At 68.0% G+C, this 54,405-nt stretch carries 58 protein-coding genes and 5 pseudogenes (2 of these 63 cut by a window edge); 26 read left to right on the plus strand and 37 right to left on the minus strand.

The genetic code is table 11. The annotated features are described in order from the left end of the window. Positions 1-1,356, plus strand: the 3' portion of a protein-coding gene (locus ACFVT5_RS14840) for a flavin monoamine oxidase family protein (protein ID WP_389886342.1). The gene continues 33 nt to the left of window position 1, outside the view; 1,356 of the gene's 1,389 nt are visible here — the last part of the coding sequence; its start codon lies off the left edge, out of view; the stop codon is at positions 1,354-1,356. Positions 1,357-1,434: 78 nt separating this feature from the next. Next, positions 1,435-1,581 carry a hypothetical protein gene (locus ACFVT5_RS14845; RefSeq protein ID WP_389886344.1) on the plus strand — a complete coding sequence of 49 codons (147 nt, stop codon included), beginning with the start codon at positions 1,435-1,437 and terminating at the stop codon, positions 1,579-1,581. Positions 1,582-1,650: 69 nt separating this feature from the next. Here ACFVT5_RS14845 and ACFVT5_RS14850 read toward each other — a convergent pair whose 3' ends face one another. The 4 genes and pseudogenes from ACFVT5_RS14850 to ACFVT5_RS14865 all read right to left on the minus strand — a co-directional run bounded on the left by ACFVT5_RS14850 (position 1,651) and on the right by ACFVT5_RS14865 (position 4,213). Beyond that, positions 1,651-2,175: a hypothetical protein gene (locus tag ACFVT5_RS14850; protein WP_389886347.1), complete on the minus strand. Its 525-nt coding sequence runs from the start codon at positions 2,173-2,175 to the stop codon at positions 1,651-1,653. A gap of 255 nt (positions 2,176-2,430) precedes the next feature. Further along, a pseudogene (locus tag ACFVT5_RS14855) lies at positions 2,431-2,724 on the minus strand (transposase); the annotation flags it as partial. An 88-nt stretch (positions 2,725-2,812) separates the two neighbouring features. Next, complete coding sequence (locus tag ACFVT5_RS14860; RefSeq protein ID WP_389886349.1) at positions 2,813-3,604, minus strand: class I SAM-dependent methyltransferase; 792 nt, start codon at positions 3,602-3,604, stop codon at positions 2,813-2,815. A gap of 93 nt (positions 3,605-3,697) precedes the next feature. Beyond that, complete coding sequence (locus tag ACFVT5_RS14865; RefSeq protein WP_389886681.1) at positions 3,698-4,213, minus strand: transposase; 516 nt, start codon at positions 4,211-4,213, stop codon at positions 3,698-3,700. Here ACFVT5_RS14865 and ACFVT5_RS14870 point away from each other — a divergent pair. The 3 genes from ACFVT5_RS14870 (at position 4,165) to ACFVT5_RS14880 (ending at position 5,993) form a co-directional block, all read left to right on the plus strand. After that, complete coding sequence (locus ACFVT5_RS14870) at positions 4,165-4,713, plus strand: hypothetical protein (RefSeq protein WP_389886351.1); 549 nt, start codon at positions 4,165-4,167, stop codon at positions 4,711-4,713. The two genes, ACFVT5_RS14865 and ACFVT5_RS14870, sit on opposite strands and share 49 nt — an antisense overlap. Before the next feature lie 72 nt (positions 4,714-4,785). Further along, positions 4,786-5,346, plus strand: a complete 561-nt coding sequence (locus ACFVT5_RS14875) for a SigE family RNA polymerase sigma factor (protein ID WP_389886354.1) — start codon at positions 4,786-4,788, stop codon at positions 5,344-5,346. Continuing rightward, positions 5,343-5,993 carry a hypothetical protein gene (locus ACFVT5_RS14880; protein WP_389886357.1) on the plus strand — a complete coding sequence of 217 codons (651 nt, stop codon included), beginning with the start codon at positions 5,343-5,345 and terminating at the stop codon, positions 5,991-5,993. The genes ACFVT5_RS14875 and ACFVT5_RS14880 overlap by 4 nt, the downstream gene beginning before the upstream one ends. A 90-nt stretch (positions 5,994-6,083) precedes the next feature. Here the strand turns inward: ACFVT5_RS14880 and ACFVT5_RS14885 are convergent, their stop codons facing one another. The 3 genes from ACFVT5_RS14885 to ACFVT5_RS14895 all read right to left on the minus strand — a co-directional run bounded on the left by ACFVT5_RS14885 (position 6,084) and on the right by ACFVT5_RS14895 (position 7,313). After that, entirely contained in the window at positions 6,084-6,497 is a 414-nt protein-coding gene (locus ACFVT5_RS14885; RefSeq protein ID WP_389886684.1) for an RICIN domain-containing protein, read from the minus strand. Positions 6,498-6,530: 33 nt separating this feature from the next. Then, a complete protein-coding gene (locus tag ACFVT5_RS14890) occupies positions 6,531-6,659 on the minus strand; it encodes a hypothetical protein (RefSeq protein ID WP_389886360.1) in 129 nt (42 codons plus the stop codon). Between the two features lie 93 nt (positions 6,660-6,752). Continuing rightward, positions 6,753-7,313 carry an RICIN domain-containing protein gene (locus ACFVT5_RS14895; RefSeq protein ID WP_389886363.1) on the minus strand — a complete coding sequence of 187 codons (561 nt, stop codon included), beginning with the start codon at positions 7,311-7,313 and terminating at the stop codon, positions 6,753-6,755. Positions 7,314-7,779: 466 nt separating this feature from the next. Here ACFVT5_RS14895 and ACFVT5_RS14900 point away from each other — a divergent pair, with 466 nt between their 5' ends. Together ACFVT5_RS14900 and ACFVT5_RS14905 are read left to right on the plus strand one after the other, a co-directional pair. Then, positions 7,780-8,535 (plus strand): helix-turn-helix domain-containing protein, encoded by a 756-nt coding sequence (locus ACFVT5_RS14900; RefSeq protein WP_389886366.1) that lies wholly within the window; start codon positions 7,780-7,782, stop codon positions 8,533-8,535. Positions 8,536-8,562: 27 nt separating this feature from the next. After that, positions 8,563-9,450, plus strand: a complete 888-nt coding sequence (locus tag ACFVT5_RS14905; RefSeq protein ID WP_389886369.1) for a helix-turn-helix domain-containing protein — start codon at positions 8,563-8,565, stop codon at positions 9,448-9,450. 58 nt (positions 9,451-9,508) lie between these two features. On the opposite strand, the gene ACFVT5_RS14910 is transcribed toward ACFVT5_RS14905, so the two are convergent. From ACFVT5_RS14910 to ACFVT5_RS14920, 3 genes are all read right to left on the minus strand, one after another. Continuing rightward, complete coding sequence (locus ACFVT5_RS14910; protein ID WP_389886687.1) at positions 9,509-9,976, minus strand: helix-turn-helix domain-containing protein; 468 nt, start codon at positions 9,974-9,976, stop codon at positions 9,509-9,511. Between the two features lie 171 nt (positions 9,977-10,147). Beyond that, positions 10,148-10,540 (minus strand): ester cyclase, encoded by a 393-nt coding sequence (locus ACFVT5_RS14915; protein ID WP_385042832.1) that lies wholly within the window; start codon positions 10,538-10,540, stop codon positions 10,148-10,150. A gap of 59 nt (positions 10,541-10,599) precedes the next feature. Further along, complete coding sequence (locus ACFVT5_RS14920; RefSeq protein WP_389886374.1) at positions 10,600-11,346, minus strand: SDR family NAD(P)-dependent oxidoreductase; 747 nt, start codon at positions 11,344-11,346, stop codon at positions 10,600-10,602. A gap of 94 nt (positions 11,347-11,440) precedes the next feature. On the opposite strand from ACFVT5_RS14920, the gene ACFVT5_RS14925 reads away from it, so the two are divergent. Together ACFVT5_RS14925 and ACFVT5_RS14930 are read left to right on the plus strand one after the other, a co-directional pair. After that, positions 11,441-12,073: a TetR/AcrR family transcriptional regulator gene (locus ACFVT5_RS14925; RefSeq protein ID WP_389886376.1), complete on the plus strand. Its 633-nt coding sequence runs from the start codon at positions 11,441-11,443 to the stop codon at positions 12,071-12,073. 310 nt (positions 12,074-12,383) lie between these two features. Then, positions 12,384-12,566: pseudogene (locus tag ACFVT5_RS14930) on the plus strand (hypothetical protein); the annotation flags it as partial. Between the two features lie 386 nt (positions 12,567-12,952). Here the strand turns inward: ACFVT5_RS14930 and ACFVT5_RS14935 are convergent. From ACFVT5_RS14935 to ACFVT5_RS14980, 10 genes and pseudogenes are all read right to left on the minus strand, one after another. Further along, positions 12,953-13,819: a hypothetical protein gene (locus ACFVT5_RS14935; protein WP_389886379.1), complete on the minus strand. Its 867-nt coding sequence runs from the start codon at positions 13,817-13,819 to the stop codon at positions 12,953-12,955. 411 nt (positions 13,820-14,230) lie between these two features. Then, positions 14,231-14,965: a DUF4386 domain-containing protein gene (locus ACFVT5_RS14940; RefSeq protein WP_389886382.1), complete on the minus strand. Its 735-nt coding sequence runs from the start codon at positions 14,963-14,965 to the stop codon at positions 14,231-14,233. A 1-nt stretch (position 14,966) separates the two neighbouring features. Further along, positions 14,967-15,272 carry a hypothetical protein gene (locus ACFVT5_RS14945; RefSeq protein ID WP_389886385.1) on the minus strand — a complete coding sequence of 102 codons (306 nt, stop codon included), beginning with the start codon at positions 15,270-15,272 and terminating at the stop codon, positions 14,967-14,969. A gap of 126 nt (positions 15,273-15,398) precedes the next feature. Further along, complete coding sequence (locus tag ACFVT5_RS14950; protein WP_389886690.1) at positions 15,399-16,121, minus strand: LuxR C-terminal-related transcriptional regulator; 723 nt, start codon at positions 16,119-16,121, stop codon at positions 15,399-15,401. After that, entirely contained in the window at positions 16,054-18,030 is a 1,977-nt protein-coding gene (locus tag ACFVT5_RS14955) for a hypothetical protein (RefSeq protein ID WP_389886388.1), read from the minus strand. Before ACFVT5_RS14955 ends, ACFVT5_RS14950 begins: the two co-directional genes overlap by 68 nt. Before the next feature lie 2,572 nt (positions 18,031-20,602). Then, complete coding sequence (locus ACFVT5_RS14960) at positions 20,603-21,367, minus strand: class I SAM-dependent methyltransferase (protein WP_389886390.1); 765 nt, start codon at positions 21,365-21,367, stop codon at positions 20,603-20,605. A 145-nt stretch (positions 21,368-21,512) separates the two neighbouring features. Beyond that, complete coding sequence (locus ACFVT5_RS14965; RefSeq protein ID WP_389886393.1) at positions 21,513-21,944, minus strand: hypothetical protein; 432 nt, start codon at positions 21,942-21,944, stop codon at positions 21,513-21,515. 268 nt (positions 21,945-22,212) lie between these two features. After that, positions 22,213-22,457, minus strand: a pseudogene (locus ACFVT5_RS14970) (IS256 family transposase); the annotation flags it as partial. A gap of 3 nt (positions 22,458-22,460) precedes the next feature. Beyond that, positions 22,461-22,574 (minus strand): annotated as a pseudogene (locus ACFVT5_RS14975) (M55 family metallopeptidase); the annotation flags it as partial. Between the two features lie 3 nt (positions 22,575-22,577). After that, positions 22,578-22,832 carry a hypothetical protein gene (locus ACFVT5_RS14980; protein WP_389886394.1) on the minus strand — a complete coding sequence of 85 codons (255 nt, stop codon included), beginning with the start codon at positions 22,830-22,832 and terminating at the stop codon, positions 22,578-22,580. Between the two features lie 12 nt (positions 22,833-22,844). Here ACFVT5_RS14980 and ACFVT5_RS14985 point away from each other — a divergent pair, with 12 nt between their 5' ends. The 3 genes from ACFVT5_RS14985 (at position 22,845) to ACFVT5_RS14995 (ending at position 24,092) form a co-directional block, all read left to right on the plus strand. Further along, positions 22,845-23,027 (plus strand): hypothetical protein, encoded by a 183-nt coding sequence (locus ACFVT5_RS14985; protein WP_389886396.1) that lies wholly within the window; start codon positions 22,845-22,847, stop codon positions 23,025-23,027. A gap of 157 nt (positions 23,028-23,184) precedes the next feature. Further along, the gene (locus ACFVT5_RS14990; protein ID WP_389886399.1) at positions 23,185-23,475 is read left to right on the plus strand and encodes a hypothetical protein; all 291 of its coding nucleotides are present in this window, start codon (positions 23,185-23,187) and stop codon (positions 23,473-23,475) included. 410 nt (positions 23,476-23,885) lie between these two features. Next, positions 23,886-24,092, plus strand: a complete 207-nt coding sequence (locus ACFVT5_RS14995) for a hypothetical protein (protein WP_389886716.1) — start codon at positions 23,886-23,888, stop codon at positions 24,090-24,092. Here the strand turns inward: ACFVT5_RS14995 and ACFVT5_RS15000 are convergent. After that, the gene (locus ACFVT5_RS15000; protein ID WP_389886401.1) at positions 24,082-25,254 is read right to left on the minus strand and encodes an epoxide hydrolase family protein; all 1,173 of its coding nucleotides are present in this window, start codon (positions 25,252-25,254) and stop codon (positions 24,082-24,084) included. The two genes, ACFVT5_RS14995 and ACFVT5_RS15000, sit on opposite strands and share 11 nt — an antisense overlap. 82 nt (positions 25,255-25,336) lie before the next feature. Between ACFVT5_RS15000 and ACFVT5_RS15005 the strand changes: the two genes are divergently transcribed. Then, positions 25,337-25,912, plus strand: coding sequence for a CGNR zinc finger domain-containing protein (locus tag ACFVT5_RS15005; protein ID WP_389886403.1), 576 nt, complete (start codon positions 25,337-25,339; stop codon positions 25,910-25,912). A gap of 196 nt (positions 25,913-26,108) precedes the next feature. Here the strand turns inward: ACFVT5_RS15005 and ACFVT5_RS15010 are convergent, their stop codons facing one another. Beyond that, positions 26,109-26,567 (minus strand): MerR family transcriptional regulator, encoded by a 459-nt coding sequence (locus ACFVT5_RS15010; protein ID WP_389886406.1) that lies wholly within the window; start codon positions 26,565-26,567, stop codon positions 26,109-26,111. A gap of 94 nt (positions 26,568-26,661) precedes the next feature. Here ACFVT5_RS15010 and ACFVT5_RS15015 point away from each other — a divergent pair, with 94 nt between their 5' ends. The 3 genes from ACFVT5_RS15015 to ACFVT5_RS15025 all read left to right on the plus strand — a co-directional run bounded on the left by ACFVT5_RS15015 (position 26,662) and on the right by ACFVT5_RS15025 (position 28,877). Next, on the plus strand, positions 26,662-27,489 hold the full coding sequence (locus ACFVT5_RS15015) for an oxidoreductase (protein ID WP_389886693.1): 828 nt from the start codon (positions 26,662-26,664) through the stop codon (positions 27,487-27,489). Between the two features lie 386 nt (positions 27,490-27,875). Continuing rightward, positions 27,876-28,040, plus strand: coding sequence for a hypothetical protein (locus tag ACFVT5_RS15020; RefSeq protein ID WP_389886409.1), 165 nt, complete (start codon positions 27,876-27,878; stop codon positions 28,038-28,040). Between the two features lie 24 nt (positions 28,041-28,064). Beyond that, entirely contained in the window at positions 28,065-28,877 is an 813-nt protein-coding gene (locus tag ACFVT5_RS15025) for an NAD(P)/FAD-dependent oxidoreductase (RefSeq protein WP_389886412.1), read from the plus strand. A gap of 60 nt (positions 28,878-28,937) precedes the next feature. Here ACFVT5_RS15025 and ACFVT5_RS15030 read toward each other — a convergent pair whose 3' ends face one another. Beyond that, on the minus strand, positions 28,938-29,456 hold the full coding sequence (locus ACFVT5_RS15030; protein ID WP_389886415.1) for a winged helix-turn-helix transcriptional regulator: 519 nt from the start codon (positions 29,454-29,456) through the stop codon (positions 28,938-28,940). 97 nt (positions 29,457-29,553) lie between these two features. On the opposite strand from ACFVT5_RS15030, the gene ACFVT5_RS15035 reads away from it, so the two are divergent. Both ACFVT5_RS15035 and ACFVT5_RS15040 read left to right on the plus strand, forming a co-directional pair. Further along, the gene (locus ACFVT5_RS15035) at positions 29,554-30,339 is read left to right on the plus strand and encodes an SDR family oxidoreductase (protein ID WP_389886418.1); all 786 of its coding nucleotides are present in this window, start codon (positions 29,554-29,556) and stop codon (positions 30,337-30,339) included. A 25-nt stretch (positions 30,340-30,364) separates the two neighbouring features. Next, positions 30,365-30,724 carry a nuclear transport factor 2 family protein gene (locus ACFVT5_RS15040; RefSeq protein ID WP_389886420.1) on the plus strand — a complete coding sequence of 120 codons (360 nt, stop codon included), beginning with the start codon at positions 30,365-30,367 and terminating at the stop codon, positions 30,722-30,724. Positions 30,725-31,111: 387 nt separating this feature from the next. Here ACFVT5_RS15040 and ACFVT5_RS15045 read toward each other — a convergent pair whose 3' ends face one another. The 3 genes from ACFVT5_RS15045 to ACFVT5_RS15055 all read right to left on the minus strand — a co-directional run bounded on the left by ACFVT5_RS15045 (position 31,112) and on the right by ACFVT5_RS15055 (position 32,230). Beyond that, positions 31,112-31,519, minus strand: a complete 408-nt coding sequence (locus ACFVT5_RS15045; protein ID WP_389886423.1) for an ankyrin repeat domain-containing protein — start codon at positions 31,517-31,519, stop codon at positions 31,112-31,114. 235 nt (positions 31,520-31,754) lie between these two features. After that, entirely contained in the window at positions 31,755-31,964 is a 210-nt protein-coding gene (locus tag ACFVT5_RS15050; protein WP_389886426.1) for a hypothetical protein, read from the minus strand. Between the two features lie 65 nt (positions 31,965-32,029). After that, on the minus strand, positions 32,030-32,230 hold the full coding sequence (locus tag ACFVT5_RS15055; RefSeq protein ID WP_389886428.1) for a hypothetical protein: 201 nt from the start codon (positions 32,228-32,230) through the stop codon (positions 32,030-32,032). Positions 32,231-33,483: 1,253 nt separating this feature from the next. Here ACFVT5_RS15055 and ACFVT5_RS15060 point away from each other — a divergent pair. The 3 genes from ACFVT5_RS15060 to ACFVT5_RS15070 all read left to right on the plus strand — a co-directional run bounded on the left by ACFVT5_RS15060 (position 33,484) and on the right by ACFVT5_RS15070 (position 36,674). Then, positions 33,484-34,062 carry a GNAT family N-acetyltransferase gene (locus ACFVT5_RS15060; RefSeq protein ID WP_389886431.1) on the plus strand — a complete coding sequence of 193 codons (579 nt, stop codon included), beginning with the start codon at positions 33,484-33,486 and terminating at the stop codon, positions 34,060-34,062. Positions 34,063-34,366: 304 nt separating this feature from the next. Next, complete coding sequence (locus ACFVT5_RS15065) at positions 34,367-35,662, plus strand: MFS transporter (protein ID WP_389886433.1); 1,296 nt, start codon at positions 34,367-34,369, stop codon at positions 35,660-35,662. A gap of 790 nt (positions 35,663-36,452) precedes the next feature. After that, a complete protein-coding gene (locus tag ACFVT5_RS15070; protein ID WP_389886436.1) occupies positions 36,453-36,674 on the plus strand; it encodes a hypothetical protein in 222 nt (73 codons plus the stop codon). Between the two features lie 230 nt (positions 36,675-36,904). Here the strand turns inward: ACFVT5_RS15070 and ACFVT5_RS15075 are convergent, their stop codons facing one another. Together ACFVT5_RS15075 and ACFVT5_RS15080 are read right to left on the minus strand one after the other, a co-directional pair. Further along, on the minus strand, positions 36,905-39,325 hold the full coding sequence (locus tag ACFVT5_RS15075) for a PQQ-dependent sugar dehydrogenase (protein ID WP_389886439.1): 2,421 nt from the start codon (positions 39,323-39,325) through the stop codon (positions 36,905-36,907). Between the two features lie 632 nt (positions 39,326-39,957). Continuing rightward, a complete protein-coding gene (locus ACFVT5_RS15080; RefSeq protein WP_389886442.1) occupies positions 39,958-40,686 on the minus strand; it encodes an ArsR family transcriptional regulator in 729 nt (242 codons plus the stop codon). Between the two features lie 456 nt (positions 40,687-41,142). On the opposite strand from ACFVT5_RS15080, the gene ACFVT5_RS15085 reads away from it, so the two are divergent. After that, positions 41,143-41,508: an SH3 domain-containing protein gene (locus ACFVT5_RS15085; RefSeq protein ID WP_389886445.1), complete on the plus strand. Its 366-nt coding sequence runs from the start codon at positions 41,143-41,145 to the stop codon at positions 41,506-41,508. A 206-nt stretch (positions 41,509-41,714) separates the two neighbouring features. Here ACFVT5_RS15085 and ACFVT5_RS15090 read toward each other — a convergent pair whose 3' ends face one another. The 5 genes and pseudogenes from ACFVT5_RS15090 to ACFVT5_RS15110 form a co-directional block, all read right to left on the minus strand. Then, positions 41,715-42,947 (minus strand): sensor histidine kinase, encoded by a 1,233-nt coding sequence (locus tag ACFVT5_RS15090; protein WP_389886448.1) that lies wholly within the window; start codon positions 42,945-42,947, stop codon positions 41,715-41,717. After that, on the minus strand, positions 42,944-43,720 hold the full coding sequence (locus ACFVT5_RS15095) for a LuxR C-terminal-related transcriptional regulator (protein ID WP_389886451.1): 777 nt from the start codon (positions 43,718-43,720) through the stop codon (positions 42,944-42,946). Before ACFVT5_RS15095 ends, ACFVT5_RS15090 begins: the two co-directional genes overlap by 4 nt. 223 nt (positions 43,721-43,943) lie before the next feature. Then, complete coding sequence (locus ACFVT5_RS15100) at positions 43,944-45,215, minus strand: peptidoglycan DD-metalloendopeptidase family protein (protein ID WP_389886453.1); 1,272 nt, start codon at positions 45,213-45,215, stop codon at positions 43,944-43,946. 259 nt (positions 45,216-45,474) lie between these two features. Then, a pseudogene (locus tag ACFVT5_RS15105) lies at positions 45,475-45,660 on the minus strand (helix-turn-helix domain-containing protein); the annotation flags it as partial. Between the two features lie 360 nt (positions 45,661-46,020). After that, a complete protein-coding gene (locus ACFVT5_RS15110; RefSeq protein WP_389886456.1) occupies positions 46,021-46,494 on the minus strand; it encodes a PaaI family thioesterase in 474 nt (157 codons plus the stop codon). 171 nt (positions 46,495-46,665) lie between these two features. Here ACFVT5_RS15110 and ACFVT5_RS15115 point away from each other — a divergent pair, with 171 nt between their 5' ends. The 3 genes from ACFVT5_RS15115 to ACFVT5_RS15125 all read left to right on the plus strand — a co-directional run bounded on the left by ACFVT5_RS15115 (position 46,666) and on the right by ACFVT5_RS15125 (position 49,848). Then, the gene (locus ACFVT5_RS15115) at positions 46,666-47,370 is read left to right on the plus strand and encodes a nitroreductase (protein WP_389886459.1); all 705 of its coding nucleotides are present in this window, start codon (positions 46,666-46,668) and stop codon (positions 47,368-47,370) included. A 67-nt stretch (positions 47,371-47,437) separates the two neighbouring features. Continuing rightward, on the plus strand, positions 47,438-48,583 hold the full coding sequence (locus ACFVT5_RS15120) for an acyl-CoA dehydrogenase family protein (protein ID WP_389886462.1): 1,146 nt from the start codon (positions 47,438-47,440) through the stop codon (positions 48,581-48,583). A 59-nt stretch (positions 48,584-48,642) separates the two neighbouring features. Then, on the plus strand, positions 48,643-49,848 hold the full coding sequence (locus ACFVT5_RS15125) for an acyl-CoA dehydrogenase family protein (RefSeq protein WP_389886464.1): 1,206 nt from the start codon (positions 48,643-48,645) through the stop codon (positions 49,846-49,848). 113 nt (positions 49,849-49,961) lie between these two features. Here ACFVT5_RS15125 and ACFVT5_RS15130 read toward each other — a convergent pair whose 3' ends face one another. From ACFVT5_RS15130 to ACFVT5_RS15140, 3 genes are all read right to left on the minus strand, one after another. Continuing rightward, entirely contained in the window at positions 49,962-51,119 is a 1,158-nt protein-coding gene (locus ACFVT5_RS15130) for an acyl-CoA dehydrogenase family protein (protein WP_389886466.1), read from the minus strand. Positions 51,120-51,141: 22 nt separating this feature from the next. Beyond that, positions 51,142-52,332, minus strand: a complete 1,191-nt coding sequence (locus tag ACFVT5_RS15135) for a thiolase family protein (RefSeq protein WP_389886468.1) — start codon at positions 52,330-52,332, stop codon at positions 51,142-51,144. Between the two features lie 521 nt (positions 52,333-52,853). After that, the gene (locus ACFVT5_RS15140) at positions 52,854-53,657 is read right to left on the minus strand and encodes an alpha/beta fold hydrolase (protein WP_389886471.1); all 804 of its coding nucleotides are present in this window, start codon (positions 53,655-53,657) and stop codon (positions 52,854-52,856) included. Positions 53,658-53,836: 179 nt separating this feature from the next. Here ACFVT5_RS15140 and ACFVT5_RS15145 point away from each other — a divergent pair, with 179 nt between their 5' ends. Next, entirely contained in the window at positions 53,837-54,247 is a 411-nt protein-coding gene (locus ACFVT5_RS15145) for an ester cyclase (RefSeq protein WP_389886474.1), read from the plus strand. Positions 54,248-54,286: 39 nt separating this feature from the next. On the opposite strand, the gene ACFVT5_RS15150 is transcribed toward ACFVT5_RS15145, so the two are convergent. Next, positions 54,287-54,405 carry the final stretch of a phosphotransferase family protein gene (locus ACFVT5_RS15150; RefSeq protein WP_389886476.1) on the minus strand. 1,171 nt of this gene lie beyond the right edge of the window, so the window shows 119 of its 1,290 coding nt (coding positions 1,172-1,290); its start codon lies off the right edge, out of view; the stop codon is at positions 54,287-54,289.

A 54,405-nucleotide genomic window follows, 5' to 3' on the forward strand; every position in this document is an offset into this window, starting at 1 on the left:
GATTCCTGGAGAAGAGAGAAGATGATGGACACTATCGTCGTCGGCGCGGGAATTGCTGGCATTACCGCAGCGCGACTGCTTCACGCCGCAGGACAACGTGTGATCGTGCTTGAGGCGCGAGACCGTGTTGGTGGGCGCATGTGGACGGACCGCACGGCAGGGTTCTCCGTCGACCGTGGCGCTTCATGGATCCATGGCCTCACCGGCAACCCACTCACGGAACTTGTCACCGCGCTCGGGATGGAGACGCGCGAATTCACGGTGGGGAGCTTCCAGGCCGGCGGTCGGCCGATCGCCGACTACGACGAATCGCGGCGCTTGCTGGACGACGAGGCGACACGGCAGTGGACCATCGACGTCGACACGGCAGATGATCTTTTCACGCTGACTGCCGCGGAGGCCGACCACGACGAGAGTTACGCCACTGCGGCCGAGCGCGCCCTTGCCGCGACCGGATGGGAACTCGAACGCGCCGAACGGGTCCGCGCGTTCTATCGGCACCGGACGGAGGAGCAATGCGGCGCAGAGATCGAACAGGTCGCCGCTCACGCCCTCGACGAGGACACCATCGAAGGTGACGAAGTGGTCTTCCCGGGTGGCTACGATGTGCTTCCCAGGGCTCTCGCAGAAGACCTCGACGTGCGTTTGGGAATGACCGTGACTGCCATCACCAGGTCGCCTACAGGGACGCGTGTCGACACGGAGAACGAGTCTTTCGAGGCCGCCCACGTGATCGTCACGGTGCCGTTGGGCGTCCTCAAAGCGGGGGCGATCGAGTTCACACCCCCTCTGCCCGACGTCGTAGCGGGACCGATCGCTCGACTCGGAATGGGTGTGTTCAACAAGATCTTCCTGCAGTTTCCAGACCGGTGGTGGCAGGACGATGTCTATGCGATCCGGCAGCACGGCAGGGCCGGCGTCCCCTGGCATTCCTGGTACGACGTCTCCGTGGTGAGCGGTAAACCGATGCTGCTGACCTTCGCCGGCGGCGCTTGGGGGCGGGAGATTGAACAGAAGACCGACGAAGAAGTCGTCTCGTCGGTGCTCAGCTCCCTCCGTAAAATCTACGGCGACTCCGTCCCTGGACCCGTGGCTCACTGGATCACACGCTGGGGCATCGACCCTCTCGCCCTCGGCTCGTACTCCTACGTCGCCGTCGGCTCCTCGCACGATGATCACGATGCGATGGCAGGACCCGTCGGCGGCGTTCTCCACTTTGCGGGAGAAGCGACTTGGGGGCGCGACCCAGCTACCGTCCACGGCGCGCTCTGCTCAGGGCATCGAGCGGCCGAGCGGATCCTCGGTTCACCGATCTCCCTGGTCGAACTCACACGGGGTGTGACCCCTTCGAAGTGAGGCCATCTGATACTCAGCACGCTGCGGACGGGTCAACTCCTCAAGGACTTCGGCTCGGCGACGCCGGTCGCCGCTTACATGTCCGTCGCGGCCGTGGTCACCTCCGTCACGGTGGCGGCGTTGAAGGAAACGCGGGGGCGCGACTTGAGCGACATCAACGCCGAGCGACCGCTCTACGCCTCGGACGAGGCATCACCTGCGAGCAAGGCCCCGCAGGAAGTCTGACCTCGGCCCGATCCGGTTCCGCGCGTCATCGCCGCTGTCTCCCCAACTGTGGGAGGCAGCGGCGATGGGTCATTTGCTGGAGTGCGGCCCGAGGCCGTGGGCGGCGAAGACACGGTCCACGAAGCCTGAGTCGGCGAGGGGGACCCTATGGGTGGCGAGGAGGGCGAACACGTCCGCGAGCTGGCGTGGTGCGGTTCCCCGCACCTGAGACTCGGGGGCGAGACCGAGAACGCCGATGAGTGGTCCGCGGCCGGTGATGGGTGTCGTGGACAGGCGCAACCGCATGGTGAGGCGGCCTGCGCCCGAATCAGGGTCCTCGCCGAAGTCCATGTCAAGGCCGGTGATGTCGTGCCAGCCGTACCGGCGGCGCAGCATGCCTCGCGACAGCGTGAGGCCCTTGCTGTCGGCGCGTATCCAGAAGCTTCTGGGCGCGGGCACCGCCACCACGGGGACGGCCAAGGCGGCGATCAGCAGGCTGGTACCGACGCCCAGCCGGTTCACCGCCCCGCTCGTGCCGAGGACAACAGCCACCAGGAGGCCCAGGAGACAGCCCGGACCTACGCCTGAGAAGCGCCACAGGAACCCCAGTCGCACGGTGGGGAGTCGTCTTGTCGAATGCACATGCCCATCCTGAGGGCTTGTCGGCGCCGATCGTGTCCGTATCCAGATTCTTGTGTGTCACCGTTCGGTGGAAGCGGTCGCCGCTCAGGAACCCGCCGCCGTACAGCTCCTGGTCGCCCTGGAGATGGAGTTCCAGACCCGCTGTGGCCGAACAACGCTCGGCCACTTCGCGGATCTTCTTCAGGACGCCCCGCTCACGCTGATCCGTGACCAGGTCACGAGCGGTGTCCGCCTCGGAGACGGACTGACCCGCAGCTCGATAGCGTGCTCGTCGTCCGGTCGCAGGACGGTAAGGTCGCGGCGCATCCGGGCCTGGTCGGCGATGACGGTGGCGTCCTTGGCATCGGTCTTGCCCATGCCCAGGGAGCAGGCCGACGCCCGGTTGACCGCGAGGCCGGGGATGTAGAGCAGCCGCTGGCCGTGGCTAAGCAGCACGCCGATCAGCAGAGTGGCCATGCCGTCGGCGACGTCGACCGCCCACACGGTGTCTTCGTCGAGGGCCAGCACGTCAGCGATGCAGGCTCAGCGAAGTTAATGGGGGGTCGGGCTGGCAGAGCGCTCCACTTGGCCATTCGGAGACACGGCCGTCTCGGCCGGCCCCACGGCCGGGTCAGCCCGGCTTGACCGCCAGCGTCGCAAAATAGTTCGACATGTATTGAGCGGATGCGTTGGATTGGTGCGGCGCTTCCGCGAAGCCGGTGAGGACGAACCCCGCGGCGAGTTGCCCGCCGATCTGGTCGGTGAGGGTGTGGCTGTATTCAAGAGCGGCATCCGCGCCGAACTTCGTGGCGCGTTCCTCGGCGGAGTACTGCGTGACATCGCTGTAGGGCAGCTTGTGCACGACGATCAACTCGCCGCGCTCGTCGAGCGCCTCGTGGTCGAACAAGTACACATCAGGGTTGAGGAAGCCCACGAGCAGAGTTCCGCCCGGTCGCAGGATGCGGAAGCACTCACGCCACACCGGTGCCAAGTCCGGTACGAATAGGTTGGAGACCGGATGGAATACGACGTCGAATGTTGCGTCGCCGAAGGCGCTGAGGTCGCGCATGTCGCCCAGGACGGTGCGCAGCTCGAGTCCGTCGCGCGCCGCCACCATCTGGTCCTGGCCGAGCTGGCGGGGTGAGTTGTCGAATACGGTGACCCGCGCCCCTGCGGCGGCGAGGATCGGACCCTGCTGGCCACCGCCGGAGGCCAGGCACAACACGTCCTTGCCGGTCAGGTCCGTCGGCAGCCAGGAGCGGTCGACTGGCTCATGCCCGATGAGAACAATCGACCAGTCGCCCATGCGGGCGCGCTCGACATCCTCAGCACTCACCGGCCTCGACCACTCGTTGCCCTCTTGGACATACTTGTCCCAGGCTGCCCGATTGTGGGCAACGGGGTCGACAACAATGTCCTGCACGTTTAACTCCCTGCTACAGCCAAGCGGACACCTGCGGTACTGACAGTTCGGTGCCGCCAGCCAACACGATTGCAGGGTGCGGGCTCAACGAAATTAGCGGGCATCAAGGTGTCCACGGGCTCGACGGGTGGTCGCGTAGCGGGTGCGTAAGCGCTGGTTGCCGGGGTCGCGGAAGCCGTACGCGTCGCGGGCGATTGTCTTGATGACCCGGTTGGTGCCTTCGGAGCCGACGTTGGTGATCCCGGTGTGCAGGAACGCAAGGATCTCTGGCCACCATGTCTCGGCGGTTGTGGCTGGGCGCTGCAGTTCGGGAAGGTCGGCGTCGGCGCATCGGCGGTGGAACCGGTACAGCAGATCGCCGACCTGTTCCCGTGGGCGGAGACCTGGTGCGGGACGGTGCCCCCCTAAACGTGTGTGACGCGCGCCACATGCGCTGGGGTGCCGGGTGAAGCAGCGTTTCGTAGCGCGGGTGCTGTCTGGGGGGTGGATGGGTCGACGGGGCCTGTCCGCTCCGGCCCGGGTGGCTGGAGGCTGGGCTGTTTGATCCAGAGGAGTTGTCGATGACTTCCATCGGACCTTCCATCGGTTCGCGCCTGCGGAAACGCGTATGGCCGGCTGTGGCGGTGGGCGCCGCGGTCCTTGCGACGGGCGCGGGGTCGGCGGTCGCGTCGTCCGTCGGCGCGTCGCCTGTGTCGGCGGCGCCCGCGCCTGCGTCCCTGGGGGCGGCCTCCACAGACGGTGCCGTGCGGGTGGTCGCTCCGGGTGAGCGGATCACCGTCGCCGGCAACAAGCTGTGGCTGACGGCGACGGGCCTGAACATCGAGGCCGCGAAGTCCTCGGGCACTGACAAGCCGGATGTCATCCGGGTCGCCGACGTACCTGCCGGGAAGGTGTCCACAATCGCCCGCGGCGACGCTTCCGGCGCACTGTGGGCGGGGATCTACCGCAGTCCGGTGATCGCGACGCCCAAGGTCACCATCAAGCTCGGAGCCCGGACCCTACGGGCCGAGGTCGTCACCCTCGCCGGCAAGCCCGGCTGGGTTGCCTACTACGCCTTCGACACGAAGGGCCAGGCTTCCGAGAAGCCCTCGATCACCGTCCAGAGCTAGTCAGGGGGCGCCGCTGCCGCACCCGGACGGGGCGGCAGCGGCGGCCGGACGTCGAACCTTGGCGAGGTCTGCTTGAGTGACGCCGACGATGACGAATTCCACACCTTCGTGACCGGCCGCTGGCCCAGCCTGTTGCGCACCGCGTATCTGCTGACCGGCAGCCACCACGACGCCGAGGACCTGGCCCAGAGCGCCCTGGCCCGTGCCTACGTGAAGTGGGAGAAGGTGCGGCACAGCGACGACATGGCCGCGTACGTCCGCAAGATCATGATTCACGTGCACGCGGACGGGTTCCGCCGGCGGGCCGTCCGGGAATGGTTCACTGCCCGGCTTCCGGAGACGGCGGTGGCCGACCGGACCGCCCAGGTAGAGCACCGGGGCGCACTCGTCGACGCGCTCGCCAGGCTGCCGCTGCGACAGCGGTCCGCGGTGGTGCTCCGCTACTTCGAGGACATGACCCCCGCCCAGATCGCCGCGGCCATGGGAACGCGGGAAAGCACCGTACGCAGCCAGATCACGCGTGGTCTGGCTGGGCTCCGCGAGGACGGCGTCCTGGCCGCTCTGACCGGACGCCCCCAGGAGGCCCCTGAGCACCCGAGCGCCCCGGTCGCGCTGAAAGGAATGCCCCGATGAACCAGGACGAGACTCTGGCCACGGCGCTCCACGAGGCCGCGGCAGGCGTACCGGTGGGAACGGCCCCCACGGCGGCCGTGATGCGCCGGGGAAAGATGATCCGCCGACGTCACAAGGCGATACGTGCTGCCGCCGCGACGGCAGCAGTTCTCGTCCCGGTGGTCGGCGTGGCGTACTCCGCGACCTTTGATTCCTCGCCCACGCCCCCGGTTCCCGCGGCGTCCGATGCGGCACCGTGGGCCGTGAAGGTGGTGAATCCGGGTGAGAAGGTGATGCTCGGCCGTGACGGCACGATGTGGCTGACCGAGCAGGGCATGTTTCTGCGGCCGAAGGCGTCGGTATCCGCCGGGGAGCGGTTGATGAAGCCGGCTGAGGTGCCCGAAGGAAAGGTCTCCGTCACCGCCGCCGGCGATGGCGGCGGCACCGTCTGGGGCGGCGTCTATCGCGGCCCCGCAACGCCCACCGAGGTGACCTTGTCCCTGGGCGGCCGGACCGTGAGCGCCCGTATCGTCACGCTCCCCGGCCGCCCCGGATGGGTCGCCTTCCACGCGGATGACGCCCATGCCTGGGCGGACGACATCACCGTCACCGTCAAGGGTGCCGACGGCGCGATCCTGGCGTCGCTGGCCAAGTCCGGCAAGCGGTGATCCGTCCGGCGCAACCCAGCGGCCCATGAGAGTCATGGAGCCGTTCTCAACTCCGGGCAGCGGAGCGTCCGTCCCGGCCGACTGCACCCGTCAGCGGAAAGTGAACTTCTGATCGCGGGACCCGTTGCACCGCCACAGGATCAGAGGCGTGTTGTTGGCGTGCTTTCCGCCCTTCACCGCCAGGCACTTGTCGCGGTGGCCGCCCGCGTACGGGAAGATCTTGCAGTGGCGCTGCCCTGAGTCGCAGTTGAACAGGAAGCCTTGGTTCGCGCGGCCGTTGCAGTTCCAGAGGATGAGCTGTGTGCCCTTGCGGTAGTTCCCCGGGATGTCCACGCAGAGGTTCATGTTCTGCGCCGGATGGATCCGGTAGGCGTTGTAGATGTCGAGTGCTTCGACGTACCACTTCTGGTTCTTCGACCCGACGCAGCGGTACTGGTCCACCTTCGCTCCCTTGCGTACGCCGCCATGGGCGGTGACGCAGGGGCCGCTGAAGTGCTCCGGCAGCCATTGGTAAGTGCCGGGGAAGCGCGGCGCGTTCTACGCCGTCCGGGCTGCCTGTGCTGTCGTGGAGGCGGAAGGCCGCGCCTGGGCGGGGGCTGCCGCGACCAGTCCGCCGACCACCGTGATCGCCGCCGCGGTGAGCGCGAGCGGCTTGTAGACCCGCATGATCCCGATTCCCTTCTCCTTCAGTGAGCTGTTTCGATGTGCTGTGCGACTTCGCGACGTGTTGGACGACTTCTCGACCGGTCACCCGGGAAGTCAGGCACGTCGCGGCTTGAAGTTCTGGTCCGTCGCCCCGCTGCACCGCCACTGGATCAGGGGCGCCCGGTTGGCCGTACTGCCGCCCTTGATGGCCAGACAGAGCCTGCTGTGCTGGGGCCGGAGGGTCTCGCGGACGCCGATGAACGTCTGGTCCAGCGCGCCGTTGCAGTTCCACTGGATGACGGGCGCTCCCTTGCGCTTGCTCCCGCCCTTGACGCTCATGCACCGTCCGCTGTGGCGTGCCTGCAACTGGAAGCCGGTGTTCTGAGTGGAGGCGCGCCACTGCTGGTTGTGCTTGTGCACGCAGGAGTACTGGTTGACGGGAGCGCCGTTCCGGCTGCTGTTGCCATCTACAGTCAGGCACTTTCCGCTGTGCCGGTTGACGATGTAGTTGTATCCGGCGCTCGCGGGGACCAGCGCGAGATCGTCGTTGAGCGCGACGACATGCGACGACGCCGTGGGGTTGATGTCCGCGTGCGCGGTGGGTGCGCTCAGGGCCAGGCCGGCCGCCGTCGCCGTGGTCGTCAGGGCCCATGCCACACGCTTGAGTGAGTTCACAGCTTTCCTTTCCGTTGTGCCCCGGCGTGAGCACGGCCGCGGAGAGGCGGCCGGGTCTCTGGTGTTCGCTGAGGTCTTTGGTGTGCGCCGAGTGGCTCGTGGTTCGTGGATGGTCCGGGCAGTCCGCCCCCCCCGGGTGCTCTGTCCATGTCTCGGCGTGACGTCTGTCTGCCGTCGGCACGAGCGTGCTGGATGAACAGGGCGCGAATCCACGGGCGTTGAGCAGCCTGAGACGTCTCGGGACGTCCCGGGCCGTGACCTGCGCAGACGCGGTCGGGGAGGGTGTTCCCGGGAAAGTGACGGGCGCTTCGAGTCGTCTGCCGGTACGGCCGGACCCGAGCACACGAGAGTGACGCGGAAGGCGAACGCCCCACATGAGGCGCCGAACGCGTACAGACTGACAGGCGTCCTGGTCGTGCGGCGTTCCGCAGCCCGCGGCGGATCCGACAGCGGGCGAGGAGGCACGGTGAGGTGGAAGGCGCTGCCCAGGTCGCTTGATCCGCAGGCGCGGCAACTCGTGGTGGAGCTGCGGCGGCTGAAGGACCACAGTGAGCTGAGCCTGACGTCGCTCCAGGCGAAGACGCCTTTCAGCAGGTCCTCGTGGGAGCGGTATCTCAACGGGAACGCGCCGCCGCCTCGCGTCGCCGTCGAAGCGCTGGCGAGGATGGCCGGTGCGGATGTCACGCCGTTGCTGGCCTTGCGGGATGCCGCCGAGGAGAACTGGGCCGCCGCCGCGGTGACGTCGGCGGAAAGTGGTTCGGCAGCGAGGTCGGAGGCCCGATCGGTAGGGCGTTCGGCAGGGCGGGAGCGGGATCCGGAGCCGGAGATCCGGGTAGCGGCACTGTCCCTCGCCGCGGGTGCGCTGCTGCTGTCCGCGATCACCTCGGTCCTGCTGATCACCGCCCCCTGGCGGGAGCCCACCCCAGAGACCGGCGGCGCGGGCGTGGGCAAGTACACGTGCGCCTACGCCCGGCACGGCGACCAGTTGTTCGCCGGGAACAGCGCCACCACGTCCCGCCTGGTCATGCGCAACGCGACAGGCCCCGACGCCGCCGAAGTGCAGTGCCTGCTCCTACGCCACAAGCTGTCACCCGGTGAGGTGGACGGATACTTCGGCGCCCGTACGGAGGCGGAGGTCAAGCGATTGCAGCGCCAGGACCATGTACCCGCCGACGGGATGGTCGGCGAGCAGGCATGGGCGTTACTACGGCATGTGGATTAGACGACGATGAGGAAGAGGACCGGGGGAATGGCGCACTCTGCGGCTCGGTGGCGGGAGCTGCCCCAAGATCTGCCCGCCGCCTGCTCACGTCTCGTCACCGACCTGCGCGACCTGAAGGACAGCAGCGGCCTCACTCTCACCGAACTGGCGCGAGCCACACCGATCAGCAAGTCGTCCTGGGAGCGATACCTCAACGGCAAACAGTTCCCGCCGCGGCACGCCGTTAGAGCCCTGTGCCGGGCAGCGCATCGGACCGAGGACGAACTCCTGGCGCGGTGGGCACTGGCGGACGCGGCCTGGAGCGGACGCGGCCATACGACGTCCTCCGGTTCCGAAGGGGCATCCCCGCTGCCTTCCGACAGCGATGCCGCCGTACTTGACGGCCCGCTTACCGCACAACTCGTCGGCCGAGCACGCAAGTTGCTGCTGGTGGCATCCGCAGTGATCGACAAGCGGCCCATGAGCACAGCGGCCGGGATCATCCTGGTGTGCGCGGCGATGGTGACGCCCGCCGCCGTCATCCATGCGTCCCGCACCACTACGTCACGGACGGCCACCCGCCCGCCCGTATGCCAGTTGCGGTCGTGCGAGGGCCGGAACCCGCGTACGACGGCGTGTGAGGATCCCGTCACCACGGCGTCCCACACGGCAGCCGACGGCACCCGGCTCGAAATCCGGCTCAGCCCGAGCTGCCGGGCCGGATGGATCCGCGCTTGGCCCACGCATCCCGGCTTCCGCATCGACATCTCCGGCCCCGACGCACACCCCCAGAGCACCGTCGGGACAGCACGGCCGGCCGGCAACGAAGTTACGACGACGGCCATGATCGCCGCCCCTCGCCCCGCGAACTTACGCGCGTGCTACCGACCCTCCTCCGGCCGCCCCGAAAGGGAGTGCTTCGGCAGCACCGACTGACCGAGCGGTGACCGGTCACCGCGTGGTGGTTGCTGGTGGGGACCGTGTGGTGCCGGCGTCAGATGGCCGGTGTGCTGTGCGCTGCCCGGTAGCGCGACGGTGGTGTTCCGAAGCTGCTGACGAACGCCTGGCGGAGCGTTTCAGCGGTTTTGAAGCCGCACTGTGCGGCCACGCTCGCCACGGGCAGTGAGGCGGACGTCAGGAGGTGAACGGCAGCTTCGGTGCGTGCGTCGCGGACGTATCGGCCCGGTGTCTTTCCCAGGTGGTCGAGGAACAGCCGAGTCAGGTGGCGTTCACTCACCCCGACGCGGGCTGCCAGTGCAGTCGCGGTCAGGTGGCCGGCGATGCGGTCGACGGTTCGCGCGACCACGCTGTTCGTCGGTGCCGGGGTGGCGGTGAACATGCTCATCTGCGCCTGGTTGAACGGCCGTTGCGGATAGGTGACCAGGCTGCGGGCCACGGCGCGCGCCAACTCCGCGCCGTGGTCCTCGTTGATGAAGGCCAGTCCGACTTGCCGAGCCTCCATCACCGGCTCGGGAAGTCGAATGCGGTCATGGCCGTGGCCCGGGCCACGGTCATGACCGCGTGCAGGTGCATCTGGCGCGGTGGCCGGCGCCCCCGGGAACCTGCGGGCCCGCCCGACTGTGCGCGGCGCGCGAACGGTTCTCAGAGATGCTGACGAAGGCCGACCTGGACGTCAGCCGACGAGCTGTCGCTGAACTGCCTGGGCGTCGATCAGATAGTTCATCTCGTAGAAGCGCCCGTCACGGACCTTGTGGAAGGCGTATTCGCCGTACTCGACCGTGGCGCCGGTGGGGGGCAGACCGAACCACTCCTTCGCGGGCGTCCCCTTGTTGAACAGACGAGCCGCCACGCGATCACCCTCGACGGCGAGGTCCTGGACCCGCCAGGTGAAGTCCGGCACCGCGTCGCCATGCCCCTCCAACTCGGCGATGACGTCGTCCCGCGTGACCGGTCGGCCGTTCATGACGAGCTCGTCGTGAATGAATTCGGTCATGCGCTGAAACTCGTGAGCGTTGAGTGCGTCGATGTAGCGCTGGAAAAACTCGCGCAGGTCGGTGTCGGACATGATGGCCTTTCGGTCGCTCTGGATTTCGGGTTGTGTCATTCGGGTCGCGTACGCCGATGTCAGATCTGGTTCTCGCCGCCGTCGACGTACAGGTTGGCGCCGAGGATGAAGCTGCTCCGCCCGGAGGCGAGGAAGGCCACCGCGTCGGCGACCTCGTCGGGGCGCCCGATCCGGCCCAGCGGGACACCCGCGACGAACTGGTCCTTGGTGACGGGCGCGTCTCCCTCGGCCACGGCGTCGACCGCGGGAGTGTCGATGGTGCCCGGGGAGATCGCGTTGACCCGGATGCCGCGATCCTTGAGCTCGTTGGCCCAGGTGCGGGCGAAGGACCGTATCGCCGCCTTGGAGGCCGCGTACGTGCCGAACGCCGTGACACCGTCGTCGGCGCGCACCGAGGAGTTGAGGATCACCGACGCGCCGTCGTTGAGCAGCGGCAGCGCCTTCTGCACCGTGAACAGCGTGCCCCGTACGTTGACGCCGAAGGTCTCGTCGAAGTGGTCCTCAGTGACTTGCTCAAGTGTCGCGAACGACGCGGTTCCGGCGTTGGCGAACACGATGTCCAGGCCGCGGCCCCGGGCGCGGACCGTGTCGTAGAGCCGGTCCAGGTCGGCCAGGCTGGAGATGTCGCCCACCACAGCGGTGGCCGCCGCCGGGCCGATGGTCTCGATGGCCGCGTCCAGCAAAGTCTTGCGCCGGCCGGTGATGAACACGTGCGCGCCCTCGGCCGCCAGTCGAACGGCGGCGGCCAGGCCGATCCCGCTGCTGCCGCCGGTGACGACGGCGGTCTTGCCTTCGAGCTGCGCCATGATCAAGACCTCCACAGATTCGGTACCGATCGGTACCGAATGAGACCGTAACATCTTTCGCACCGACCGGTACAGAAGGGGTACGATCGACGGCATGGAGACGGGACAGAAGGCGTCGATCGGCCGGCCGAGGGGATTCGACACCGAGGAAGCCCTCGAACGCGCCATGCGGGTCTTCTGGGAACAGGGCTACGAAGGCGCCAGCCTCACCGACCTGACCGGCGCCATGGGTATCAACCGCACCAGCATGTACGCGGCTTTCGGCAACAAGGAGGACCTGTTCCGGAAGTGCCTGGAGCGCTACACGGAGGGCCCCGCCTCATACGGGGCCCGTGCCCTGCGGGAACCGACCGCCCGTCAGGTGGCCACCGCGCTGCTCAACGGCGCAGTCCGGGCCACCACCGGCATCGGCAGCCCCGCCGGGTGCCTCGGTGTCCAGGGATCCCTCGCCGCCGGTGAGCCGGGAAGCAACGCCCGCGACGCACTCGTCGCCTGGCGCGACGAGCACGTCTCACTCCTCCGCGACCGCTTCCAGCAGGCCGTCGACGAAGGCGACCTGCCTCCCGACGCCGATCCCGGCCTGCTCGCCCGTCACCTCATGACCGTGGCGAACGGCATCGCCGTCCAGGCCGCCAGCGGCATCACTCGCGACGTCCTCCAGCAGGTGGCCGACATGACCTTGCGAAGCTGGCCACCCGCCACGGGCCCGGCTCAGCCGGACGCCTGAGCCGGCACCGCCCGCTTTGTCCGGAGGGGCAGACGGTCTTCGCCGGGTCCTCGACTCGTGCTCGAATGCCGGCGAGGCGGCAGGAGTCGGTGCATCGCCGTACGTCGAGCTGTCGTATGTGGACGCCGTACGTCAGCGGCAGCGGCGTCCGCTGGACTGTGTGACGGCTCGGTTCGAGGACGCGGCTCCGATACGGCCTTTCCGTTGGTCGCGTCGTGAGCGCCCCTTCGCTGGCCGGTACTGGGCGGCGACGACCGGGCAGCACGTGGGCTTCGAGTCCTGGCTGGAGCGGGACCGGCTTCTGCTCATGCTGACGGCGATGGTCGATATCGCGACGAGGTCGATCACGGCGGCGGTGCTGCGGCCGACCACCAAGGCCGCGGACACCTCCGCGCTGCTGGCCCGCAGCGTCACCCCGGAGGCAATGCGGCCCGGCTGGTCAGAGGCGGCCCTGCGTATGTCCCGTTCGGTGCCGCCGCATCGGCGGCTGCTCCTCGACCGGGCCCGCCACCCGAACGTCAACGACCGCATCCCGGTGCTCTGCATCACCGTTCCGCCCCCAGCGTCCGCCCGCATGGGTCGCGGCCGAGTTCGCGCGCTTCCTGGGACCGCCGGTCCGGCCAGATCAAACATGACCGACATCATCGAAACGGTGGTCGGCGTCTGCACGGACACCCGCACCGGCCTGGTCATCGTCGCCGAAATCCACAACGTCTCGCAGGTCACACGGGCCGGGGCCGAGGTCGCCGACACCTTGAAGTACTCCTCAGAGCGCATCCCCGCGACGTTCGTCTACGCGGGCATCAACCTCGACACCAGCGAGCTCCTTGCCGGCACACGGGGCGCCCAGATCGCGGACCGCAGCTCGCGTCACGGGGATCAACACTCGTCTTCGTCGCCGAAGTCGTAGGGCGGAATGGTCCATCGCACCACCATCGTTCCCGCCTCGTCGGCTTCGAGCGTCACCGAATAGACCTGGCCGGCGTCCCGCTCGCCGTGGTGCCTGATCGAGTGGTCACCCTGGTCCCAGTCGATGCCGAGCACCTGGCAACCGCCGACGTCGATCGCACCGACATGGAGCGGATGGTGCCACCCGGCCCGCTGGAAGCGGTGGAAATCAGTGTGCTCGTCGACCGAGACCATGAGGCCCTTGCCATGGAGGCGGTCGCGCCAGGCGACGAGTTCGGCCGCACGTGCGGCCGCCTCAGCCACCGGAAGGTCCAGCCAACCGTGTGGCCCGTCGACGCCGTACCGCGCGATCCGCTCACCACCGAACTGCGCATGTGCGTCGTCCGCGTACCGGCCCCAGTAGAAGACATCGGCGAGCCCGTCGGCCGGCTCGTCGTCCATTCCCGTCCACGCGTCCAGCCCCGCGGCGTCGCCGACAACCATGCCGCACCGGTCGACGGGCAGGTCCCCGAGCCGGACCGGCGCCGACCGGTTCGCGGGCTCCGGCCACGGAAGACCGAGACTGATCTCCAGGGTCGCGATCGTCGGTTCCTCGTCGAACGGAGACGGCGAGGTGCTCGCCCGCACCGTCAAAGGCCGGTCATCGGCTGCCGGAACCGCGATCGCCTCGCACAACCCCTCACGAAGATGGCCTCCTCCCGTCGCCGCAGCCGCCCTGGCACGCTCGGACAGGGGCTGGCCCAGTTCCCGCCACTGGTCGATCCACCCGGCCATGCCGAGGACCAGCACACCCGACGGCGCATTGACCTTCCCAAGGTCTACGAAGTTCTCAGACATGCGCCGATTGTGCCTTCCCAGTACGACAACCGTCCGAGCAGGATGTCAGTGCCTGCCGCTGGAGCTTCCGCGCTGCGTTGGGCACCTTGCCACCCGGTGCCGGCTTCATTCGGCGGCCGGGCGCCCACGCTGTCTCACGGAAGATAATCCGTCCAGGTCAGCCCAATGCCGGTGATTTAGTGCATCGGCGCAGGTGGGCGCCATGCTGATGGTGGTTCTGCGTGAGTAGGCACCGGGGGTGCATGACGAGTTCTGCCCCGATCTGATGATGCGCCAGATGATGTCAGGACATGGCAACGGGACTCCCGGTAGGACAGAAGATCGACTGTTCTTGAGTTAGCTCAGGGTCGGTTGACGAGATCCCGGCGATCATGATGATCGCTCGGGATCTTTGTCGTTTCCGGGGGCTGTTCACATCTGTTCGGCGGTCACGGCTGTGGGCCTGAAGCCCTTGGCGAGCATGTAGGTGCCGACAGAGAGCTCCCAGGCGGCGACGGGCACGGTGGCGAGGAACGACCACGCGGAGAGCTGGTCGTTGTGGCCGAAGAAGGTTGCGATGCCGGCTGTCAGGAGCAGAGGGGCTCCGATGAGGCCCATGGCGGGGATGAAACGTGGCACCAGCCGGGACCGGTACAGCAGCGTGCCGAACAGTAGCGCGTTGATGCAGGACATGAAGCCGGGGCCCAGCAGGAACGTCCAGTCGCGGGCGGCCACGAGCGCCCGTCCGGTGGTGACCAGTGTCGCCGTGTCCTCGCCGGTCGTGCCTGCGAGGTCCTGGCGCAGGGTGACCACGGACAGCAGGCTCACCACACCGATCAGGATGATCCCGGCCTCGACCAGGCGCGCGGTGAGGAAGCCCAGTGCCAGCGACTCGTTGATCCGTTTGACGACGGGGAAGACCGCGACGGCGGTACCGATGCAGGCCAAAGCGGTCACCACGTCGAGCAGACAACCCCACAGCACGCGGGTGTCGGCGCGGGTGCCGACGATGTAGTCGGTGTGGTCCAGGACAGGGGCGATCAGCAGCAGTGCGGGGATGGAAGCCAGGAAGGTGATCAGGTAGAGCGCTCCTGCCGCGCGGGCGTGGTTCCTCGTCCAGTCGGTCTGTGCCCGCGTGGCTGCGGCCGTTGGCGTGGTGGTGGTCATGTCAGTCTCCGGGTTCTGAGTTCTCGGGTGTCCGGGGTTGGGGCGTCGTCGGGTCGTTTTCCCGTGGGCCGGTCTCCACGCGGGCGACCGAGACCAAGGGGAGGCCAACGTCGCGCAGCCTGTTCAGCAGGCCATGAAGTGCCGCCTGGTCCACGACGGGGCCGTACAGGAGGGTTGTCCCGTCGCTGCCGGCGGTGAGGGTCATGCCGTCGAACCAGGTTGCCCACCGGGGGTCGAGGTGGCCCTGAAGGCGGATCTCGTACAAGCCGGGACGACTCTCCTGAGAGCCGGTCGTCGGGGTGTCCATGACGCTCCTTGTGCCTTGCGTGTCCGGAAGGCGACTGCAAGGTCGCAAGCAGTGTGGTGAGCGGGCATCACCACATGTGATGACCGAGGTGGTGATTTTGTTGCCAGGCCCTCAAGAGCCCCTTTCTCATCGGCCGGGTGCGCGGGAGATGAGGTTGAGGCGTCCGGCCATACGCACCGCGTCCCGCCGGTTGTTGACTCCGAGCTTGGTGTAGATGTGCCTGGTGTGAGTGCGCAGGGTGTTCACGGACACCCGGAGGTGACGGGCGATGTCCGGGCCGCCGAGGTCGCCGGCGAGCAGCCGGAGTACCTCCAACTCGCGGTCGCTCAACGGCTCGACGAGCTCGTGCCGCATGGCCGCGGACGACGGGCCCGTTTCCCCGCCGGTGGAGCCACCGATCTGTGTGGCCGCGTCCAGGAGTCGGCACGGGTATGCCCAGTTGGGCCGTTGCCTCACCAGGGTTCTGAGAAGCGTGGCGATCGGCGGTCCGTCGTCGACGAAGACGCGGACGTGGCCCTGCGGTTCGGCCAGGGTCAGGGCCCGCTCCAGGGCGGCGAGGGCGGCGGGGGCGTCGCCGTGGGCGTTGTGGGCACGTGCCTGCAGTACGAGGATCTCGATGGCGCTGGCCGTGCGTCCGCCGGTCTCGGCGGCCGTGAGGAGTCGTCGGAGAAACGGGGCGACGGCGCTCGGCGCGGATTCGGAGCGGTCGGCCGTGTGTGCGGCGAGCAGGATCCGAGCCAGGGTGATGTGCTCGTACTCGCGTACATAGGACAGTTCGTCGTCAGTGGTCAGGCACTGTCGGCGGGCCCAAGCGAGGGCCTCGCCCAGGTCGCCGTGGGTGAGCAGCAGCCGTACCCGGGTGGCCGGGACCGGTCGTACGTTCGGGGAGAGGTCGCCGGTGTAAGACGCGCTCCGCTTCCTCAAGCAGGTCCAGGGCGCCGGCCTGGTCACCCTCGGCGTCCAGGATCCGGGCCTTTGCGACCCGCCAGCGGTAGGGGTGCTGCGGCAGCCCGGCAAGCTCACCGAGTTCCTGCGCTCGCTGCAGATGTCTGGTCGCGGCCGCGGCGTCTCCCCGTTCCCAGGCGATCTGACTCAGCCCGACATACATGTCCGGTGTGCCCCGCAGGGTGCCCGGTTCCTCGGAGGTCAGCCGCAGCGCCCGCTCGTAGGTGTGCTGCGCGTCGGCCAGCCGGCCCTGGGTGATGCGGATGTCGGCCAGCGTGATCGAGCACCCCAGGACGTCGGCGACATACCCTGCCCGTCGCAGACCTTCGGCGGCGGCGGAGTAGGCCGCGTGGGCGGCGTCCAGGTCGCCGCTGCCCCAACTGGCAAGTCCTGACAGGGCCGATGCCGCGGCCCGGATCACGTGATCGTCCGCGGCCGCGCGGTCGATGGCCCGGCCCGCGTGGGTCACGGTCGCGGACGGGTCGCCTTGCGCCAGTGCGAGGGCGGAGCGGTACATCTCGATCCTGCCGGGCAGCCGGGCCAGCGCACCCCGGTCGGCCACGACCAACTCGGCGGCCGATCCCTCCTGCTCGCAGCCGGTGAGGAGCCGCTCGACCTCTTGCAGACGGTCCTCGACCCCCTCGAACTCGCCGCGGGTCATGAGCGCGCCGACCAGGCCCACGGCGAGCACAGGGCGGACGCGCACGATGTCATCCGGAAGGTCCTTGATCCAGCCGCAGATGGTGGCTTCCTGCCTGTCTCGCTGCAGGACCGGAATCGCACGCTCGACAAGGTCGGCTGCCCGGTCGACTTCTCCCGCCTCAAGTGCGTGACTGACCGCCGGCACCAGCTCGCCGGCCTCGGCGTACCACTGGCTGGCTCGGCGGTGCAGGCTCGCGACCTCGCTGGGGCGCTCGTCGGCCAAGTGCGTGCGAAGGACGTCCGCGAAGAGATGGTGATAGCGGTACCAGCGGCGCCTGTCGTCGAGCCGTCCGACGAACAGATTGGCCCGGTCGAGGGCTTCGAGCATGGCCCTGCCGTTTCGGCGTCCGGTGACGGCGTCGCACAGCGGGCCGTGGAGGCGGCCCAGGACGGACGTCCGGAGCAGGAAGTCGCGCACGTCATCGCTTTGGCGTGCCAGGACCTCTTCGACCAGGTAGTCGACGACGTAGCGGTCGTCTCCGGCGAAGCCGGCGATGAAGCCCGAGACGTCTTCGCGCCCTTGGAGCGAGAGCGCCGCCAACTGGAGCGCGGCGATCCAGCCCTCGGTGCGCTGCTCCAGCGCTTCGACGTCCCCTGCGATCAGGTTCAGCCCGGCGGCCTTGTTGAGGTAGACCGCGACCTCGTCGGGGGTGAAGCGGAGGTCGGCGGCGCGCAGCTCGACCAGTTCGCCGCGGGCGCGAAGTCGAGCGAGCGGCAGTACCGGGTCGGCGCGGGTGCAGATCATCAGGTGCACCCGCGGCGGAAGGTGTTCGAGCAGGAACGTCATGCCCGCCTGAATGTCCGGAGTGTCGACGAGATGATAGTCGTCGAGGATCAGATCGAGCGGGTTTGTCAGGGCGCCGAGTTCATTGATTACGGTGGCCAGTACGGTCTCGATCGCCGTCTGGGCCGACTGCAACAGCGGAAGGGCACTGGCGGCCACGCCTGGCGCAGCCCGCTGCAGGGCGGTGACCAAGTAGGCCCAGAATGACGCGGGTTGGCTGTCGCGTGCGTCGAGGGACAGCCACGCCACACTCCGTTGGCCGGCGGCTGCGCCCTGAACCCACTCCGCCACCACCGTCGTCTTGCCGAAGCCGGCCGGGGCCGACACCAGGGTCATCCTCGACCTCGACCCGCGCCTCAGGATTTCGCCCAGGCGGGGGCGCGCCACCACGCCGTGTCGAACCTGGGGGCGGTACAGCTTGGTCTCGATCAGGGGGCTTGCCACAAGAGGTCCCCTCCCGCGCATTCGAGCCGGTGCACACGAAGGTACGACATCCCGCAATGGCGGGGTGCATCAGCCGCAGCCGGAAGAGGACTTCCAGAGTGCCCGAGATTGAACCATGCCCGGGCCCCGCCCGTTGGGGAAGTATCCGGCCTGACCGGATCGGGCGAGCGGAGCGCACGGGCAGCAGCGGGCGGGTGGAGGACCGCCCCGGTCACCGTTGCTGGTCTTGGTGGCGACTAAATCGATTACGGGAAGTAGCACGCATGTCAGATGAGGGTCGGGGGAATTTCGCCTCGAACAATCCTTACGGGGACGAGTATCGGCGCCAATGGAGTCAGGAGGCGGGAGCAGGACAAACTCCGCTGGGCAGCGGCCCGATCGACCCTGAGCTCGCGCAACAGATTATGGCCCAGGAAGCCAGACGGTATCTGGCGCGGACGGAACCGCCGCAGATGAATCCGGACCAGGCGCGGCCGGCACGGCCGGGGGCGACACTGCCTGACTACCGCGAAGAGGCCGCTACCTGGGAGCGGCCCTCGGGCACCTGGGTGGCCGCAGTCGACCAGGATGCTCAGGACCAGTTGCGGGAGCGGGACCGGCAACAAGGTAGGGGGACGCCTACAGCGGAAGACCCCAACCAGCGGGACTTCCAAACCATGGATCCGGCCCAGGCAGCGGCTGCGGCAGCAGGGACGTGGCAACAGCCGTCGGCCCCGGCTCAGTCTTCGGCGTACTCGCAGAGCTATCAGGGTAGTCAGCCCCACGGGTATACGGGGGATCACTCGCAGGGATACTCGGGGGGCTACCAGCAGCCTCACTTCCAGGGGTATGCGGGGGGCACGACACTCAGTCCGGAACAGGCCGCATATTTCTCCCGGCAGAGTGCCCAGTCTCAGCCGCACTCGGCAGACCCGCCCCTGGAGGACGAGGTGACACGGGCGGCGAACCAGCGGGCCTACGAGCAGGCCCAGGCATTTTCGGCGGTCGACTTCCCGGTAAGTGGCTTCCAGGAGCCGTTCCAGCCGACCCAGCCCCAGAACCCGCCCACCAGCGCCGAGACCTACCCCGGGATTCGGTCCCCGGTGAATCCGGTGGCCGGTCCCGCCAACGACAGCTTGTCGCAGTTCAATCTGAATGTGGCCAGGACTGCGCCATCGACGAACCCCCATGAACCAGGGCTGAGTCGGAGCCATGCGGTGAGACGCTCCCGTATGGGGCAGGGAGGGCCGCCGGGACGAAGCGCAAGAGGAGACAGCAGCGGCTGACGTGCAGCCGATATGAGGCCGACGGCCCCGGGCCATCCGGGGCCGTCGACGTATGCGCCGCTTCGCGCACAAAGCTCCCGGACCGGATTGTCGCCGCAGCGAACGACACGGTCGGCACCAAGGCGGTCCGCACCCTCCGAACTTCGAGGTGGCGGAGGCGTTCCGCACCGGTCGGACGCTGGCGGAGCACGGCGAGCAACTGGGGCCCGGACACGTCGTGATCCGGATGGGAGGCGACCGAGGTCTCCTTCGCCGAGCAGCAGATGCGCCGTCGGCCCTGACGACCGGCGGGCTGGGTCGCTGAGTGTGGCGCTCATGATGGCAGGCTGACTCCATGAGTGGGCCAAAGCCGCACGAAGTGCCACCGCCGTATCGGCGGTTCGCTGGATATTGCGATGTCTGCGACATGGGCCTGCAGTGGGAGGCGAACAGCCGCTCCACGCTGGTCGATGGTGAAGGCAACGCATTGTGCGGGGAGTCGTTCTCGGGCCGGCACGTGCTGATCCCGCGTCACTGGCGTCGCGGTCGAGACTGACGGTCTCCTTTGGTTTTGAAGGGGCTTCAGCGGGTCTTCCGGCCGCGCTTGCCGGTGGCCTTGGTGCCAGTGGCTGGCACTGTCACCCACCGTCGACTACGTGACCGCCGTGATGATGGGCACCGAAGAAGCCCGGCTGGTCGTGGTGCGCGGCAACAGCGCCTCAGGGAAGTCGTCCGTCCCGGCCGGTCCGCGAGAGCGGTTCGGCGGCGGCCTTGGCCGTGGTCAGCCAGGACAATCTTCACCGCATCGTGTTGCTCACGCGGCTGCGGGCCGCCGACGCCGGTAGCCGCCCCGCGTTACTGAACGTCGAGCCGAGCACATTCATCCGTATCTGTCTGGGACTCCGGCGAGTACGCGGACAAGGGGAGCCCGCGGAGCAACACACCGCGCGGGGAGGTCAGGTGTCGTCCGGGTCATCCCCGGTGTGGACGCGAGGTGAGGGCCACCTGGCGCCGTTCTTGCCACAACGGGCCGATCTCCGCTACGAGTTCGGCGATCACTTCCGCACTCAGTCCGGTGACCTGCTGACTGCGGATGACCGCTGCACGCATAGGGTTCCCCACCACACAAACCATGCACGAGCTCGTTATGGAGTGTCTTCAAGTCCCGTCTGCCTAACGCTGTGTGGTGCGCACGCTCGTGCTCGATACACCTAGGGCGTTCCGCGAGGGACGGAATCCGCGGTATCGCGCCGCGCCACGAACACGAACTCCCTGCCCGGCCGGTCGGGTGCGTCGCGTACGTCCTCGACGACGAAGCCGTGCTCGTGCAAGTCCCGCTCGATCTCGGTACGTTCGCGGAAGCGAAGTGTCGATTCCGAGGTCAGTACGTCCCCGTCCGCAGCGAACACGTGTGTACCCCGGAAGCTCACCAGCGGCAGGCTCACGTTCGTCAGCTCGGCCCAGGTCTCGACGTGGCCGACGCCCGGGATGTCCGTCACGCGGTACGTGTTCTCGCGCGTCCACTCCGCCCACTCCTCCCACACGCGCTGCGCCGGATCGCGCGTCTCGAAGACAAGCCGCCCGCCGGGCCGCAGCGCCTCGTACGCGCCACGCAGCGCCGTACGCCACGCCTGCGGCTCGGCGATCGCCTGGGCGACGTTCCCGGTCATCGTCACCAGGTCGATCTGCATGGGCGGCAGGTCCTCCGCGTCGCCGTCGAGCCAGCGCACCCGCTCCGCGCCCGGCTTGCCACGCGCGACGTCGACGGACGCCCGCGCGGGATCGATTCCGGTGACCGTAATCCCGCGCTCGGCGAGCAGCAGCGCGAACACGCCCGTACCGCACCCGATGTCCAGCACGGACCGCGCGCCGAACTCCTCCGCCATCGCGAGATACGCGTCGAGATCGCTGCGGTCCGGATCGAGTGGGTCGTAGATGGCGGCGAGGCGCGGATGCCCGAAATTTGCGTCAACCATGGAGGCGAACGTATGCGGCCTCAAGCCCGCGCGGCCACTGCTTTTTCGGGTTACGGGGCCAAGCGGGCGCGGCGAAGTGCGCCGCTGGCGGGAGTAATTGTCAAGACCTGCGGATCGGCCTGGGTGAGATGGCCGATCATGCCAGTCAAGGGCGTGTGCGGCGCCGGTAGTAGTGCGTGGTGACGACAGCCAACAGCGGACCCCATGCCACTATCGGTATATAACAGACGTTCATCACCCATTCCCCCCACTGTGTGATCGCCATGTCGGTGTGCAACGTCGTCCACACGAACAGCACCCCGTAGACCGTGCAGGCGAGTGCGCCCAGTGCCGCGGGTATGGCCGCGGCGAGCACGGGGATGCGGCGCCCGCGTAGGCCCGGAACCCACCGCGGCCACACCTCACCCCACGGTCGCACCAGTCCCAACGTCAGGAGAGCCAGAGCCTCCTGCAGCACGGACAGCAACGGCACGATGAGATACCCCCAGCCGGGAATGAGCATCGCGTCGTACTCGGACTTGGCGAGCCCCAGCGGAACACCGATCACCACGGCGAACCGCCACAGCGCCGACGGCATGGATGCCCATAAGACCGAGGCCGCCGCGCGCCGGGCCCACGGGGGGACAGGTGCAGCGGTCACAAGACGTGCGGGGGCGGGTGGCAGCGCGCTGGCGGTCATGAGGCCGGCTCCCTGTTTGCGGACTGGTCGACGCCCTGGAGGCTGTCACGCGCCCTCGCGCGGCCACATCCGTCCCTGGGGCGGGAGTGTGTGCGTCTTTAGGCAGATGCGCCCAAAGGGGGGTCAGACCATGGAGTTAGAGTCAGTCATACGCTGGTTGGAGCACTCACGCCGCGCCGGGCTCGGAGCGTTCGACCAGCTGACTGCGTTCGAAGCGGGCGCCGGCCCGGACGGAGCGACCGGGTGGGGCACGTTCACCGCGCGCCACGGGGCCTGGGCGGACTCGACGAGCCTGAGGACCATCGCGAGAGTGCCGGCGGGGGAGCCGGCGCCGCGGTTGACTTGGGTCCGCAGCCGGACGGTGGCGAAGGCCGACTCGATCGGGTTCTTCGTCCGCAGGTGGATCCAGTACCGGTGCAGGAACTCCGGCAGGATGTTGCGCATCGGTCCGTGCGCATCGTTGACGGTGATGTCGGTGGCGCCGGCCGCCGGTTGCCCCCAGCGGTGCGCCCGCCGCTGGGGCAGCAGTGCTCACCGGCCGAGTGCCCACACCCGTACGGACGCGTTGCCGCGCCCCACCGTGACGGCGACGGTCCGACCATCCAGTTCGGTGATCTGATTCCCCAGCGCCCCGCCCTCATGTGCGGCGACCGGCCCTCCCAGTGTGTGGCCTCCTTCCAGGTCCCACGCGCGTAGCACACTGATGAAGTCCGTGTCGGGATAAGGGTCGTAGGTGCAGGTGACGGCGATCGGCAAACCGTTCGCGGTGCCGGTGTCCAGCAGCATGTCGGTTTCGTCGTGCGGTTCGGAGCCGGCGAACGGCTGCTGGAAGCGGGCGCGAGCGCGTCAGCCGGCTCCGTTGCCGACAGCTACGACAACACCATGGCTGAGGCCCTCAACGGCTCCTCCAAGGCCGAGCTGATCGAGCACCAGGGCCCATGGCGAGACGCTGACCAGGTCGAACACGCCGTCGTCCAATAGGTCGGCTGGTCAACACCGAGCACCTGCACCCCGCCCTCGACTACGTCCCACCCGAGGAATTCGAAGCCGCGTACTACCGTTCCCTGGCCACATCGAACGCCGCCTGAAGGCACTCAAACCGGCCGCTACGAAACTCGGGGCAGCTCACTCCCGCTTCTTGCCGGCGTTCCGTCCCAAGCAGGAGAACCACATCGATGAGGCCATCACCGACGACAGGGGCAGGGTCACCTACCTCAAGACATTTCGCCTGTCGGAGACCCAGGTCCGCCGCGGTCACCTTCTCAGCAGGCTTGCCGCCAACGACTGGCACCTGGCGGACACCGCAGCCGATCTTGGCCTCAATGAGGCCCAGTTGGGACTGAGACTGGAGTCCGCCGGCTTCGGTTTCCTGCTCCGTCAGGACGGCATGGATGCATACCGCAAGCAAGGACGAACCCGAACCGGATGAGCGCAACGCGATCATCTGTTCCGCCACGGTAAATACCGGATTTACTGCGGCAGAGCCTCCACAGTGATCATCGCGACCTGCGGCGCGAACTCCGGCCGCCGGAGTGAGGTGTACGCATTTACTGCTTCAGCGTCGGGAGGGCGGGGCAGGCGTGGCGATCGAACAAGTGACCGCACTATGCAACGGAGGCGTGGTTCGTCTGACGCGCGCCCAGGTTGTGCCCCTGTCCGCCCCGCCGCCGTCTTGCACCGCGGCGGTCGAGCTGCAACCTCACTGGTGCGGGCATTCGGCTGGTGGCGGCTCCGGAGCTGGATCACCTGCGATCCCACGAGCGGCATCGAGCGGCGCCCCGCACCGCCCGACGCACCAAAGTGGCTCTTCGCAGTTGAGGGTGTAGTCGGGGTGTTGGCGTGCTGGGCGTGGAGGTCTTCCAGGATGGAAGTTTTTCCTACACTGCCCATCCGAAAGACCTCGACATGCTCCACGCTTTCTTCGCCGCGCCCTGTCTGACCACGTTCTGCCCTCTCGACGCGCTCGGTCGGGAAGCCGTCGGGCAACGCCTTGAGCCGGATCAGGCGGTGATCGAGTGCCGGCACCCAGCCGCGTTCACCGATTAGCGGCCAGCACTGCCGCGAGGCCCTCTTGTAGGTCTTTGACGAAATACTCGGGAACCTCCAGCGACGGGAAATGTCCCCCGATTTCGGGCGACCTCCATCGGACGATCTGTCGGTACCGCTCCTGTGCCCAGGGGCGCGGACACTTCTCGATGTCGCGGGGATAGATGCTGATTGCTGACGGGACGTCGACCCGAAGTTCGGGGTCCAGCGAGTTGTGGCTTTCGTAGTAAATGCGGGCCGACGATGCGCCGGTCCGCGTCAGCCAATACAGAGTGACGTCGTCAAGAATGCTGTCTCTGGAAATCGTCTCGAACGGGCTATCTTCGGTATCTGTCCACTCGGCGAACTTGTCAAGGATCCAGGCAAGAAGCCCGACCGGTGAGTCGACGAGCGAGTAGCCGATGGTCTGCGGTCGGGTGGCCTGCTGCTTCGCGTACGCCGCGTGGTTGCGCCAGAAATCGCGGGTTTCCTCGGTCCACTTGCGCTCGACCGCCGTCAGCCCGTCCGTTGTCAAACCAGGCGGTCCCTCCGCGAACGTTGTGTGGATGCCGAGAACGTGCGCCGGGAACCTACCGCCGAGAACCGTGGTGATATTACCTCCCCAGTCGCCGCCGTGGGCTGCGAACTTGCTGTAGCCGAGCCTTCCCATCAGTTCCACCCATGAGGCCGCGATCTTTTCGGTTCCCCACCCGGTGGTGGCCGGCTTGTCGCTGTAACCAAAACCTGGGAGCGACGGGACCACGACGTGGAACGCCGGCGTGTCTGCGTCTTTCGGATCTGCCAGCTCGTCCACTACATCGATGAACTCAGCAATGCTGCCTGGCCAGCCGTGCGTCAAGATCAGAGGAGTGGCATCTGCGCGCGGGGATCGGCGGTGCAGGAAGTGGATTCCCAGATCATCAATGGTCGTGCGGAACTGGCCGATCCGGTTGAGGCGCTCTTCGAACGACCGCCAGTTGTATCCGGTGCGCCAGTAGTTCACGACATCGACGAGGTCGGCGAGAGGGACGCCCTGTTCCCATCGGCGAGGGTCGGGCGCGGCGCGATGGACCGTCTCGGCCTCGGGTAGTCGCGCCGCGGCTAGTCGCGCGCGCAGATCGTCGAGGTCAGCGTCAGTTGCGTGGGCTTCAAATGCTTGCACGTCGCTGGTTGGACGGGGCATGAGACCTCCTGGCCATCGCGGAACCGGCTAAGCTGGTTCTAGCAGTTCTCCGAGCCACGCTGCAACCCTCTAAGGTGGTTCCATGCGTGCTGGATTCCCTGACTTCCGCCTCGGTAGCGTGCTGGCGACCAGCTTCACGGGGACTCTGTCGGAGCGTCATGGCGACGCTGTGGAGCGCATTCCCACGCCGCACCGACTCGTCGACTGGCTGGCAGTGAACGGCCTCGCCGTGGCGTCCTGCACCACTGCCCAGCTCGACCTCGCTCGGGAGCTGAGGGAGTCGATTCACGCCGCCGCGACAGCGGCCGCGATCCAGGACGCTCTCCCTGCGTCTGCTGTCCAAGTCATCAATGACAGCAGCGCCCAGGGTCGGGCCGCGGCGATCCTGACGCCCGAGGGCAAGCGGCGATGGCAGCTCAGCTCGGCTTCCTGTGTGGAAGATGCCCTCAGCGTGATCGCCGCCGACGCGATCAGCATCATCGCGGGCGAACGCGACGGAAGATTGGCCTTGTGTGCGTCACCGACCTGCCAGGCCGCCCTCTTCGACACGAGCCAAAGCCGCACCCGCAAATGGTGCGACATGAACACGTGTGGGAATCGTCAGAAGAAAGCGCGCTTCAATGCCAACCAGCGCAAAAACCCCAGATCAGTGGAGTGATCGTTACCTCGGTGCATCCAAGTGAGCCCCACGCCTGCGACACATCTGTCGCGTCGGGTGCACCCCAACGGCACCACTGAGAGGGGGGTACGCAAGTTAAGGTCTGGTTCGTTGTCGCCTGAACGTGTGGCTGTGGGGACTCCGGGCCGGTCAGCGGGTTCGGCCGTGCTGGAGTGGCGGGATGCGCTACATCAACTCACGTCCCGCCTTCTGACGGATGGCACTCCTGGTGAGTGGTGGCCTGGGCTGCCGCATCCGGGTGGGACGGATTCCAGAGCCGGTCGGCCTCGCCGCGGACGACATGGTCCTCGTAGATCCTCACCTTGTGCCGCATCACGTCCAGGGTCTCTTGCAGTTCCCGGATCTGCGCCTCCACGTGGTTCTCGTGCCGGCGCAGCAATTCCAGCCGCTCATGTTCGTTGCCCGGGCCCTGACCGGCCAGCTCGATGTATCGCCGGATCGTCGCCAGTGACATGCCGGAGGAGCGCAACTTCGTGCAGATCGCCAGCCACTCCAGATCCTCCTCGTGATAGATCCGACGGCCGTTGGACAGGCGCCGTACCGGGTTGGCGAACAGGCCCTCCCGCTCGTAGAACCGCAGCGCGTGAACGCTCAGCCCACTGCGCTCCGCCACCTCGCCGATGCTCAGGTCCATGAGCGACTCCCGTCACACAGCTCTTGATCTAGACCCGACTCTAGTTTCTAGCGTGGAGCTGTTGGCCAATCGGGCTGTCGGAACAGGGGAGAACATGAGCGTTTGGTTTGTTACCGGTGCATCGCGTGGGCTCGGCGCGGAGATCACCCGTGAGGCGCTGGATCGAGGACATAGCGTGATCGCTACGGCGAGGGACGTGTCGGCGGTGCTCAAGGCGCACCCGCAAAAGCCGGACGGACTGCTGGCGGTGAACGCGGACGTGACCGAACCGGAGCAGTTGACGGCTGCGGTGGAGGCCGGCCTGGCGGAGTTCGGCCGGATCGACATCGTGGCCAACAACGCCGGTTACGGCCTCGTGGGCGCGATCGAGGAGACCTCTGACAAGGCTGCCCGGGATCTGTTCGACGTCAACGTGTTCGGCGTGCTCAACACGCTGCGGGCGACCCTGCCGACGTTGCGTGCTCAGCGATCCGGGCATGTCTTGAACATCGGCTCCGTGGGCGGCTTCGCCACCGCTCCGGCAGCGGGCCTGTACGGCGCGTCGAAATTCGCCCTCGAAGGCATCTCCGAGGCACTGCACGGCGAACTGGCCCCGCTTGGCGTCCGCGTCACGATCATAGAGCCGGGCGGCTTTCGCACCGACTTCCTCAACAGCTCCAGCATCCAGGTCGAACCAGCCGCCATCGCCGACTACGTCGCCGGCGCCGGGCCGGTGCGCGAGGCACTGGCCAAAAACGACGGCCGCCAGCCAGGCGATCCGGTGAAGGGAGCCAAAGCCATCGTCGACATCACCGAGGTCGCCAAGCCGCCGCTGCGCCTGCAGTTGGGCGCGGACGCGGTCGAGCGCGTCGAGGCAAAGCTGGATCTGGTGCGACGTGAACTCGACCAATGGCGCCACGTCGCACTCTCTACCGCCATCTGAGTCCCAGAAGGCGGCACGCGACCCGATGCCCGTCGTGAGTTGCGTCGGGTGCGGTGTGCTGGTCGCGGAGGCGCTGGATGTCCTACGGACGGTTCTGGGTAGACAATCCGGGTTCGGTCTCGGTGAGGATGCCACGGGCGACGAGACGCCTCAGCCTGGCACGCGAGTTCGGCCTCTCGCTCGGCGATTCGGGCGACGAGCTGGCTGATGCTCATGCCGCCGCCCGTACCGATTCGCCCAAGGCGAGGTCCGCGAGGTCGGCCGGGGTACGCCGGCTGGTGGCAGTGGTGCCGGCCAGGCGCCGAGTCATCCGGTCGGTCTCGGCCCAGTACACGCGGCAGACACAGGAGGCCAGTCGGGACTCGTAGTCCCTAACGAGCCCGCCGGTGCAGCATCAAGATCCCGCGATCGCCCGCGCCGCCAAGGCGAAGTACAGCGAGTACGCCGACGAACTCGGTGACGTCTTCGAGTACCGCAAGCTCGGTGCCGTGTTCTTCTTCGAAACCGAGGAGCAGGGCCGGATCCTTGAGGACTACGTGCGGGACCGGTGAGCCGCCGGCGTCGAGATCGAGCTGGTGTCGGCGAGCCACGCGACCAAACACGCCCCCCTGCTGCCCGCGACCGCGATCGGTGCCGTCTACTGCGCCGAGGACGCACAGATCGACACCCAGCAGTTCATTGGCGCCCTGAGCGCGTCGGTCGTCCGGTCGGGCGTTCGTCTCTACGAGAACACCGCGGTCCTCTCCGTCATCCGGCAGGGCAGCCACGTCGACGGCGTCCGAACGGTCCGCAGCGACATCAGGGCCTCCGGAGTGGTGTGGGCGACCGGCACCTGGACGCTCAAGCTCACGGCGGAAGGCATCGTGCTGCCCGTCACGACGGCGCGTATGGGCCAGGTCGTCACCCAGCCCGTCGACCAGCGTCCGAGCGCGATCCTTCACGGACCCCGCGGCTGCCCCCTCGTTGAACACGCCCGCGACATGGCGACGTTCCCCGGCTTCCTTTACGACGGCGATGTCGTGACCCTGCGCGTACAGGGCCTCGGCGAGACACGGCAGACCGCACGGGCCTCCGGGTCCCCGCATTCCCTCGCACCGCGGACCGTGCAAAGCTTCCCGGCCGCGCCGATCCCGCCCCCACCCGTATCCCCTTCACCCGGGGCCTGTATGAGGTCGTCCCCAGGACCTGGGTCTGGACCCTGCCTGACGGCGGATACGGCTACAGCAAGGCCGGCTGATCGCCGGCGACGGGGCATCCCTCCTGGTCGACACCCTCTACGACCTGCCGCTCACCCGCGAGATGCTGGCCGCGGTGCACCCGCACACCCGGGAGGCCCAGATCACGGCGGCGGTCAACACCCACGCCGAGTGTTACGCCAGCGCAGGTAACGGCACAGCTCACCGGCCTGGAATCCTGCTCAAGGCCGCAGGAGGCCCTTGCGGGCAGCCCTACGCCTCTTCCGCGGGTATGGCCGGCCGTGTCGCGTAGCGGGTGCGCATGGCGTCGCTGGCTGCGGGGCCTGCGGTGAAGACGTAAGCGGTGCTGTCGTCGAGTCGGAGGCCGGTCTTGGCGTCGACGACGACCGGCTCGACTTCCTGGCCGCTGTGCGCGTCGACGAGGATCATGCTGCGCTCCTTCTGCGTGAGGCGGGAGTTGCCCCACGCGGCCAGGGCGACGATCACCGGGCGCAGGGAGCGCCCGAGTTCGGTCAGAACGTACTCGTGCCGGACGGGGCTGGTCTGATAGGGCCGGCGTTCCAGCAGGCCGTCCGCGACCAGGGTCTTCAGCCGGGTGGTGAGCATGCTGGAGGAGATGCCCAGGCTCTCCTGGAACTGGTCGAAGCGGGTGTAGCCGTCGAAGGCGTCGTGGAGGATCAGCAGCGTCCACCACTCGCCGACGTGTTCCACCGTCGTGGACAGCGGGCACTCCCGGTCCTCCAGCCTGATCCGGCTTGCCACGGCGACCATCCCTTCGGTTACTGCTAAAGTCGAAGTCAGTAGCTTCTATTTTAGCAGTTGAAGTGGGGGCGGCGCCCCGTGCCCGCGCCCGGAAACGGAATACACCGTGACCGCATCCATCAGCGAATCACTTGAAGAGCGGCGCGCCCTGGTCACCGGCGGCACCAAGGGCACCGGAGCCGCCATCGCCCGGCGCCTGGCCCAGGCCGGTGCGACCGTCCTCGTCACGGCCCGCAGCCGCCCCGACGGCATCGACGAGAAGACCTTCATCGCCGCCGACCTGGCCTCCGCCGAAGGTGCCACGCGCGTGGCCGCCGAGGTGGACGCCCGCGCGGGCGGCGTCGACATCCTGGTCAACACCCTCGGCGGTTCCGAGGCGCCGGCCGGAGGGTTCGCGGCGCTGAGCGAGGACGACTGGGCCAGGGAGCTGAACACGAATCTGCTGGCCGCAGTCCGTCTGGACCGTGCCCTTCTCCCGCAGATGATCGCCAAGGGCGCCGGTGCGATCGTGCACGTCACCTCGATCCAGCGCCGCATGCCGCTCTGGAACGGAACCCTGGCTTACGCCGCCGCCAAAGCCGCCCTGACGACCTACAGCAAGGGACTGGCCAACGAGGTCGCCCCCCACGGCGTTCGCGTCAACACCGTCTCACCCGGCTTCATCCAGACCTCGGCCGCCGACGACCTGGTCTCCCGCATTGCCCGAGACGCCGACATCACCCAGGAAGCGGCGCTGGGCCGGCTCATGGACTCCCTGGGAGGCATCCCGCTCGGCCGCCCCAACCAGCCCGAGGAAGTCGCCGAACTCGTCGCCTTCCTCGTCTCCGACCGCGCCTCGGCCATCGTTGGGGCCGAACACGTCATCGACGGCGGCACCACACCCACCGTCTGAACCCGCCACCGTCATCAGGAGTGTCATGCAGGACAACCAGCCCCGGACGATCACCCCGGACACCCTGCCCGAGGTGATCACCCGCTACCTCAAAGCGCACCGCGCCCACGACGCCGCCACCGCGGTCACGGCGTTCACCGACGACGCCACAGTGATCGACGACGGCAACACCTACCAGGGCACTGCCGCGATCGAGCGGTGGCTGGGCCGATCCGCCACCGAATTCAGCTACACCATCCACCTCACCGGCACCCAGCAAACGGATACGGCCCACTACATCGCCACACACCACCTCGAAGGCAACTTCCCCGGCGGCACCATCGATCTGCGCTATCAGTTCACGCTCCGCGACAACCTCATCGAACACCTCCTCATCGAGCCCTGAGACCGCTCCCACACGTCGGCGCCGGTGTACTGGATGGCGACGTCGGCGGCGGGATGTAGTTGTCGCTCGACGACTCCAGGACGAGCGACAGATCGCCGAATTCCCAGGCGCGGGGTACAAACCGCCTCAACGCGCTCCACCCGATCGCCTCGGAGCTGTCCGGGCGATCATGCCGTCCCTGTCCTACGGGATCCGCGCCGTCGAATTCTGGGGCGAGATGGCCGAGTTATAGGGTTCGACCGGGGGGTGACCGTGACCGTTCCCTCATCGCCGCGTTCGCCGACGAGAAGAGCATCTTGGACGAGTCCTCCACCCGCCTCGCCATCACCGAGACACACGCGACAGACGACGACCAAGGCCGGGCAGGGTCGCACCAGGCGGCCCTGCCTACCAGTTCACATGCCTCGCGACGTCGTAGTTCGCGATCCGCCCCGCCAGCTGCCGCGGACTGATTCCATGCGCGTTCGCCCGATCTGGGTCGGCGCCCGCTTCTCGCAGCACATCGAGCACGGCCGGATCACCCCGGTAGTTGAACACCGCCCGCCCCAGCGGCGTGTTTCCCTGCACGTCCACGGCATCCACAACGGCGTGGATGGCCAGCAGCTCGATGGCAATGTCAGCTCTCTGAGACTGCGCGGCAAAGTGCAGTGGAGTCCACCCGGCCGAGTCACCAGCGCATACGTCCGCCCCGGCGTCGATCGCAGTCTGAACACCAGCCAGATCACCCGACGCCGCGGCATAGTGCAACGCTGACCGGCCCAGCCGGTCCACCCCACTGCCCTCACGCTCACTCATGACCAACATGATCCTCGACCGCAGGAGCACCTCATCGAGCGGGGCATTCCAGGAGAGGAGCTCTCCCCGACAGGGATCTCCAGCCGCCACGCGATCACCGAGAGGCCCGCGACACCGCGTGCATGAAGCCGACACCGTATGCACGACGACCCCGCGGCCTGACGGCCGCCGGGGTCGTTTCATCTCGTCCTGTCAACAACCCCAACGTCGCCTTGGTGCACATCTTCAGCGTCACTCAACACCAGATCGAGTAGCCGACGATCGTCACGTCCAGGCGGGCTACGTTCGACACATCGGTCCGCACCCACCAGCGGCCGTCAGGTCTTTGCCGGGTGGATAAGACCTCGACGCGGCCACCTCTGAGGCGGTGGCTCCATATCTGCCAGCCGACACCGGCCGCGCCGGTGACGGCTCCGAAGACGGCCAGCGCATTCGTCCGGTTCATGATCCGGAGGGTAGAGAACTCCGAGCATGTGCGTCCGGCGATCAGTCTTCTTCCGCCGCGACTGCCTATGAGCGCGTGCTGAGGTAGCGCACGGCCGGGCCCCATTTCTCCTGAGCGGATGCCATGCACCACTGGCACAGCGGGCAGCCGCCGGTGCCGTACCGGTATGTCTTGGGCTGGCACCCGGCACACAGGCCGACGCGGTCGCCGGGGCAGGTCAGCGCGGACGGGTCCGGCTCGGAGACCGGGGGCGGGGAAGTCGACATCGTGCGTCCTGTTCTGGGCGGCGAGCGAAGGACGCCTCGCCCGCAGGATAACCGGCCGGATGACACGAGTGTTCGAGCCGTGCCCGGTGTGGAACACGACTGCACCTCAGCAGTACCTGAAGCCGGCCGGGGTGATCTGGGTCGCCTACGACGACGGCCTCAGTCGCCTGCCCGTCGTCTGTATCCAGTGCCAGGCCCGCACCGGCCTGACGCTCCAGGTCGACGCCGAAGCCGGGAGGGTCCGCGTCATCTGCCCGGACCGCCACACCACCCACCCACGACCACCGCTTCACGATCGACGGGGTCCAGGAGGCATGCGTTCCCCGGCCCGCGGAACTGAACCGAACACTCGCGAGTGCGGGGCATTTGCCGCACGCCTTGTGCCGGGGCTTGAACCACATACAGGCGGAAGAAGCGATGGCCTGCGCCCGGCTTCCGGCCCACGGCTTCTCCAGGTCGCCACCGTCGTCGCCCTCTTCGAGCTCGGCCGGGTCCAGGCCACGCAGGATCCCTAGCCCGTTCGTCCGGGCGGACGGAGCGAACCTGCAGTAGCACAGGACGATCACGTCCTGGACTTTGAGCAGGGAAAACCAGACGGCGCCCGCGTCGGCGGTCCCGTGACCCTTGGCGTGCAGCCGGTCGACGTCGGGCACCCTATGACCTCTGAGGTTTCCGCCAGCGTGCTTTTAGCAGACGATGAGCGAGCCGTCACCGAGACGGGTGACGCAGACGACGAGGCAACAGGCCCGCCCGCGGCGTCTCGTCGTCCCATCGGCCCTGGACAGAGGCAGCCCGGCTGACCTGCCGCTGCCTACGTTCGCACAGTGCCGGAACCCGCTTCGACGTCGAAAGGACCGCACGCATGCTCGCACTTATGGACCCTGAGGTGGGCGCCGAAACCCCCGCCCCTGCCTCGGGCACGCCCACTCTCTACCCCGCCACTTCGAAGGGCGGCGGCCCGGCAATCGGTGGCCGCACCCGCAGGGCTGTCCGCCACCCGGCCACGTTGAAGGGCGGCCCGGCAATCGGCGGCCGCACCCGCAGGGCTGTCCGCCACCCCGCCACCGCGAAGAACGGCGGCCCGAGCATCGGTGGCCGCAGGTCCGTCCGCTACCCGGTCAGATCGATGGCCGGCATCAGTGTTAAGGGTGGCGTGGGCGTTGGTGAGCGGTCCCGCAGGACCATCCCTGTTGGGCCGGGCAGGCTCTAGCAGACGCCGGCTTCGGCTGGTGACAGCAGACTGGAGGGAACGGATGGGGCGCTCGCCGATCACGGTGGAGCGGTGGGATGGGCTGGAGTGTGCTGTGCAGCTCGATGTGGTGCTGCCGATGTACAAGGAGATCTGGGCCGACCCGCCCTACTGCGAAGGCACGAAGGAGGTCGCCGACTTCGTGGACCGCTTCGCGCAGGAGGTCAGGGTTTCCCGCGCCCGCCTCGTCATTGCCCGCTGCGGTGATCTGCCTGTCGGTTACGCCTTCGGCTACCCCCTGCCGCCTGACACCGGCTGGTGGAAGGCGATGGACGAGGAGACGACAGCGGAGTTCGCGGCCGAGACCGGTGAGCGCACGCTGGGCATCGTCGAACTCGCGGTACGCGTCGGATGGCGGCGGCAGGGGGTGGCGGCCCGGATGCACACCCATCTCCAAGAGGGCCTGGGCGTCGAGCGCGTCACGCTGGCGATGCGGCCCGATCCGGAAGCGGCACCGGCGCACGCCGCCTACGCCGCGTGGGGCTACCGCCAGGTCGGCCACTGGCAGCCAGCAGACGATGAGCCCGTGTCCCGCATCATGCTGCTGACCCTGCCCACCGCGGCGCACGGGACCGTCCGGTGACCGGGAACGCGATCGAGTCCCGGGAGCTGACCCGGCGGTATCCGCGCACGGGTCGGCCGGACCTGTGCGCGCTGGATGGGGTGTGCCTGGCCGTCGGACCGGGCGAGGTGCGCGGGCTGCTCGGCCCGAACGGCGCGAGCACAATGACTCTGTGCCGCATTTCGTCCACGGTGCTGTGGCCGTCTGCCGGCTGCGGCGGGGGTTTGCCACGCGGCTGGCGGATGGCGGGCGGTGCGAGCTCGGGCGCCTGCGGCGCGTCTGACATGACCGTCCGAGACGCGCGATGAGCAAGGCGGGGATAAGGGTGGCCCGTCGTGGGAAGGCCCGCGCCGCGCCGCGCCGCGTGGGGCTGCTACGGGAGCGGGGGTTTCGGCTGTACTGGAGTGCCCAGAGCATCTCCCTGGTCGGGGACGAGATCAATATCTTGGCGATACCGCTGGCCGCCGTCGTACTGCTGGATGCGGGGGCGGCCGAGATGGGGTGGCTGACGGCGGCGGCGCTGCTGCCCTCGTTGCTGCTGTCGATACCCGGCGGGGCGTGGGCGGACCGGCAGACCAACCGGCGCAGGGCGATGATCGTCGCGGACATTGGGCGGTTCGCTGCCATCGTCTCCGTACCGCTGGCGTATGCGTGGGGGTCGCTGACGCTGGCTCACCTGTTCCTGACGGAGTTCGTCGTCGGGGCGCTCACCGTTTTGTTCCGGGTCTGCAATCACCACGTGTACGCGTCCGTGGTCGACGCGGAGAGGTATGTGGACGGCAACGCGCTGCTTTCCGGGAGCAGATCGGCGGCCGAGGTCACCGGGCCGAGCACGGGCGGAGCGCTGGTCCAGGCGCTGTCGGCGCCGTTCGCCCTGTTGGTGGACGCCGTGACCTATCTGGTGTCGGCGGTCTGCCTGGGAGGCATCAGGACGCGGGAGGCGCCGCCCGCGCCGCGTGAGGGGGGCGGACTGGCGGGCGGACTGCGGTGGATGACGGTAAACCGCACCCCGGGCCTGCTGCTGGCCGGAGTGTCCATGCTGAGTCTGTGCCGTACCTTCCTGATGACGCTGCTCGTTCTGTACGGGACCACCGAACTGGGGCTGACAGCCGGGGCGTTGGGGGCGGTGCTGGCCGCGTTCGGGCTCGGCGGGCTGGCCGGTGCGTACGCCGCGCCGCGCGTGGTGCGGCGGATCGGCCTCGGCCCGGCCGTCGTGACCGGCTTCCTGTGGTTCAGTCTGCCCCTGCTGCTGGTGCCGCTGGCCGAGGGCCAGGGACCGTTGGCGATCGCGGCGCTGGTCGCCTCGCAACTCGGCGCCGGCTGCGGGGTCGCGGTCCTGGACATCTCCACGAACAGCTATCTGATCGCCGTCATCCCGACCACGCTGCGCTCCCGCGTGATGGGAGTGGTGCAGACAGCCAACTTCGGAGTGCGCCCGATCGGCGCGGTGCTGGCCGGCACGCTGGGCACCGCGCTCGGCCTACGGCCCACCCTGTGGATCGGCACGGTGGGTGCCGTGCTGAGCGTGCTGTGGGTCGCCGCCTCCGGGCTACCAAGCATCCGGAAACTGCCCGAAAATGCCACGCGGCATAGAGAAGAGCATGAGGAAGCGGGGGTTTGATTACGGCACGGTGCCGGCCGGAAATGTTCAGAGAGCGGCTACCGTGAGCCGGTACGGGCTGCTGACGATCTGGGTATGGGAAGGCGACGACGGGCCAAAGTCCAGCGGTGATCGGCCCCGGAGGTGCGGATCTTCGAGCACCTGGCCTCCCCGGCAGTGCGGATCGGGCATCAGAACAACCGTGTACCCGGCCGTGAAAGATCAATTGAAGGATACGAATCAGCTTCTGTGGCCAGGTGTTGAGGTTCGCCCCATCAGGACCAGTCCTGCAACACGCACAGACTTGACACGGAATGGTCGTAGTCGACGCCGTCGACTGACCGCACATGGTCGGGAGTCCGGACCCACACCCGGTACTCCGCCGCCTGGACACCGCCGTCCCACTGGTGAAGAGGCAGTATTCCGAAGCTGCGCTATTTCCCACCCGACGTGGCCTCTGGGCCTGACGGGCCGACAGGACAGGCATGCTGCGTCGGCGGCGCCCCGGCCCTTGTCCAGGTCTGCCTTCACACCGTGAGGCGAGCTTGGGGCCGGTGGGTTAAGTCCTCGGCGTCCTGCGGTCGGCCGCGGTGAGGAAGACCATTGTGTCGGGGGCAGGTACGCGACGCCGCACGGCTCCCTCACCAAAGAGGTCACGCCCTTCGTTGAGTGAATACCTCGGTGACGGTGCCTCGGGCGCCCCTATAGTCCGGGAATGATCGAGATACCGACCTTTGCGGCCTGGATGCAGGCAAACCAGGCCCAGGACTTACCTAACGAGGCAACCGCGTGAGCGGTCTACAACGACCGTGTGTATCGAGGCACGCAGGCACTCTTCGCGCATCCAGAGGTCGCCGAGAATCGTCAGGAGACTGCCGTAGCTGAGATCGCAGCAATCGACTTTCTCGAATCCGCCTTCGGCGCTGCCTGGGTGAAGGAGAGATTCCCCCTCGCGGACCGCCGGGAGGAACTCGGCCCTTGGGTCCAGCAAGCCCGGCAGCGCCAGGAACTTGCTAGCCTCGACATTTCATGACGGCCCATCAGTTGCACTGACGAGCCGTCATGAAATGCCGAGGTTAGGCGGCGAAAGACGGAGTCTCGACTTCCGGAGTCGGTCGGTGATGACCCGCTTACTTGCCCATGACGAGTCCGTGCCGGTTTCGATGATGGTGCCGTTGAAGCGACCCGGTTGACGATGGCTGCATACCGTCGAGATCGGGACCGACGGGTTCGGCCGTCAGCGCAACGCCGTCGTCGCCCCGCTCACCCGAAAGTGAAGGTACGCACGAACAACTCGGGTTGGACTCCGGCGGGCCAGGAGCCGACGAAGTACAGGTCATGGACTCCGCCGGGGTCGTTCACGGCCGCCGTGAACGTCTTGTAGACCCGGTTGGACAGGGAGGTGGAACCGGTGTGCGGCAGGTTCTCGAACGTGGCCACCACCGGGCCGTCGGGCGAACCGGCGTGCACGGTGAAGTTCGCCCCGGCCGTGCGGGTGGCGAACTCCATCGAGAGCTGGTCGATGCCGGAGACATTGATCCGCGGGAACATGAACCAGTTGCCCGAGTCGGGGACGAACAGCTGACCGGTGTAAAGACCCACACCCTGCCCACGCGGATAGGTGTTGGCGCTGTACTGGCCCGGATGCAACACGATGTCGTGTGCACCGGTGAGCGCCGGGGCACCGCCGGGCGCGCCGCCGTCGGTGTACTCGGCGCGGACGATGTGGAACACATAGGCGCCCGGCCCGTGTTCGGCGTCCCGGCCGGGGATGAGGACTCCTTCGCAGTTCGCGTCGGGGGTGGCCTCGGCCATGGGGTGGCCGTGCTGGTTGTGCCCGAGCTGGTAGGTGACCTTCACTTTGGTGCAGTCGACGGTGCCGTCCTCCGGGTCGACGACCTTGACCCTGAAGGGAATGTCCGCGCCGAAGTCCGAGAAGCCGCCGTCGGCGGGCGACTCGACGGCGACGACGGGACGTGTGTTGCCCGCCACCACCGACAGATGCGCGGTCGATGACTTGCCGCCGCTGTCCGTGACCGTCAGCCGGGGCTCGTAGGATCCGGCGGTGCGGTAGGTGTACGACGCCTGTGCCGTCGTCGCGTCCGTCGTACCGTCGCCGTCGAAGTCCCAGGCGTACGTCAGCGTGTCACCGTCCGCGTCGGTGGACCCGCTCGCGTCGAAGTCGACGGTGAGAGGGAGCGGTCCGGAATCCTTGGTCGCCTCCGGCACCGCTTGGGGCGCGCGGTTGCCCTCGGTGTAGTCGATCCGGTAGAGCCCGGAGTCGTCGTTGCTGGAGCCCCAGCCGTTGCCGTACTCCAGGACGTACAGGGAGCCGTCGGGCCCGAACTCCATGTCCATCGGCTTGCTGAAGTCCATGTCCGGGAGGAAGGCCCGCATGTCCTGCGGCTTCGTGAGCCGCTTGTCGAAGGCCGTGCTCTGCACCCAGTCGGTCGTCCAGTCGTACAGGAAGCGCCGGCCGTCGAACCACTCCGGGAACTTGGTCTCCGAGGGGTTCTTGCGGTCGTAGTGGTAGACCGGCCCGGCCATAGCGCCGCCGCCGTACAGCTGAGGGAAGTACTCCTGCTTGTCGTACGTGTAGTAGACCGTCGCCGGCTTGATCGGGGGCAGGTGGACCAGGCCGGTGTTGTTGGGCGAGTCGTTGACGGGCTTCTCGCAGCTGAACCAGGGGCCCGGCTTGTCGTCCACGTAGTTCCAGTCGTTGTACGGCTGGTTGTCCGTCGTGCAGTAGGGCCAGCCGTAGTTGCCCGCGCCCTTCATCAGGAACAGGCGGACGTGTCCGGCCGGACCGCGCTCGGGGTCGGGCTGGACCGCGTCCGGACCGTAGTCCGCCATCCAGAGCGCGCCTGTCTTCTCGTCGTAGTCCCCGAGCGTGAAGGGGTTGCGGAAGCCCATGGCGTAGATCTCGGGGCGGGTCTTGTCGTGGCGGTCGGCCTTCTCGGGGAAGAGGTTCCCCTGGGGGATGTTGTAGCCGCCCTTCTTCTTCGGCGCGATCCGCAGGATCTTGCCGTTGAGGTCGTTGGTGTTGGCGGAGGTCCGCTGGGCATCGCCGCCTGCCTGTCCCGGCCGCTCGTCCGTGCCGGGGAAGCCGCGTGAGGCACAGCAGTTGGTGTTGTCCCCGGTCGCGATGAACAGCACGCCGCGCTTGGTCATCAGCAGATCGCCCGCGCTGTGGCCGCCGCCCACCCCCTTCGGATGCTGGATGTCGATGATCGTCGTCTCGGAGTTCAGATCTAGGACGTTGCCCGGACTGAGGGTGAAACGTGCCACCCGGGACACGTACGAGGTGTCCCAGTCGGGGCGGGAGAAGTGGAGGTAGATGTGGCCGGACTTGGCGAAGTCGGGGGCCAGCGCCAGCCCGACGAGGCCCAGTTCGCCCACGACGCGCACCGGTACCGTCCCGGCCGTCGCCGACGACTTCGTCTTCGGGTCCCAGACCTTCACCCGGCCGTCGCGCTCGATGTAGACGACCCGGCCGTCCGGGGCGACGCTGATCCGCATCGGCTGCGTCAGCCCGGTGCCTTCGAGAAGGACCTTCTGGAACCGTTCGTCACTGGGGAGTTGCTCCCCGGACGGCTTGCCGCCCTGCGGCTCGTGCGATCCGTCGTGTGCTGCGGCGACCGGCGTCACCAGCGCGAGCGGAAGGATCAGAGCGAGTAGAAACATCTTCATTCGATGCGCGGGGTGCCGGTGTCTTCCCTGTCGGCGGGCCATAGGGATCTCCTGTCTCTGCTTCATTCACGGACCGTCGACGGACGCTGGGGTCAGCGGTCGGAGCGGAGGTGGCCGCTTTGAGCGGGAGGCACAGCTTCCAGAGCAACATCAGTGCCGATCGACGGGGCTGTGGGACGGAGCGGAGTGGAATCTAGCCGCTTCCGCCTCCAACAGAAAGAAGAGAGGCGAGGATTGTCGAACTTCGTCTTCCTGGTAGACAAAGTGGAAGTGACCTGCTTCCGTCCAACCTTGGACGGTCCTGGGAGGCCCGCCTCAGCCGGCGAAGGCCGTTGACGGCAGGCCCACGACATCATGCCGCGGACCAGGTTCCCGCGGCGACGCCACTTCCCTAAGGCCGGTCGCGATGCTCCGGGAAGCACGGTCAGCCACCCGCACACAATTCGGCGCGGTGGTAAGCCCTCTGGGGTGGTGTGGTGTGGCGGTGCGATCATCCGGGTCTGCTCCGAGGCGTGCTTTCGCCGCCCACACCGACGACTTCGGGCACACGGTGAGGCGGCCGGAGCCGACGACGGCCTGGGCGTCCGGGCATTGCGGACCTGTCCGACGACGACACGGAGATGTTCTCAGCGCATGGCGGTGTCGCCGTGAAGGAGGGCGTCTCCCAGAGGGCTGAGGGTGTGCAGGACAGCGCTACCGGTGCGGGTGGTCGTGATCAGGCCGGCGTTGCGCAGGACGGTGGTGTGCTGGCTGGCGGAAGGCAAAGAGATGCCCGTGCGTTCGGCGACCGTCGTGGTGGTGGCGGAGTGACGTACGGCGGCGAGTACGGCCGCGCGGGTGCGGCCGAGCAGAGGGCCGAGGGCGTCCGCGCCCGCGGTAGGCGCCTCTCCCGCGTTCATGGGGTAGGTCAGCACAGTGGGTTCTTCGGGCCGGTACATCAGCGCGGGTCCGCCGAAGTACGAGGGGACGAGTACCAGGCCGCGGCCGCACAGGGCCACTTCGATGTCGCGCGTACCGGGCCAGGGGATGTGCAGGACGGGCGACTGCCAGCGCCAATGAGTGCCGAGCGTGGCCAGCAGGCCGTCGATGCCTCCGCGCAGCAGTGCCTCGGCCCGCAGCGCCCGGTCGGCGGTGGCGTAGGCCCGAACCTGCGGCCACAGGTCGACCAGCGAGGAGCTGAAGTAGTGCCGGACATCCCTGACCAGACCCTGTCGCGCCTCGGATGTGCCCTCGGCCAGTTCCTGCAGCCGACGGTGAGTGTGCGCTGGGGCGGGTAACTGGCCGATGTCGGCTGCCAGTTCTTCGTTGGGCATCTGTGCCAGCAGGTCGACACCGGTGGCGAAGTCATCGGACACCTGAAACAGAAAGTCAGGCAGGAACCCCTCGCGGGGGACCAGGTCGAAGAGGATCCCGGCCCGGAATGCCGCGCCTGTGCGGGTCCGCCGGTGCCACGGCCCAAGCTCTGGCCGTGTTCCGTGCCTGCCAGTCGGTCCGGCGCGCAGGCAGCGCACGCTGAACGCTGTCTTTGTCAGGGCATTGGGCGCCACGAGAGTGATCTTGCACAGGTCGGTCGCAGTGAAATGTATGCGCATCGCGCCGACTGATCTTGGCCTGACCTGGCTCTTTTGGCCAGCCTTGAAAGGCATGGCGGCCAGAATCCGGCACACAACAGACTGTGTCTCGGCAGTCCGGAGCCGCAAACGCCGGATCGCCGCACCAGGGCTCATCCCTTGCGCCCTGGATTCCGTAGTGCTTCTTACGTGCCTTCGCCGAAGTGATTTGGCGGAGCAGAGGGAGGATGAGATACGGGAGTGAGACGACGGGTGAAGCTGGCCGCACTGGCGGTCGGGGTACTCGCCGTACCGACCGGGCTGGTCGTGAGTACCGCGGGAGCCGCGTCGGCGAACGCCTCCTGCGGCAGGACCGGCCCCAACCTCGACAACACCGTCGTGAGCATGGCAGCGGGCGTCTCCGCGAACATGCGCAGTGGCTCCAGCACAAGCTGCGGCGTCAAGGGGTGGGCCGACAACCGGGACAGCCTCGACTACTACTGCTACACGTGGGACGCGAACTCGGCGAGCTGGACGTACCTCTACAACCGGAGCGACGGTACGTACGGGTGGGTGAAGGACTCCCTGCTGCCCAATAACGGATCCACCAAGCACTGCGGCTTCTGACCTGCGGGGCGCGGGCCGATCCGGGCCGGCCCGCGCTCGCGGTGCGCCTAGCCTCGACCTTTTGTGACAGCTCGTCAGTTCGTCTGGCGGGCCGTCGCGTTGTGTCGGGCACCCGGCCCTCCCGGCACCCGGCCCTCCCGACAGGCCGATCACCGTACCCACGGTCAATGCGATGGTGGCTGAGACGGATGCGCTCATCGGCGCCGTCATGCGCCGGCACGTAGCAGCGGTACCCGCATCTCCACATACGTGCCGGCGCCCGGTGCCGATTCCACCTGCACTCGGCCGCCGATGCCCGCCACACGGTCCCGTACGGAACTGCGCAGACCCAGCCCACCCGCCGGCACCGCGGAAGGGTCGAAGCCCGTGCCGTCGTCGAGGACGCTGACGAGGACGGCGCTCCCGCTGAGTTCCGCCCGTACCACGGCCCGTGCGGTGCCCGCGTGCCGCAGGACATTGGCCAGGGCCTCCCGGGTGGCGTCGACCAGGGTCTCAGCGACGGAGACCGGGACGGTGGGCGCGGCACTGACCCTGCCCGCGGCGCGGAGCTGGGCGGTGTTCAGCTCCACGGTCAGACCGACGCGCGCCATGTCCTCCGCGAGGGTCGACAGCCCGTGCGCCAGGTGAGCGCACCCGTCCCGGCCTGCCGCTCCGTGCCCCCTGGGCGCGGGGTGCTCGCCGCGCACGAATCCGCGCAGCCAAACCGCCTCCGCCCGCACCTGGGCCCGCAGCCCCGGATCGGTGATCCAGGGCGTGCGGGCGAGGGTTTCCAACGTCTGAAGTACCCGGTCGTGCAGCAGCCGGGCGTGGCGGACCCGCTCCCGTTCGGCGGCGAGTTCCGCCTCCCGGAGCGCGGCGGTGGAGGTGGCCGCGTCCAACTCCCGACCGGTGCGCCGCAAGGCGCGGGCCACGGCCCACGCGATGCCTGCGTTGGCCAGGTAGGGAACACCGTTCGGGACGGCGTTCCACAGTGGCTCACCCAGCTGGAGCGCAGCCGTGGCGGTGTACGCGCTGGCGGGCACGGCGGTCAGCGCGAGCACGGTCAGCAGCCGAGTGAACACGAGCCCGAAGCCGATGCTGGCAAGCAGGCTGAACGGATACATGAAGTACGCCCAAGTGTGGCCGTGTGCGCGGTCCGCCAGCCCGCCTCCGACGACCAGGGCCACGGTCAAGGCGACGGCGTCAGCGACGGCCAGCGCAGGCGGCGGCACCCGACGGCGCCGCAACCCCACGACGACCAGTGCGAGACTCTCGGCGAACACAGCCCCGCACAGGGCCAGTCCGGCCCAGAGTGGGCGATAGTGGGGGTGGGTCGCGACCGCTCCGATCGCTACCTGGAGCAGTCCGCCGAGGCGGAACAGAACGTACGCCCGCAGCACGATCCGTTCATTGCGCAGGACCCCACTGCACCCGGAGTCCGCGCTCCCGGCATGCGTCACAGTGGCGCGTGTGCGGTGGGTGTGTGGCGCGCCCTCGCCAGAGCGGCCCGGGTCAACTCGGCCTTGTTGCCCACTTGGAGCTTCGCCCGGATCCGCTCCACGTACGTGTCCACGGTCGTCTTGCGCACTCCGAGCCGTGTGGCGATCTGGGCGTGGGTGAAACCGCGTGCCACGTAGCTCAGTGTCTCCTCCTCGCGCGCGGACAACCGCGGGTTCCCGCTGCCCTGTGGGTCACCACCCACCCGGGTCAGCTCGGCCTGGAGAATGTCGGCCAGTTCGGACGAGAGTGAGAAGCCGCCCGCGGCCACCGTCTCCACCGCCGATACGAACAGCTCAGCGCTGCAATGCTTGGTGACGTAGCCGCAGGCACCGGCGCGGATGGCACCGAGTACGTCCGCGGTTCGTCCCGAGGCCGACATCACCATGACCCGGGTGGTGGCAGCGAGCGTCGCGATCGCGTCCAGGGCGGGGACGTCCGAGTCGAGGTAGAGATCCATGATGATCACGTCGGGGTGTGCGCCGGCGGTCAGGGCCTCCTCCAACTCGGCGAGTGACCCCACGGACACGGACAGGTTCACCGATCGGTCTGCCGGGGCTTCACCGGATGTGCAAGAGCCCGGCGGGGTGCCGAGGATGTGGGCGACGCCGTGCCGGGCCAAGGGATGGTCGTCGACCACCGCGACGTTGATCATCCCGACGTCCTCGGGCGCCGGGTCACCGGGGGAGGGCGGTGGCGTCGTGAGGGGTGCGTGGTCGTGGTCATCGCCGGTCATTGTTTACCTTCCTCCCGCCGCAGAAAAGGGTGTTGAGAACAGCCGTGCGGGGAAACGGCCGACAGGGCCCGGCGATGCGGACGAGGCTTGGGGAACTGGAGCGCACCGGAATCCGCCTCCTGGCACCCGCGCGGGCGTCTTCACCGTGCCTGTGTCGGCGCGTTCCTGTCGGTGACGGGGACCGGCCCGGTGGCCGGTCCCCGTCACGTCGGTACGGCAGCACTCAGTAGCAGACCTTCTGGCCCTTGGTGATGTAGTCGTAGTAGCCCTGGCCGCAGCCGAGGTGCCACAGGTGGCGCGGCTGGGCGCTCTGGCCGCCGTAGACTCCGCCTGCCGCGGTGAGCTTGGCGTTGTACATGAGGGAGAAGTGCAGATGCGGCGCGAATCCGCCCGTGCCGCCCACCAGGCCGATGACGGTGGCGTCGGTGATCTTCTGGCCCTTGCTGACCAGGATCCGGCTCAGGTGGCAGACCACGCTCCAGTAGCCGCCGCCGTGGTCGACGACGATGTACTGCCCGCAGGTCTCCCAGCCGGCCGGGGCCCAGCCTGCGTACAACACCGTGCCGGGGCCCCCGGGGGCCAGTACCTCGTCACCCTCACTCATCCCGAGGTCGAGCGCGTAGTACTGGTTCATCATGCCGGCCGTGTTGCAGTTGACGTGATAGCCCTCGCCATAGTGACTGCCGTTCTGCCAGGCGTAGCCCGCGCCACCGTTGGCCTTGTAGGTCAACGGGGTCTGCAGGAACTTACTGGTCGGCCAGTCCACACAACCGGCGATCGCCGACGGCGTGGCCGGTGCGGCGGGTGCGGCGGACGCGGTGGGGGCGGAAACGAGAGCGGCGAGCGCGACCACCGCCGCGGTCAATGCCAGGACAAGCCGTCCCGGACGGGCCCCGCGCCGGACATCGCCGACGAGACCGGTCCCTTTGGTTTGCACGGCACGCTGTAAGTGTTTGGAATACATGGAGCCTTCCTGGGGTGGCGACGGATGACGGATGAGGTACCCGCAGTGGTCTGCCCACTGTGAGCCGCCCGAGCATGGCAGTGGAAGCGCCGCCGGATCAGGGTGCGTCGCGTCGGTAAAACACCCGACAGCGGTTTGTGGTGCGGAGTCCGGCTCCCGCCGGATCCTGCGCCACCCGACCGGCGATTGCGCCAGCGGACGTAGGCGGCGATGGCGTTCTGTTCGCCGTGGCTGCGATGGTCGGTGCCGCTGAGGACGAAGTAGCGCAGGTCGGCGAACTCGGACTCGATCCAGTTCAGCCACGATGAGTATCGGCAGGAAGACCAGCTCGACGTCGTCCGGCGCCGCCCAGGTCCAGATAATCGGGCGCTTGTGCGGCGAGAAGTCATCCAGCACGATGTACCGCTTCTCGCCAGGCCGGCGGGCGCGCAGGGTCTTGAGCAGGGCTAGGAACTCGCGCCAGCGTTTGCGGTGCCGGATGCGGTAGTTGATTTTCCCCGTGTCCAGGTCGAGGGCGGCGAGCATGTGCATCACGCCGTCGTAGCGGTTGCCACGCCGTGCCTTTGCGGGACGTCAGACTGACCTGCCCGAACTCGTCCACGCACACCACCCGGCCATCGCTCGCCGGTCTGACGTGGAGCGCCAGGACCCAGTGCATCTTGGCGATGAAGTCCGGGTCATTCGAGGACGTCCAGGTTGTGGTGCTCCGCCAAGAGACCTTGCCGTCGCGCAGTATCCGCCGCATCGTCTCGCGGCTGACCGCCGGGACGACCTTCTCTTTGACCAGATGCTCGGCGAGATTGGTCAGGCTACAAGTCGAGAACGCGGCGATCTTCCAGTCGGCGGGGGACGTTTGGGCGATCAGGCAGATGTGCTTACGCACCTGGCCGCTGATTGTCCCGGGACGTCCCTCGCTCCATTTTGGGTCCAGTGACTCGAACCCCCGGCCGTTGAACGTGTGGATAGCGGCACGCATAGTCGGCGCTGACCTGCATCAATGAGGTAATGTCCGGCGCCGACTGGCCCTGGGCGGACATCAGTACCACGATCGCCCGCCGCAGCCTCGCCGGATCCTTCGCGGTCCGGCTGATCCGCTGCAGCCGACGCCCGTCTTCCGTGTTCACTGGCCCGACGAACACTCCCGGAAGACGCCCCACGACCACCTCCACGATCACGACCTGGAAGCAGCCTGCCCTGCGACGGACAGAGGATCAATCACCCGGCCAAGGATCTGTGACAAGCCACCAGGACAGGCGGTGGGCCTCGCCTCCGGGCAGTCATGGCCGGACCTGGCCTCTCAACCCCAACGGCGCAGTGCACGGCGGCCTGGCCGTGTTCAGGCCGGGGTGTCGTCCAGAAAGCGGGAGGAGCCGTCGATGGGCATGGTGCCGTGGCACTTCGCGGCGAGCCTTCCGTCGTTGTCCCGTACGGTGATGGTCAGGAAGCCCATGGTTCGGCCACGTCGGTCCACCACGGCCTCGAAGGTGAGCGGGGGGAGTGCCGGGCGGAGGAAGTCGACGGCCAGCGTCGCGGTGGCCGGCATGGTTCCCGGCTCCAATGTGGAGAGCAGAGCAATGGCCATGGTGTGGTCCGCACACGCCGCGACCAGGCCGCCGTGCACCGCGCCGTTGGGATTGAGGGGCCAGGGGCCACGCTCCAGCGCGATTTTGGCACGACCGTTCTCGATATGTAGGCAGCGCAGACCGATGGCCCGGGAGGCCGGCTGCTCGTCGGCCCAGTCGAGCCACTTCTGGGAGTCGCCGCCGTACGGCGGTAGCGCTGCGTGCGGGCCCAGTTCCAGTTCTGCCATGTCAGACCATCGTTCCCATCTCTTCTGCTGCACCGCACTGCGTGAACGTTCGTCCCTCACGGTGCGGTGACCGGGTTGGACCGTGCGAACCGCAGTTGACGAACATTGACGTGCCATGCCCGTGCCCGCATTATTGATACACGTTAACCCAAAAATGTGAGGTGCGGGTAGATGGCCACCATGGGACCCAAGACCGCCGTGTCGAGCGCGGACACCGATGCTCTGGACCGTCTCCTGAAAGGGCGTTGGAGCTGTCGCGGGTATCTGCCGGACGGAGTGCCCCGCGAGGCGATCGAGCGCGTACTGGAACTCGCCCAGCGCACTCCCTCCTGGTGCAACAGCCAGCCGTGGCATGTGTTGGTCACCGAGGGGGACGGCACGGAGCGGTTCCGCCGCATGCTGACGAAGCACGTGGCCGAGGCCCCGATGGAACCGGACTTCGAGTTCCCCCGCCGCTACACCGGTGTGTACCAGGAGCGGCGCAGGGAAGTCGCCTGGCAGCTCTATGAGAGCGTCGGCGTCGCGTACGGCGATCGAGAGGGCTCGGCCGCGCAGACGGCGAAGAACTTCGAGTTCTTCGGGGCTCCCCACGTGGCTGTCATCACTACCGAGGCCGACCTCGGAACGTATGGCGCGGTCGACTGCGGGCTGTACGTACAGAGTTTCCTGCTCGCCGCACAGAGCCTCGGTCTCGGTGCCATTCCCCAAGCGGCCCTGGCCTCGCACGCGCCCGCGGTCAAGGAGTTCTTCGGGCTGCCCGCATCCCGCTCGATCGTCTGCGGAATCTCCTTCGGCCTGCCCGACCCGGATCATCCGGCCAACCAGTTCCGTACGGAGCGAGCGCCCGCGGAGTCCGCCGTGACCTGGGTGGACTGATCGTCGGGGCGGTACGGGCGCGTTGTCGTCCCCTAGGAAAGGCTCGTTCACACCACCGGGAGAGGCCGTGCGCCGGACAGTCTTCACGAGCGAGCACGAGGCATTCCGCGTGCTCGTCGCCAGGTTCGTCACCGACGAGATCGTGCCCGAATACGACGAGTGGCAGCGGGCCGGGCGACCCAGTCGGCGCTTCTGGCGGCGAGCGGGTGAACTCGGGATCCTCGGGATCGGTGTACCCGCCGAATACGGCGGTCTCGCCGGGTCGACCTTCACGCACAGCGTGGTGGTGACCGAGGAAATACAGAAGCGGTTCCTGGCCCTTGGTGGTCTGCGGGTACAGACCGACATCTGCATGCCGTACTTCCTGCACTACGCCACCGAGAAGCAGAAGCGCCGCTGGCTGCCGCGCATCGTCCGCGGCGAGGCGGTGACGGCGCTCGCCCTCTCCGAACCGGGCGCGGGGTCAGATCTCAAGGCGATGAGTACGCGCGCGGTGCGGGTGGGCGACCACTACGTGGTCAACGGCGCGAAGACGTTCATCTCCAACGGCGCCGCCGCGGACCTGGCCATCCTTGCCGTCAAGACGGACCCGGACGCCGGGCGGCGCGGGATCAGCCTGCTGGTGGTGGAGACGAACAGCCCAGGGTTCGAGCGCGGTCGCAGCCTGGACAAGCTCGGGCTGAAGGCCCAGGATCTCGCCGAACTGTCCTTCACCGATGTGCGTGTGCCGGCGGAGAATCTGCTGGGAGAGGAAAACCGCGGCTTCGAGTGCCTCACCTCGAACCTCGCGCAGGAGCGCCTGTCGATCGCGGTCAACTCGCAGGCGGCGGCGTCCGCCGTGCTGGCACACACCGTCGAAGTCCTCTCCGGCGTCGGCGCCGGAACTGGCGTCGGCACCGGCGTCGGCCAGCACGCCAAGTTCGAGCTGGCGGCCTGCGCCACCGACGTGCAAGCCGGCCAGGCGCTGGTCGACGGCGCGCTGGCGGAGCTGGCGGCCGGGGAACTGTCCGGAGCGGACGCGGCACTGGTGAAGCTCTACTGCACCGAGATGCAGGGCCGCGTGGTCGACCGCTGTCTCCAGGTGCAGGGGAAGCCGGGATACGGGCGTGACGCACCCATCGGCCGTGCCTACGCCGACGGCCGGGTGAGCCGCATCTACGGCGGCTCCAGCGAAATTATGAAGGTCATCGTCGCCCAGGCGCTCGGTGTTTGAGCGCCCGGGGTCCTGGATCGCACAACACAGAAATCGTCGGCTGGAAGAGGAGCGTACACATGGCCACCGCCTCACCCACCACTTCGCCCACCGCCTCGCCCATCCCCTGCCTTCCGTTGGTGCCCTCCGCAGAGGAAGAGCAGTTGAGAAGGACCGTCAGCTCGCTCTCCCGGCGCTATGGACCCGCCTACTTCCGGCAGGTCTCCGACGAGGGCAAGCCGGCGGCCGCGTTCTGGAAGGAGCTGGGCGAGGGTGGCTTCCTCGGCGTTCATCTCCCCGAGGAGTACGACGGCGGGGGCTCGGGTCTCTACGACCTCGCCCTAGTGATCGAGGAGACGGCCGCCGCCGGAGTCCCCGCGCTCGCCGCGGTCTTCTCCTCCGGAGTCAACGGCACGATCCTTGCCCAGCACGGCACCGCCGATCAGAAGGACCGCTGGCTGCGGGGACTTGCCACGGGCGCCACCCTCAGCTCGTTCGCGATCACAGAACCCGACGCGGGCCTGAACTCCCACAACATCAGCACCACCGCCCGCCGTGACGGCGACGATTGGGTACTCGACGGCCAGAAGTACTACATCTCCGGGATGGACGAGGCCGACTGGGCCATCGTCGTCGCCCGGACGGGTACCGACGAGCGCAGTGGACGCGGCCTGCTGTCCATGTTCCTGGTCGACGCCGATGCCGAGGGCCTGACGTTCCAGCCGCTGCCCACCGCCCTCCAGGTTCCGGAGCGGCAGTCGACCGTCTTCTTCGACCACGTCCGGGTCGGCCGCGACCGGCTGATCGGTGTTGAGAACCGGGGTCTGCGTGCGGCCTTCGCCGGCATCAACGCCGAGCGTCTGCTGGTCAGTTCGATCTGTACCGGCGTCGGACGATACGCCCTGGACAAGGCAGTCGCGTACGCGAATGAACGTACCGTCTGGAAGGCCCCGATCGGCTCGCACCAGGCTATCGCCCACCCACTCGCTGCCGCCAAGGTCGAACTGGAGACCGCCCGCCTGATGACGGCGAAGGCATGCATGCTGTACGACCTCGGTCGCGATGCGGGGGAGGCAGGCAACATGGCGAAGATGACCGGCGTCGACGCGGGTCTGGCCTGCCTCGACGCGGCGATCCAGACGCACGGCGGCAATGGCGTTGCTCTGGAGTACCAGCTGTCCAACTACTGGTTCCTGCTGCGGATGCTGAAGATCGGCCCGGTGTCCAAGGAGATGATCCTGAACTTCATCGCCGAGCACACCTTGGGACTGCCGCGCTCGTACTGAGCGGCTTGGGAGACGCGGAGACTCAGGGGCTTGCGGAGCTTGGGACGTGGGGAACAGCGAGGAGCGGCCACCAACGGGGTGGCCGCCCTTTCGAGCGTGGGGCCGGCGAACCTTCAGGCCCGCTGATTGAAGCGGCGCCCCAGGTACTCGGACGCGATCCGGGTACGTTGCATCGTCGTGGTGCCGCCTGCCAGCGCCCAGCCGTGAGCGTCGCGGTGGAGCCGCTCGATCTCGTACTCACCGGCGTAGCCGTAACCGCCGTGCAACTGCATGGCCAGGTCGGAGACCTTCTTCGCCATCTCGTTGCTGAAGGCTTTGGCGACCGACGCCTCCAGGGCCGACGGCGCCCCCGTACCGGCGGAGGCCGCGGCCCGGTAGATGAGCAGCCGAGCGGCCTCCACCTGCATCACCATGTCCGCCAGGGCGGCCTGCACCAGCTGGAACTCGACAATTTCCTTGCCGAACTGCTTGCGTTCCTGCACATAGCGCGCGGTGCGGTCCAGCGCGGTCTGGCCGATCGCCAGCGACATCGTCGAGTTGCCGAGCCGTTCGATGGAGAACGCCGTGAACAGCTTCCTGAAGCCGCCCTTCGGGATGATGACGTTCTCGACAGGTACGCGCACATCGGAGAAGAACATGTCGGCGGACCCCACCCCGCGGTGACCCATGAGGTGCTCCTGCGGGCCGAAGGCCAGCCCGGGGGTGTCCTTGGCGACCAGTACCGCGCCCATCCCGGCGGCTCCCGGCTCGGGGCCGAAGCGGACATAGACGAGGTACTGCTCGGCATGACCGGCGCCCGAGCACCAGCGCTTGCTGCCGTTGACGACGACTTCTTCGCCCTCGATACGGGCGGTGGTGGCGACGTCGGTCGCGGCCGACCCGGCGTCCGGCTCGGAGATCGACACCGCGATGGTGGACTCGCCCGCGGCCACCGCGGGCAGGACGCGCTTCTTCTGCTCCTCGGTACCGAACAGGTGGATGACCCGGGCCGGTCCGGTGGAAGCTTCGAAGACCGGCCAGGCGGCTAGCGGGTTCGCTTTCGCCAGCTCCTCCAGAACGATCAGGGCATCGATGAGAGGTCGCCCGCCGCCGCCGTACTCCTCGGGCAGCGTCAGCGCCAGCAGTCCCAGTTCGCCGAGCCTGCGCCGCTCCTCGTCGGGAAGTGGTGTGCGCTGCTCGTCCCACGCACGGGCGTGCGGCGCGTAGCGGTCGGCGGCCAGTTTGGCGGCCAGCTCCTTGAGGTCCCGCTGTTCCTCGGTCAGTTCGAACATTCCGGTCTCTCTCCTCGGATCCTCAAAGCCGTTCGATGATGGTGGCGTTGGCCATGCCGCCGGCCTCGCACATGGTCTGCAGGCCATAGCGCCCACCCGTGGCCTCCAGGGCGTTGAGCATGGTGGTGAGCAATCGGCCCCCGGAGGCGCCGAGAGGGTGGCCGAGCGCGATGGCGCCGCCGCGCGGGTTGAGCCGGTCGGGATCGGCGTCGAAGTGCTCCCGCCAGACCAGCGGCACCGGGGCGAATGCCTCGTTGACTTCGTAATGAGCGATCTGGCCGATCGTCAGCCCGGAGCGTTCCAGCACCTTTTCGGTCGCGGGGATGGGCCCGGTCAGCATGGTGATCGGATCGTCGGCGGCGAGCCCGAAGGAGTGGAAGCGGGCGCGCGGGCGCAGACCGAGGGCGTTCGCCCGCTCCTCGCTCATGATCAGGACGGCGGTGGCGCCGTCGGTGAGCTGCGAGGAGTTGCCGGGGGTGATGTGCCAGCCGATCTCCGGGAAGCGTGCGGCCATCTCCTCGCTGTGGAAGGACGGTTCGAGGCCGCCCAGCTTCTCCACGGTCGTGCCGGGGCGGGGTGTCTCGTCGGTGTCGACAACTGTGCCGTCGGGCGTGGTGATCGGCACGATCTCGTGGGCGAAGTCGGCGGATGCCGCGAGCCGGTGCGAGCGCGCGGAGAACGCGTCGAGTGTGCGTCGGTCGAACTTCCAGCGGGACGCGATGAGTTCGGCGGAGACGCCCTGGGGGACCAGTCCCGGTTCGTAGCGCTGCCTGATGGTCGGGCCGAACGGGTCCTGCCCTTGGCGGGAGGCGAACATCGGGATCCGGCTCATCGACTCGACCCCGCAGGCCACCACGACATCCTGGGCGCCCGCGATGATGCCCTGGGCCGCGAAGTCGGCGGCCTGCTGACTCGATCCACAGGCCCGGTGCACGGTGACCGACGGCACGCTCTCCGGAAGCCCGGCCGCCAGCCAGCCCCACCGGCCGACCGGGCCGGACTGCTCACCGACCTGGCTGACGCACCCGGCGATGACGTCGTCCACCAGTGCGGGGTCGATGCCGGTTCGGTCGATCAACTGCCGCAGTACCTGGCCGAGTAGGTCGACCGGGTGCACCGAGGACAACGCCCCGCCCGGCCTGCCGTCCCTGGGCGCACGGCCCTTGGCCATCGGCGAGCGGACGGCGTCCACGATCACTGCGCTGCGCGCCATGTTCTCTCCTTCGGAAGAGTCGTCCTGTGCCGCCGGTCATGAGGGGGACGTGAGTCCGTCGGGTGTGGGCAGTCGCCCCGACGCGTTCACGAGTCGGTGGTCCGGGCGGGGGCGGCGCAGGGCGCGGTGCCCCAGGGGGGCGCGGATGCCCGCCCCCTCGCCGGAGGCGGTGCGTCCATGCACTGCATGGCCTCATGTAATTTATGAGCTAATGCGTCTCAATATAATGGCGAGGCTGAGAGTCGTCAACGACGGAAAAGATCGTTCCGTAGGCTGGTGCCATGACGCGTGAGCAGCCGATCATCGCGGCGGGCCCGGGTGCTCAGAAGCGCCGAACAGCGGAACTCCCTACACCGTCAGCGCCGCTATGCCGGACGCCACGCGGCTGTCCGGCGGGAAGCGGGCGTCGCAGCCGCATACTTCTGCCGACAAGGCTCACACTCGCCGCACTGGAGTCACTGGATGAGCGGGCGGCCGAGGTGGCGCGAATCGTCAGCTGCGCATGTGCCCGGCGGCCAGGGTCAGTTCGCCACGAAGTGGCGCAGCGCGCTGCCGAAAGCGTCAGGGGACTCGTACATGGGGTAGTGACCGCAGTCGCCGAGTTCCACGATGTCGCCGTCGGGCAACCGGTCGTTGAGCCAGTGCGCACCCTTGGCCGAGTGCGCCGGGTCATCGGCGCCGAAGATCTGGAGCACCGGCATGGTCACCCTGTCGATGTCGCCGATCAGATCCGCGTACAGCATCGAGCGGTAGCAGGCGACCGCCGCCGATGACGGCATGGCCAGCGAGATCCGTGTCAGCTCGTCGAGAGTCGAAGGGGCGGGCGGCCGGTGGAAGCCGGAGGCGATGACGTCCCGACGGGCGGCAGTTCGGTTTCGCCGTTCGGCGGAGACCAGCCACGCCTCCCGCTCTTGTGCCGGGCGTCCGAACGGGAAGTCGTCGCTGCGGCTGGCGCGTACGCCGTTGGACCCGACGAGTGCCAGCCGAGCCACCCGCCCCGGGGCCTCGGCCGCCGCCCGGAAGGCGACCTGCCCTCCGAACGACCAGCCCACGAGGGCGCAGTCGGTCACCTCCAGCCGGTGTAGCACCGTCAACAGGTCCTGGGCGAGCCGTTCGACCTCGTATCCGTCCGTCGGCTTGTCGGAGCTGCCGTGGCCACGCTGGTCGACGCGGAATACGCGGTGTTGCTCGGCCAGTGCCTCGGTCTGGCGGGCCCAGACGCGGTGATCCAGACCGACGCCGGGAACCAGCACGACCGGTCGGCCGCCAGTGCCGCTCTCCTGCACGAACAGGCTGACGCCATCGCCGACTTCCACGTACGCCATGACTGCCTCCCCGAGCGCGCAGCGCTCGATGGGTCCGCTGATCGCAAGCATCTCGCATTTCTGAGACTGGTAGTCTTAATGTTAGGGAGCCGCTTAGGTTGCCGTCAATGGCGGTCACGCGCGCGGCGCCCGCATAGAGAGATGACTGAAGTCGAAATCCTCAGGAAGGATGGCGTCCCATGCCCAACCATCCGGACACCGAGAAGTTGGTCAGGGGTTACGTCGACGCGATCGGGTCCGGTGATCTGGAGCGGGTCTGGCCCTACTACGCGGACACCATCGTGTACGAGGACTGCGCCGTCCGGCAGGTCCACTACGGCATCGATGCCGTGAAGAAGTTCTACGTGACGACGATGGGCGCACTGAACGTCACATGGCTGGTCGACACGGTCTACGCCACGGCCGAGGGCTTCGGCGTCGCCTGTCACATGAGCGGCAGCCATGACCATGACCTGCCGGGCATGCCCGCCACCGGAAAGGGTTTCACGGTGCCGGGTGCTTCGATCGCGCAGGTCAAGAAGGGCAAGATCGTCCGGAACAGGGACTTCTGGAACAACCACGACCTGCTGAAGCAGCTCGGCCTCGCGTGAGCCTCGCGGTGCGGGACACGGGCGTCCCCGCGGTCGCTCTCAGGGTGTGCCGAAGGCTGCGGTGACGGCCTGCGAAAGGAAGCGCGGGCCGTGTGCATAGGCGGCGACCGCGGACGCGTACCGGCCACTGACATCGTAATTCTGTGCGAGCCAGAGGC

The organism is Streptomyces sp. NPDC058001 (assembly GCF_042886315.1).
Classification (GTDB): domain Bacteria; phylum Actinomycetota; class Actinomycetes; order Streptomycetales; family Streptomycetaceae; genus Streptomyces.

Excerpts from the sequence above, each read along its gene's own strand:
- ACFVT5_RS15015 (WP_389886693.1), top strand. The coding sequence starts at position 26,662 with ATGAGCGTTTGGTTTGTTACCGGTGCATCGCGTGGGCTCGGCGCGGAG.
- ACFVT5_RS14905 (WP_389886369.1), top strand. The coding sequence starts at position 8,563 with ATGGCGCACTCTGCGGCTCGGTGGCGGGAGCTGCCCCAAGATCTGCCC.
- ACFVT5_RS15005 (WP_389886403.1), top strand. The coding sequence starts at position 25,337 with ATGCGTGCTGGATTCCCTGACTTCCGCCTCGGTAGCGTGCTGGCGACC.
- ACFVT5_RS15145 (WP_389886474.1), top strand. The coding sequence starts at position 53,837 with ATGCCCAACCATCCGGACACCGAGAAGTTGGTCAGGGGTTACGTCGAC.
- ACFVT5_RS14940 (WP_389886382.1), bottom strand. The coding sequence starts at position 14,965 with ATGACCACCACCACGCCAACGGCCGCAGCCACGCGGGCACAGACCGAC.
- ACFVT5_RS14960 (WP_389886390.1), bottom strand. The coding sequence starts at position 21,367 with ATGGTTGACGCAAATTTCGGGCATCCGCGCCTCGCCGCCATCTACGAC.
- ACFVT5_RS15115 (WP_389886459.1), top strand. The coding sequence starts at position 46,666 with ATGGCCACCATGGGACCCAAGACCGCCGTGTCGAGCGCGGACACCGAT.
- ACFVT5_RS15135 (WP_389886468.1), bottom strand. The coding sequence starts at position 52,332 with ATGGCGCGCAGCGCAGTGATCGTGGACGCCGTCCGCTCGCCGATGGCC.
- ACFVT5_RS15060 (WP_389886431.1), top strand. The coding sequence starts at position 33,484 with ATGGGGCGCTCGCCGATCACGGTGGAGCGGTGGGATGGGCTGGAGTGT.
- ACFVT5_RS14880 (WP_389886357.1), top strand. The coding sequence starts at position 5,343 with ATGAACCAGGACGAGACTCTGGCCACGGCGCTCCACGAGGCCGCGGCA.
- ACFVT5_RS14925 (WP_389886376.1), top strand. The coding sequence starts at position 11,441 with ATGGAGACGGGACAGAAGGCGTCGATCGGCCGGCCGAGGGGATTCGAC.
- ACFVT5_RS15130 (WP_389886466.1), bottom strand. The coding sequence starts at position 51,119 with ATGTTCGAACTGACCGAGGAACAGCGGGACCTCAAGGAGCTGGCCGCC.
- ACFVT5_RS14845 (WP_389886344.1), top strand. The coding sequence starts at position 1,435 with ATGTCCGTCGCGGCCGTGGTCACCTCCGTCACGGTGGCGGCGTTGAAG.
- ACFVT5_RS14920 (WP_389886374.1), bottom strand. The coding sequence starts at position 11,346 with ATGGCGCAGCTCGAAGGCAAGACCGCCGTCGTCACCGGCGGCAGCAGC.
- ACFVT5_RS15050 (WP_389886426.1), bottom strand. The coding sequence starts at position 31,964 with ATGAACCGGACGAATGCGCTGGCCGTCTTCGGAGCCGTCACCGGCGCG.
- ACFVT5_RS14980 (WP_389886394.1), bottom strand. The coding sequence starts at position 22,832 with ATGCTGCTGGACACCGGCACCGCGAACGGTTTGCCGATCGCCGTCACC.
- ACFVT5_RS15030 (WP_389886415.1), bottom strand. The coding sequence starts at position 29,456 with ATGGTCGCCGTGGCAAGCCGGATCAGGCTGGAGGACCGGGAGTGCCCG.
- ACFVT5_RS14890 (WP_389886360.1), bottom strand. The coding sequence starts at position 6,659 with ATGCGGGTCTACAAGCCGCTCGCGCTCACCGCGGCGGCGATCACGGTG.
- ACFVT5_RS14870 (WP_389886351.1), top strand. The coding sequence starts at position 4,165 with ATGACTTCCATCGGACCTTCCATCGGTTCGCGCCTGCGGAAACGCGTA.
- ACFVT5_RS15055 (WP_389886428.1), bottom strand. The coding sequence starts at position 32,230 with ATGTCGACTTCCCCGCCCCCGGTCTCCGAGCCGGACCCGTCCGCGCTG.
- ACFVT5_RS15110 (WP_389886456.1), bottom strand. The coding sequence starts at position 46,494 with ATGGCAGAACTGGAACTGGGCCCGCACGCAGCGCTACCGCCGTACGGC.
- ACFVT5_RS14935 (WP_389886379.1), bottom strand. The coding sequence starts at position 13,819 with ATGTCTGAGAACTTCGTAGACCTTGGGAAGGTCAATGCGCCGTCGGGT.
- ACFVT5_RS15010 (WP_389886406.1), bottom strand. The coding sequence starts at position 26,567 with ATGGACCTGAGCATCGGCGAGGTGGCGGAGCGCAGTGGGCTGAGCGTT.
- ACFVT5_RS14945 (WP_389886385.1), bottom strand. The coding sequence starts at position 15,272 with ATGGACACCCCGACGACCGGCTCTCAGGAGAGTCGTCCCGGCTTGTAC.
- ACFVT5_RS14965 (WP_389886393.1), bottom strand. The coding sequence starts at position 21,944 with ATGCCGTCGGCGCTGTGGCGGTTCGCCGTGGTGATCGGTGTTCCGCTG.
- ACFVT5_RS15095 (WP_389886451.1), bottom strand. The coding sequence starts at position 43,720 with ATGACCGGCGATGACCACGACCACGCACCCCTCACGACGCCACCGCCC.
- ACFVT5_RS14910 (WP_389886687.1), bottom strand. The coding sequence starts at position 9,976 with ATGGAGGCTCGGCAAGTCGGACTGGCCTTCATCAACGAGGACCACGGC.
- ACFVT5_RS14915 (WP_385042832.1), bottom strand. The coding sequence starts at position 10,540 with ATGTCCGACACCGACCTGCGCGAGTTTTTCCAGCGCTACATCGACGCA.
- ACFVT5_RS15075 (WP_389886439.1), bottom strand. The coding sequence starts at position 39,325 with ATGTTTCTACTCGCTCTGATCCTTCCGCTCGCGCTGGTGACGCCGGTC.
- ACFVT5_RS15100 (WP_389886453.1), bottom strand. The coding sequence starts at position 45,215 with ATGCACATGCTCGCCGCCCTCGACCTGGACACGGGGAAAATCAACTAC.
- ACFVT5_RS15045 (WP_389886423.1), bottom strand. The coding sequence starts at position 31,519 with ATGAGTGAGCGTGAGGGCAGTGGGGTGGACCGGCTGGGCCGGTCAGCG.
- ACFVT5_RS15000 (WP_389886401.1), bottom strand. The coding sequence starts at position 25,254 with ATGCCCCGTCCAACCAGCGACGTGCAAGCATTTGAAGCCCACGCAACT.
- ACFVT5_RS15140 (WP_389886471.1), bottom strand. The coding sequence starts at position 53,657 with ATGGCGTACGTGGAAGTCGGCGATGGCGTCAGCCTGTTCGTGCAGGAG.
- ACFVT5_RS15125 (WP_389886464.1), top strand. The coding sequence starts at position 48,643 with ATGGCCACCGCCTCACCCACCACTTCGCCCACCGCCTCGCCCATCCCC.
- ACFVT5_RS15040 (WP_389886420.1), top strand. The coding sequence starts at position 30,365 with ATGCAGGACAACCAGCCCCGGACGATCACCCCGGACACCCTGCCCGAG.